Raw genomic sequence first — 57,671 nt, 5'->3', positions numbered from 1 at the left:
GTGTGGTTGGTATAGGCTGTCATCTTCTTGACAATTTCAACCCCTTCATCAAAAGGAATGCCACGCAATTCCAAAAGTCGAATCAACTCCGGAATGACCAGTGAAGGGTGGGTGTCATTGATCTGTACAACGGCATAGTCTGGCAAGTCATGCAGATTGGAACCTTTAGCAATGGCTTCATCAATCAAGAGCTGAGCAGCATTGGATACCATGAAATATTGTTGGAAAATCCGCAAAATTTTCCCGTCATCCGTCGAATCATCTGGGTAAAGAAAGAGCGTCAGATTACGGAAAATATCTTCCTTATCAAACTCAATTCCGTCGTAGACGATGTTGTCATCCACCGATCCTAGGTCAAATAAACGCAGACGATTTTTGTGCTCAGTTTGATAGCCCGAAACGTCAATGTCATAGAGCTTAGAAGTCAATGTAAAATTGGCGAAAGGCACCTGATAAGAAATCGGAGACTCGCTGAGCCACGAACGTGGTGTAATCCAGCCATTCGGGATGGCTGCTTGTTGGTGATACTGGAAAATTTGCTGGAAGAGACCAAAGTGGTAATTGAGCCCAACACCATCCCCATTCAGTCCAAGACTGGCAATCGAATCCAAGAAACAAGCCGCCAAGCGACCGAGACCCCCGTTTCCAAGAGAGGGTTCGAGTTCCATTTCTTCAATGGCAAGCAAGTCTTTTCCAGCAACTCGAAGCTGCTCCTTAACCTCATCATACAAACCCAGATTGATTAGATTATTGGACAATAGCTTCCCAATTAAAAATTCAGCTGAGATATAGTAAACTTTCTTCTTCTGCTCATTGGTACACTTGGCTTCACTACGCTGCTTGGTAAAGGCTAATAAGGCGTAGTATAAATCATGATCTGAACAGTCTTCAATTCGTTTGGCATACATTGATTGGACAAAATTTTGTAGATTAATCACAGGCGTTCCTCTTTTCTTTCACAACAAGTGATAAAATGACAGCGTTATCATCATTATTATACCAAATTTTCATGATTTTTCAAACCACAAAAAAAACAGCTTATTCAGCTGTTTTCTCACTATCATCTAGCAGGTGACGAATGGTTTGGTTGCAAGTGTCAAAATAAAATTCTGTCAAATAGGAAATGCCCGTCTGTCTTGCCAAGTCGACCAACAAATTGAAAAAGGTCTGCGAAGAAAACTGAGTCGTCCGATGCAATTCTTCTTCATCAAAAGGTTTAATCAAGTGAGCCAAGGGATTCCGGACCGTTCGCTCCAAATAGCGCAGCTGCTCCACCTTCTCCTTGACATCCTTAGGAAAATCAAGATTCTGAATGAGAAGAGACAGGCTGTTGGATGTCACAATCCGCTCAGGCTTAAAATGGCGCAAGACCGCATTGTCAGACTCCTGCAAGGCCGAACGCTTCCAAGTGTCGTATCGATGGTCCTTGGCATCATAGATATAGTCTTTCAAATTTGGAATTTTCTCCAGCACAATCCGCAGAAAAAGGCGATAAATCAAAGGAGAGACCGCACGCACAAAGTCAATAATCTGCCCCTTTTTCAACTTGACTTCCAAGTCCAATAAATAATTCGATAATTGCTCTGTTTCTTTGCTTGCATTTTGTACCTGACCACTCTCCACAGCTGGATCGATATTGAGCTCTCTTCTTTCCTTTAGAATATAAAGCAACTCCAGCACCTCTTTAGGGCAATGCTGGAGTTTTTGAGCTACTTTATAAGCGGTCGAATACTCATACAAGTCTAGCAAGAGCAACAAGAGCTGTTTGCTTTCCTTGTTCATGATAGTTCCTATTCCGCAATCAATGTTTCCAAACCAACCTTCATCATATCTGTGAAAGTATTTTGGCGTTCTTCTGCAGTTGTGTCTTCCTCTGGGTTGACCAAGCTATCTGAAATAGTCATAATTCCCAAGGCTTGCACACCGTGTTGGGCTGCCAAGTAGTAAAGAGCTGCCGCTTCCATCTCAATAGCATGCACACCCAATTTACCAAGGGAAATATTGCGGTCTGCCATATTTGAGTAGAATACATCTGAAGAAAGGACATTCCCAACGTGCGTTGTCATGCCGAGTTCTTTTGCAATGTGGTAGGCTTTGTCCAACAAGCCAAAGTCTGCAATTTGTGGGAAGTCATATTCTGGCCAGTCATTGCGGATAATGTTTGAATTTGTCGCAGCAGCTTGTGCCAAGACCAATTCACGGACATGCACATCTGGATTGATGGAACCAGCTGTCCCAACGCGAATGAGTTTCTTCACGCCGTAGTAAACAATGAGCTCACGCGCATAGATAGAAATAGACGGCATCCCCATCCCTGTTCCCATAACAGATACACGGTGGCCTTTGTAAGTCCCTGTGTAACCAAACATGTTACGAACAGTATTAAAACATTCTGCGTCTTCTAAAAAATTTTCCGCGATGAATTTGGCGCGGAGAGGGTCTCCTGGTAGCAAGATTTTATCCGCAATTTGACCTTGTTTTGCTTCGATATGAATTGACATAATTGATGATATAGAGAGCGAACTCTCTTCCTTTCTGGTTGATTCGTTTATCAGTTAGTGAGTAGGGAATGTTACAACTCCGCCAAAATTGCTTTGACAAATCCTTTGAAATCTTCTTTAATACGTTGTGTAACTTCAACTACTTCTTCGTGATTGAGTTCTTCTTGGAAGCCAGCTGCGTGGTTAGTGATCGCTGAAATTCCCAGTACTTTTAGTCCTGAGTGCACAGCAATAATTACTTCTGGTACAGTTGACATACCAACAGCATCCGCGCCTAAAGTTTGGAAGGCACGAATTTCTGCTGGTGTTTCATAAGTTGGACCTGAGCAACCAAGGTAAACGCCTTCGCTCAATTTGATGTTCAATTTTTCTGCAACTTCATAAGCTACTTGACGGTATTCAGGCGTATAGGCTTTTGACATATCTGGGAAACGTGGACCAAATTCGTCCAAGTTTTCACCAATCAACGGATTGGTACCCGTCATATTGATATGGTCATTGATGAGCATAAGTGTGCCTGGACCAAAACCGATACCACCAGCTGCATTTGTCACAAGGACAGAATGACAACCGAGCGCTTTCATGATACGAACTGGGAAGGTAACAACTTCCATTGGGTTTCCTTCGTAGAAGTGGAAACGGCCTTGCAAGGCAAGAACCTTACGACCTGCCAAGTCGCCGTAAACCAACTTACCAGCGTGACCAACAACGGTTGAGCGACCCCAGTTTGGAATATCTGCATAATCAACAACAATGGCATTTTCAATTTCTTCTGCTAATTCACCAAGACCTGAGCCCAAAATCAAACCAAATTCTGGTGTTGTGATGCCTTTTTCTTGCAAGAAATCACGTGTTTCATAAATTTTTTCTAAAAGTATCATATGGTTTCCTTCAATTTATTTTTATTTCTAAACTATAGTAGATGATAGACTGTCTCAATAGGGCGACAAAGTGCTGCTCCTTTATCAGTCACAACAATCGGGCGATTGAGCAGAGCTGGATGTTGTGCGATAGCAGCAAATAAAGCTTCCTCGCTTATGTGTTCGTCAGCCAAGCCCAAGTCGTCATAGGCCGGCACATCTGTCCGCATAACTGCACGAAGAGGCAAGTTTAATTGGCGGCACAAATCCTTCAACTGTTCTAGCGATAACGGTTCTTCCAGATAAGGAATGACCCGATAAGGACGTTTACTCTCCTCAATAATGGCCAGAACGGCTCGTGACTTGCTACAGTTCGGGTTGTGATAAATCGTCACTTCTGCCATGCAAATGCCTCACTTCTCTACCTTATACATCAATTCTACAAACTGACCATGACGTCTCATTTCCAAGAGTTGCAAATCCTGACTCTCTACCAAATCTTGGTAAAGTGAGATGCCTTGCCCGAGGATAACAGGTGCAAGTGTCACTCGAATCTGGTCAATCAATCCAGCCTTCAATAAACTTGAAAAGAGTGTTCCGCCACCACACAACCAAATATCTCGGCTTGATTGCAATTTCAAGTCTGAAACAAAGGCGTCAGCTGAGCTATTGACAAACTTAACAGTGTCCTGTTCATCCGCTTGTCGGCTGGTAAAAACGTAGTTGGTCTTATCGGGATACGGAAAGGGCTGCATTCGCTCTGCAATCCAGTCATAGGTAGTCCGTCCCATCAACACCGTGCCGATAGATTGGTAAAAGTCCCCATAACCATTGTCCCCTTCGCCTTCAACCGTTTCTAACCACTCAACACTTTCATCGACTGTCGCTAGATAGCCATCGAGGCTCACTCCAAAATAAGCAATGACTTCCGACATTAGATGAGTTCCTTCAAGAAACTCTCACCAATCATAGCTGTGTCTACGCCAAAGTTTTCAGCGATAGTTGCTGAGATGTCCGCAAAATGTCCTACTGGGATGATACCATTTCCTTTAAAGGCTGGTGAATAAGCAAGAAGCGGAATGTATTCGCGAGTATGGTCTGTACCTGCATAAGTAGGGTCGTTTCCGTGGTCTGCTGTAATCAAGAGAAGGTCATTGTCACGCATAGCCGCAATGATTTCAGGCAAGCGTTCATCAAATTCATGCAAGCAATCGCGGTATCCATGTGCATTGCGACGGTGTCCGTACAAGGCATCAAAGTCAACCAAGTTAGTAAATGAGAATCCTTTTTCAAACTCAGGCAATCCCATGGTCTTAATCAAGGTATCCATACCGTGGCTGTTTGATTTGTTGTGGCCCATATCATGATTGATACCAGAACCATTGAAAATATCAGCGATTTTACCAACAGAGTAAACATCTACGCCTGCTTCATCCAATTTGTTCAACACAGTTGGTTGGAATGGCGATACTGCAAGGTCACGACGGTTGGCAGTACGTGTGAAGTTACCAGGTGTACCAACATATGGACGCGCAATGATACGACCAAGTAAAGCTGGACGTTCCAAAGTGATAGAGCGGGCAAACTCACAGATACGGTAGAGCTCATCAAGTGGAATAATATCTTCGTGAGCCGCAATCTGAAGCACTGGGTCTGCAGAGGTGTAGATGATCAATTCGCCTGTTTCCATCTGACGAGGTCCAAAATCATCGATAACTGCTGTACCAGAGTAAGGTTTATTGGCTTCACGAATGACTTTACGACCTGAAAATTCTTCAATTTGTGTCAAAATTTCTTCTGGGAAACCATTCCAGAATGTATCGAATGGTTCAGTGATATTCAGTCCCATAATTTCCCAGTGACCTGTCATGGTGTCTTTACCAAGTGACACTTCTTCCAATTTTGTCACGTAACCTGTTGGGTTGCTTTCAGCAGGAACTGTTTTGAGGGCTTGTGGGCGAGGAATATTTCCAAGACCAATTTTCGCCATATTTGGCACATCGAGCCCAACTGTTTTTGAAATATGCCCCAAGGTATCTGAGGCACCATCTGGTACACCCGCATTAACAAAATTATTGGCGTCTGGTGCGGCACCAATACCGACTGAATCCAGAACGACTAAGTGAATACGATCAAAAGTTGACATGTTATTCTCCTTTGAATGAAATTAACTTTATTATATCATAAATCCGAACAATAGTCCGATTTGTTTTGGTAGCATTTTCATAAATTCTATTTTTAGAAAGAAAAAGCAGAGATTTCCTCTCTGCTAATGGTTCATTTCTTCTATTTTTTTGCCGTCAGATAAGCCCTTACTTGTGAAATAAAGTAAAGGGAACCCGTTACGACTGCAAATTGATGTTCAGCCAAGTTTTCCGACTGGTCAAGCCACAAACAAAAATCCTCGACTTGCTCAACCTGTGGCGGATATTGCTCGAGCACCACTGCATTTGGATAGTCAAAGCTGGTGACTGTCACCTGGCCAACCTGTGCCAACTGCTCAATCATCTGCTCGGTCGGCTTGGTATCAATGGCAGCAAATAAAATCTTCACTTCCTTGTCCGCATACTGCTGCTGCAACAAGTCACACAAGGCATGGATCGATTCATTATTATGGGCGCCATCAATCATCAAGTTTTCTCGCATGAGCTCTGTCCGACCAACCCAACGACTTGCTGCCAAGCCCTGTTTGATAGTCTCTGGACTAATCTTCTCATAGCCTTTTTCCTGCAAGATTCGACTAACTCGAATGGCAAGCGCAGCATTTTCAACCTGATGATGCCCTGGCAAACCAAGATGGACATTTTCCAGTTGGACTTGTCCATTTTCATGGTAAGTCTGACCATTTAGCTCAAAGTCTCGGTATAGCTGATAAGGCTGACTATTGGTTTCTTGGCATTTTTCCAGAAAGACCTGACGGACATCTTGGCGCTCTGTCACAAAGACAAAGGGAGTTCCGTCTTTGATAACCGCTGCTTTCTCCTGGGCAATTTCTACATAACTATTTCCAAGGATGTTTTGATGGTCTAGCCCAATCGAGGGACAGACAACTACCAAGGGCTGAAAGACATTTGTTGAATCGAGACGTCCACCTAGACCTGCCTCAACTAAAACAATATCTACCGGCTCCACTTCCGCAAAATAGAGAAACATCATGGCCGTGATAATCTCAAATTCTGTCGCTGGATCTAGACCAGTCTCCTCGGACAAGCGCTCGACGATTGGATAGATGCGTTGCACTAAATTCATCAGTGCTTCTTCAGAAATCATCTGCCCATCTACTGAAATACGCTCCCGAAAATCAACGATATAAGGAGACGTAAAACTGCCTACTTTATAGCCACTGGCCGTCAAAATATGTTGCAAATTGGCAACCGTTGAGCCCTTGCCATTTGTCCCAACAATATGGACACCTTTAATTTTATCTTGGGGATTGCTCAATTGCTCTAGCAACCATTCAATTCGCTTCAAGCCTGGTTTTATGCCAAACTTGAGCTTGCTATGGATCCAATCCAAACTTTCTTGATAATTCATTTGTATTATTTTTCTATAATTTTTGGTCCGTCAGAGTAGCCAACGATGACTTTTGAGATGAGTCCGATAAAGAGTCCGTGTTCGACAACTCCCACTGTCTGGTCCAATTCATTTGCCAAGGCGACTGCATCCGGAATTTTTTTCAAATCTAAGTCAATGATGAAGTTTTTCATATCAGTGATGTGACGTTGGCCATTTGTCACACGAAAAGCGGGATGATAACCTTTTTCTTCAAACTTACGGAATAGATTTTCAGCGCCGTATTGCACCACTTCGACCGGCAATTTGAAGGCACCAAGTGTCTCAACAACCTTTGACTCGTCCACAATCCAGATGCAGTCTTTGCTGTTTACAGCCACGATTTTTTCCATGAGGAGAGCCGCACCGCCGCCTTTGATACCATTGAAATGACCATCTACTTCATCCGCACCATCTACAGTCAAGTCAACGTATTCCACGTCATCAATGGCCTTCAGCGGAATGCCCAAACCTTCTGCCTGCGCATATGTGGCATGGGACGTGGTTACGGCTGTAATCTGCAAACCTTCTTCTTTAACACGACGACCAATTTCTTCCACAAAATAATAAGCTGTTGACCCTGTTCCCAAGCCGACAATCATGCCGTCTCTGACAAATTCAGCAGCTTTGATTCCAACTTGTTGTTTCAAGTTTGACATACGATTTCTTTCTCCTTTATTTTGGCTATTGTTATTCTACCACAAATAAAACTAGATTTCTACCGCTTGGTAAAACGGTTACAAAATCAATTTCTTGTGGTATAATCAGCTTGTAGACTAGAAAAAAGGACGGTCCCATGAATTTCTCACAAAGCATTTTTTCAACGATCAATCGACAAAAAGAGACCTTTACTGAGCTCGAAAACAGCATTGCTGATTATTTTTTAGAGGCTGGAAAACTAGAAAAAGACTTGTCCTCTCAAGCTGTTGCCCAGCGTCTGCATATTTCCCAAGCTGCCCTGACCCGTTTTGCAAAAAAATGTGATTTTTCAGGTTACCGTGCCTTTCTTTTTCAATACCAGAAAGAATTGGCAGATGTATCCAAAGCGTCCTTGCCCCAGATCGAAAAAGAGTTAACCCGTCGTGTTTTTTACGACTATGAGGAGTTAATCCAGCAGACTCAGAAATTAATTGATGAAGACCAGATCCAGCGTATCGCTACGATGATTGAGGAAGCAGAGCGCGTCTACTTCTTCGGACTTGGCTCTTCAGGCTTGGTGGCACGCGAATTTAAGCTCCGTCTCATGCGTCTAGGTGTTGTCTGTGAAGCACTGACTGATCGGGATAGTTTTTCCTGGACTATTAGTATTTTGGATGAAAAATGTCTGGCAATCGGTTTCTCACTTTCTGGCGAGACAAAAGCCATTATCGACAGTCTCTTATCCGCCCAAGAAATGAAGGCAAAAACTATTTTGTTGACTACCGCCCCACCGATTGAAACCCAGAATCTGACTGAGAATGTCAAGCTAGCGTCCGTTTATCACCTCAATTACGGAAATCGCATCTCCCCCCAATTTCCTATGCTCATCCTCCTCGACATCCTCTACGCTCACTTCCGGGAAATTGACCGACCACGTAAGGAAGAAATTTTTAATAGTTATTGGACAAAACCCTATAAACGAATCAAAAAATGAAGCCAAAGTGGCTTCATTTTCTATTTTCCTGCTGAATTTTGAAATGGTAATATGCTCCGAACATCCCTGCTGTATTGCGGTGATGAGCGAAAACAAGCTCGGTCTTATCTGCCAGACTAGAGACCAGATACTTATTGACCGCGACTCGAATTTTTGGTTTCAACAAGGCTTCTTGAGCCATGATACCACCACCTAGAACCACCTTTTGAGGGTTGGTCACATAGCAAATATTGGCAATTCCCTGCGCCAGATAATCTACCATGCGGTCAATGCCTTCAATGCAGTAAGGATTTCCCTCGGTAGCTTCTCTGAAAATCCGCTTGCCGTTCCAATGTTCCTTGCTTTGACCATGCTGGTCTGCGACATATTGTACCAGAGCTGAGGTAGATGCCAAATCTTGGAAGGTACCTCCTGGTAGGTGCATATAGCCAACTTCGCAGGCTGAATTGCTAAATCCATGAAAAACCTGCTTATCAATAACCAGGCAGCCTCCGATACCAGTTCCAATGGTTAGACAGATGGCAATATTCGCTCCCATAGCATTTCCAGACATGACCTCTGCCAAACCAGCACAGTTGACATCATTTTCAATCTCACATGGTATACCAAATTTTTCTTCCAAATCATGCTTGAAACGTGTGCCAGCATAATTTGGAATTTGCGGACCTGAGTAGAAAATTTCTCCCTTATCTGGGTCAACCATGCCTGCTGAAGAAATGCAAATCCCTAGCACTTCATGGTCTTGCTTATAGGAAGCAACAATGTCTGCGACCTTGGCAAGAATGTGCGGACCGCCTAAATGTGCCTGTGTTGGCTTTTCATGTCCCTCAATGAGATTTTCTTCTTCATCAATGAGACCGTATTTTATACTGGTACCGCCGATATCAATTGCGACGTAAACTTTCATGATACACCCACTTTCTAGCTTAACAGAAAGTTTCCTTTGCCTCGCGAATCAATCGAGCTGCTGTCTCAACGACTTCCTTATCTTCATCAATCAGATTAGCTAATGGCGAACGAACTCCGCCTAGTTCCAGTCCTTCATTGATCTTCAAAACAGCTTTAATGACACCATACATATTGCCATGACCACTGACCAAAACAGCGATAATGTCATTGATGGCAAATTGCAATTCACGCGCCTTATCCAATTCCTTATCGGCAATCAATTTGTTTAACATGAGGAAAAGATCTGGCATCGCACCGTAAGTTCCACCGATTCCCGCTGCTGCGCCCATGAGACGACCGCCCAAGAATTGTTCATCTGGTCCATTGAAGACAAGATGGTCAGGACCACCAATGCTAGCAAAGGTCTGAATATCCTGCACAGGCATAGATGAATTTTTCACACCGATAACCCGAGGATTTTTCAACATTTTCCTATAAAGCCTTGGCGTCAATGCGACACCTACTAGTTGTGGGATGTTGTAAATAACAAAGTCCGTATGAGGAGCTGCTTCTGAAATGGCATTCCAGTATGCGGCAATGGCATGCTCTGGCAAACGGAAATAGATTGGCGGGATAGCCGCAATCGCGTCTACACCTAAACTTTCCGCGTGCTTGGCTAGCTCAATACTGTCCTTGGTATTATTGTAGGCTACGTGAGCGATAATGGTTAATTTGCCCTTGGCTAAAGCCATGACTTCTTCCAGCACAATCTTTCGGTCTTCCACGCTTTGGTAAATGCATTCCCCAGAAGAACCATTCACATACAACCCTTGAACACCCTTATCAATAAAATATTGGGTCAAAGCACGTACACCTTGACGACTAATCTCACCAGCCTCATCATAACAAGCGTAAAAAGCTGGCAGGACACCGTGGTATTTGGTTAAATTTTTCATTACTTCTCCAATCTAATACTTAAATACAAATATTTTTCAAGCAGTCTTTCCATGAAAGACACGTAAACATACCCCATAGCTGAAAAAACTATGAGGAAAAGCAGACTCATTCCTAAAAGAAAGGCCAATAATGAGCTGTATAACAGGATAAACAACACTCCAAGAATCCCTATCATCAGAAATGACCAAGGGAAGTTTAAGCAAGTCAGAAAAAATGCTTTTTTAACCAGTTGCAGATTGGTAGATGGTTCTCTAAGAGCTAGAGGATAGAGATAAAAAGAAGTCATGACCGTTAGGAACAAAATAGCTGTGCAAACTAGACGCATTCCTAAACTTACATTGTTTTCCACCTGACCCAAAATCCTCATGTCAAGCAAACAAAACAATACGATGGCAACTTCTCCCAGTCCTAGGAAAAATCCCCGCTTGCTATTTTCTTTGACTGCAGAAAGATAGGCAGGAAAAACAGCAATATGTTGCTCTTCTTTCATTCTCAGCAAGACTTGATAAAGACTCATCTTTGCAATCCCAACTGTGATGATCGGTAGACAAGTCAGGACAAAAAGAATATTAAGAGTAAGAAGATCTAAAACTCGTTCACAGAAACGTACAAAACGATTATCGACTGAAAAAATTTTTTTGACCAATTTATCTGATTTCATATTCGTCCTTTCTTTCACCTATTTCTAATCTAAAAAGACCTTAAAGACACATTTTTCCACTTTTTCACATCCGTTTACACGCAAATTTGGTTGGTGAAGTTCCCCCGGCATAAACAGAGCAAAGTATCCTGAATCCAATTCAAAATCAACAGTGTAGTTACAAGTCGCTGAGGCAAAATCGCGCGCCGCATCATATGGCTGACACTGCTTCTCAAACTCCATACCAAACTTGACTAATTCTCTTCCCTTTCGTAAGAAATGAAGATCAATATAAGATTCATGGTATTCAAATTCTTGAGATGCATGGGTGTTGGTAGTATTCTCTTGCACAAAGAAATATACTAAATCTCCATCAACCTTGTAACTACCAAAATCTAAACTTGCTAAATCATGACTATCTATATAATCAATGGCTGTATCTAAATTAGGATGACGTCCTTTGTATATGTGTAGATTTTCTAAATTGTCAAATATCATAGCATCTCTCTTATCCCTTAACTGCTCCCATTGTGATTCCTTGAGTAAAGGATTTCTGGAAGACAAGGAAAACTGCAACAATTGGTACTGCCGCAAGCGCTGCTCCTGCCATGATTAAACCATAGTTTGTTGCCATCTCAGCTTGCATGGTTGCAACACCAAGTGAAATGGTCAAATTTTGACGAGAAGTCAACATAACCAACTGCATGAAATAGTCATTCCATGTATTGATAAAGGTAAAGATTGCCAAGGCAGCAAAACCAGGTTTAACAATTGGAAAGGCTACGCTGATAAAGGTGCGTAATTCGCCACAACCATCAATTTTAGCAGACTCTAACAACTCAGTTGGAATATTTTCGCTGAATTGCTTCATCAAGAATACACCGAATGGCCAACCAACAAGTGGCAAAATAACCGCTGCCAAAGTGTCATGAATTCCCATGAAGTTCACAATCCGTACTAATGGCACCAAAACAACTTGTTTTGGCAAAGCCATCGCTGCAATAAAAAGTGAAAATAGGAATTTTTGTCCATAAAAACGTTTTTTAGCTAGCACATAACCTGCCAATGATGAAGTAATACATACTAAAATCATGGTAACTAAAGAGATGAAAACACTGTTCCACAGCCATTGCCAAGCTGGATTTTGTACAATCAGCTTTTCAAAATTTTCAATGGTCGGTTGTGCAGGCCACCATTGAGGTGGAATAACAATCGTAGCAGGCTGGGCCTTAAAAGCTCCTGTCAAAATCCAATAAAATGGGAAAATGAAGAAGACTGTCAAGAGAGCCAAAATAATCAGTGAAACAATATCAAAAACAGATGTTTTTTTCTTCATACCTAGCTCCTTTCTAATATTCAACATCGTTACCCAAAATCTTGAATTGGGCAAAACTGATAAGGGCAATCAACACTGCTAAGAAAACACCCATAGTGTTCGCATAACCATACTCTGACAACTTAAAGGCTTTTTCATACAAATAATACATAAGTGTACTTGTTGAGTAGTTTGGCCCACCTGAAGTTAATAGTTGAATTAAGGCAAAACATTGGAATGAATTGATTGTCGTAATAATTGCGATATAAAGGGTCGTTGGCAAGAGACTTGGCCACTTAATATTCCAAAATACTTGACGTTCTGTCGCACCATCCACCCGAGCAGCTTCGCAAAGAGAATTATCAATATTTCCCATTGCTGCAATATAAAGAATAATCGGTTGCCCAACTGATGTCGTCAAGAGAATGAGGATAATCGCCATCAAGGCCCAATGTTTGTCACCCAGCCAACTAATATTTTGTGAAATGACTCCTCCTGATTTTAAGAGGAAGTTCAAGATACCTGACAAAGGATCATAGATCCATTTCCAAACTACCGTTACGGCCACACTACCTGTTACAACTGGTAAGAAGAAGACAAAACGATAGAAAGAACGGACAAAAATATTTTTCTCATAGGTTTGTGATGCCACAAAGAGAGAGAAGAATACAACAATAGGTACTGAACCAACAACAATAATCAATGTATTTTTTAACGATTTAATAAAAATCTCATCGTGAAACATTCGAGTATAATTTTCAAAACCGATAAAGGTAAATTCCGTCATCGTGTATTTGAAAAAACTTGTTACAAACCCCATTACCATCGGAGCTAGAACAAATACTGTGAAAAAAATTAAGATTGGTGCCAAAAAGGCATAGGATACAATTGTTTCTCTTAATTTTATCTTACTGATATTCACAGGGAAACCTCCTTATTTTAGGAAAACCCCTTTCCTATTAAACAAGAAAGGGGGAATAGGATTACTTAGCTTTTATAGTTTCATTTGCTTTTTCTGTAAATGTCTTCAAAGCTGACTCCGCTTTTTCATCACCATTTGATACAGATTGAAGCATTGGGAACCAGAGAGTACGCATTTCTACAAAACCATCAACTGTGTTGTAGTATGGAGAATAGTATTTTGTCCAAGTATTGATGGTTTCCATACGTTCAGTATCATACAATTTGCCATATGAAGTACGAACCGGGAAAGCTCCTGTACGAACTACGTCTTTTGGACCCCATTCTTTGTCATCTGCGATAAACTGAATAAACTTCTTAGCGGCTGCCACTTTTTCTTCTTTACCATTGTTAAATACTGCAAAACCATTGATTAAGTATTCAAGTGCTGGTTTACCTTCGTCAGATGGATAAGGCACTTCTACCACTTCAACTCCACTAGCTTTCAATAATTGACCCTGAGTTCCAACAAAAGCTGGCGCCCAAAGAATTGTAAAGGAAGTTTGACCATTTGCAAAGTTTTGAATATCTGCAGAACCATCAAATTGAGAACCATTCATCAATAATCCATCTTTAATCCAGCCTGCAGCCGTTGACAAGGCTTTAACCATATTTGGTTCGTCAGTTGTGTATTTAGTCACTTCTACATTTGTAATTATGCCACTGTAAAGATTTGCCAAGAAAGCACGTGAACCTTGGTCACCACCTTGACCATTACTGAAAAGTGAACCTGGAGTGTAACCTTTTTCTTTCAATGCCTTTAAGACTTTTTCAAAGTCAGCTGTTGTCCAACCTTCTTTTACCAAGTCAAGCACACCAGCATCTTTGAGCATTTTCTTGTTCATTGCCATATAGAATGGAGCAGAACTGATAGGGTACATGTACGCTTTATCTCCAGCTTTAGATGCTTGGATAATATTGTCATTGTTAACATCTTTGACAAATTCATCTGTAAAGAGATCATTCAATTCTGCCAACTTACCATTTTTTCCGTATTGAATAATCCGTCCTGGTGCATCAAAGAGAACATCTGGCGCTGTACCTGCTTCAATGGCTGTTGTAATTTTTTCAGGACCTGATGTGAAATCAATTGTTTCAAGTTTGACAGTAATGTCTGGGTTAGCTTTTTCAAAAGCTGCAATGATTTTCTTTTCGTAAGTACCAACACCATCCTCAGCCTTTTCTTGAGTGAAAGTCGGGAATGCCCACCAAGTAATTTCTGTTTTCGAAGAATCTGAAGAATCAGATTTGCCACCTTTGGTAGCGTTTGACGAGCTACCACAAGCCGCCAAAGAGAGAGCCGCAACACCTGCTAACAGTGATAAAACAATCTTTTTTGTTTCCATGTTAAACTCCTTTTATATTTTGTTTTTTGACTAAAATGTTAAAAATTAGTAGGTTCTTCAGACAAATGAATGTCCTATCCTACTTCAACCCTGCTACAAAGCGCTGGGTGATTTCTTTTGGTCGGGTAATGGCGCCGCCGACGACGACTCCACAGACACCGAGGTTTTGAATTTGTTTGGCTTGCTCAGGCGTATGGATTTTTCCCTCTGCAATCACGTCAAGCCCTACCTGGCACAGTTGCTCAATCAGAGTAAAGTCCGGCCCGTCTACTTGAGTACTGTAGGAAGTGTAACCGGATAAGGTTGACCCTACGAAGTCAACGCCTGCTTCAACAGCAGCAAGACCTTCCTCAAAAGTCGAAATATCTGCCATAATCAACTGATCAGGATATTTTCCCTTGACCGCCTTGATAAAGTCTGCAATTGCTAGTCCATCATAGCGTTCCCGTTTGGTACAATCCATAGCAATGACAGCGATATCCAATTGAGCCAATGTATCCACCTCTGCCATGGTAGCGGTGATAAATGGTTCTTGTGGCGGATAGTCCTTCTTGATAATCCCGATGATTGGCAAGTCCGTTACCGCTTGAATTTCCTTGATATCCCGAACACTATTGGCCCGAATACCTACCGCTCCTCCTTCCTCAGCTGCCTTGGCCAAAAGTGGAATCACTCCACCAGCTTCCGTATACAGGGGCTCGCCTGGTAAAGCCTGACAAGAAACAATAATGCCGCCTCGGACAGCTTCTATCAGGGCTTCCTTGGTCCATTTTTTCATGAGCGCCTCCTTATTTTTGTTAGCGTTTACATTTTTAATTATAAACAGACGCCCCCAATCCTGCAAGAACTTTCAGCGTTTTAGATTTTAGTTTTACAATTTGTCTCATCTGCCTCATTCCTTGAAAGTACTTTCAGCCCCAGCTTCAAAATCTTGCAGACGCCGTCCTTTTGCGTTACAATGGAAAGGATAAAGTAAAGGAAACATTTATGAGTATTACAAAAGAATTTGATACAATCACTGCTATTTCAACCCCTCTTGGTGAAGGGGCAATTGGCATCGTCCGTTTGTCAGGTAGCCAAGCCTTTGATATCGCAAATAAGGTGTTTAAAGGCAAAGACATCCATAGTCTGCCGAGCCATACCATCAACTATGGCCATATCATGGACCCCGACAAGCAAGAAATCCTTGATGAAGTCATGGTTTCAGTCATGAAAGCACCGAGAACTTTCACACGCGAAGATGTCATTGAAATCAACACACACGGTGGGATTGCAGTAACCAATGAAATCCTCCAACTGCTCATCCGTCAAGGTGCTCGCATGGCAGAACCTGGTGAATTTACCAAACGCGCCTTTTTAAATGGACGTGTCGATTTGACGCAGGCCGAAGCCGTCATGGACATCATCCGTGCCAAGACCGATAAAGCCATGAACAATGCCGTCAAGCAACTAGACGGTTCCTTGTCCAAACTCATCAACGATACTCGCCAAGAAATTCTCAATACCTTGGCTCAAGTCGAGGTCAACATTGACTACCCTGAGTATGACGATGTTGAGGAAGCAACAACTGAAATTGTTCGAGAAAAAACGATTGAATTTCAGACCTTATTGGAAAATCTCTTGCGCACCGCGCGCCGAGGAAAGATTCTCCGCGAAGGTATTTCCACTGCAATCATCGGACGTCCCAATGTCGGCAAGTCTAGCTTGCTCAACAACCTTCTCCGCGAAGACAAGGCCATCGTGACCGACATTGAAGGAACCACGCGCGACATCATCGAGGAATATGTCAACATCAACGGCGTTCCACTCAAGTTGATTGACACAGCAGGGATTCGCGAAACGGAAGACGTCGTTGAAAAAATCGGTGTTGAGCGCTCCAAAAAAGCCCTCAAAGAAGCCGACTTGGTGCTCCTTGTACTCAATGCCTCTGAAGCATTGACCGACCAAGACCGCATTCTTCTGGAAATCAGCCAAACTAGCAACCGCATTATCTTGCTCAACAAAACAGACCTTGAAGAAAAGATAGAAGCGGATCAGCTACCAGAAGACATCATCCGTATCTCCGTCCTGAAAAATCAAAACATTGATAAAATCGAAGAAAAAATCAATCAACTCTTCTTCGAAAATGCCGGATTGGTTGAGCAGGACGCTACCTACCTCTCCAACGCCCGCCACATTTCTCTCATTGAGCAGGCTGTTCAAGCCCTGCAAGCCGTCAACGATGGACTTGAAATGGGCATGCCTGTCGATCTACTCCAAGTAGATATGACGCGCTGTTGGCAAATTTTAGGCGAGATCACAGGGGATGCCGCACCAGACGAACTCATCACCCAACTCTTTAGCCAATTCTGTCTTGGAAAATAAAAAAAGCAATCACTTTGTGATTGCTTTTTTGCTGCTATTCGCACTTATTTCCCATTCAAATCTACTTTTGGTACTGTTGTAGCAGCATCTTTTGTCGCTTCAAACAGGTCTACTTTTTCAAATCCGAAGGCTGCTGCATAGAGACTAGCTGGGAAACGACGGATTTTTTTGTTGTAACTTGCGGCGACTGCATTGTAATCCTTGCGGGCTACCAAAATCCGATTTTCAGTCCCTTCCAACTCTGTAATCAAGCCAGAAACTTGCTGATTTGATGTCAATTGTGGGTAATTTTCCGTCAAAACGAGAAGTCTAGAAACAGCCGAATCCAACTGGGTTTGTGCTTCTTTGTAGTCTTTTGAGTCGCGACTGCTTGAAGCAATTTTTGAACGCGCATCTGCAATGGCTGTGAAAACTTCTGTCTCATGCGCCATAGCTCCCTTGACAGCAGACACCACATTTGGAATCAAGTCATAACGCCGTTGCAATTGAGTGTCAACATTTGCCTGAGCTGTTTCTACCTCTGTTTGGCTATCGACTAACCCATTGTACTGTCCAATTGCTCCCATTCCCAAAAATACAAGAAGTGCAATCGGCACTAAGATATACCATAATTTTTTATTCATTTCTTTTTCCTTTCCATTAGTTACCAACCCGATGAGGCGCCGCCTCCGCCGCCTCCACCTCCGGACCATCCGCCTCCACCAGACCAAGTGTCATGATCTGAGTCATTGGAAGAACCTGAAGAATTGCTGGCTGATAGCAATAACCACCATAGTAGGTCAGAACCTGACCCGCCTCCGCCACGACCGTTTCCACCACCTTTACCCATAAAGTAAATGACAATGGATACGCCCATAATAATCACAAATATCACCATTCCCAGACTATCATCGCTACCATTCGCTTCTTCAAACTTTTTCAGCTGAGTCTGGGCACGATCCGTGCCGTAAAATTTATCACCAATGGCATCCACGATAAAGCTGACACCAGCATCATAGTCTTGCTCACGGAAGAAAGTCCGTGAATCATCTAATATTCGCTTGGCCTCTACATCTGTCAAGACCGTCGCAGCATTGTCAGAAGACTCAATCCGAAACTTCCGATCCCCCATTGCAATAAAAAGGAGAATCCCGTTATTTGTCCCTGAAAATCCAACCTGCCACTTGCGGAAGACTTCGTTGGCCTGACTTTCTAAGCTACCATCAATATGATCCGTGATATAGACCCCTACCTGCAACTGCTCTTTTGTCGATTCCCAACTGCGATTTTCTTGGTCAATCCGAGCAATAGTCTCCTGAGAGAGAGAACCTGTTTCATCCAAAACTGTTGTCCCGACCGGTCTGTCTGCCACCTTTGCCTCTACATGAATAAAGGAAAAGGCAAAGCAAACTCCGAGCAAGAGACTACAAAACCATATCCACTTCTTTTTCATCGTCCCTCCTTACTAGCGACTAAGAATAGCCGCAACACGCTCCTTCAAGACGGGTAACACTTCTTCTTTGAACCAAGGATTCTTGGCTTGCCAAATGTTATTCCGTGGTGATGGGTGAACGAGTGGGAAATACTCTGGGAGAAAGGCCCTAAAATTCTTCACATTGTCTGTAACCTTGACCGACTTCTTCTGATGCAGATAGTAATGTTGGGCATATTGTCCAATCAAAATCGTCAACTCCAACTCTGACATTTCTTGTAAAATCTGCTGGTGCCACTTATCCGCAAAACCGCTACGAGGCGGCAAGTCTCCCGACTTTCCACTACCCGGAAAGTAAAAATCCATGGGCACCACTGCAATCAATCCCGACTGATAAAACGTCTCCTCATCTACACCCAGCCACTCTCGCAGATTGTCCCCCGATGGGTCCTGAAAATACATCCCAGACTCTTGCGCACGAATGCCTGGAGCCTGACCAACAATGAGAATCCGAGCAGTTCTCGGAGCCTCAAAAAGAGGAAAAATCCCATCTTCTGTAAACAGACGATTCTCTGGATCTGCAATGATGGCTTGCCGAATACTTTCAATGGTCATAACAGCACCTCCAATCTTCACAAAAAGCCAGGCAAACAACCCAGCTTATTGTGCTTATAAAGAACCTAGACTAGGATTGGCTTGCTGAAGACCAATCACTGCCTATTTAATCAATTCGTAAATAGCTTCGGCATAGATAGCCGCTGCACGGTAGAGCTCTTCTACATCGATAAATTCATTGGCTTGGTGCATAGTATCTGTATAGCCTGGGAACATAGCGCCGTAGGCAACTCCACGTTCCAAGAGACGTCCAAATGTTCCGCCACCGATGACTTGTTCAAAACCACGAAGACCTGTTTGTTTTTCATAGACATCAAGAAGTGTCTTCACAAGTGGATCTTCCATTGGTACATAATGCGGTGTGTGCTCGTGTTCAGACAAGGTTACTTCAACTACACCTGCTAATTTCACAAGAGCTGCTTTGATGGTTTGAGCATCGGTACCTTGTGGGTAACGGAAGTTAAGAGCAATGGTATTATCCGCTTGTGCTTGGTCAAATGAGAAGACACCCGCGTTCATAGAAAGTGTCCCCATACGCTCATCTGTATGAGCTACACCAAGTGCTTGACCTGCATGGTCTTCAAAGAGAACGTCAGCAGCAACAGCGATGTAGGCCTTGGCAGCACCAGCAAAGTCAAATTGGTTGAGGAATTTCGCCAAGTAGGTTGCCCCATTGATACCTGCTTCTGGGTGTGCACCGTGGGCTGACTTACCAACTAGGGTCAATGTAAAGTGGTCAGCTTCTTGAGTCAAGCTAGCTGACACACCATATTCTGCGGTAAATGCGTCCAATTTAGCCTGTAATTCAGCCTGAGCTCCTTCTGCTGAGAAGACTGCAGTTGCTGACTCAGGAACCATATTTTCACGTAAGCCACCTTTGAATGAATGCAAGGTGAAGCTGCCACCGTTGTCATTTCCAAAGTGAAGGTATTCTGTGATATTTCCTTTTTCACCGTTGATGATAGGGAATTCTGCGTCTGGAGAGAAGCCAAAGTCTGGTTTTGGAAGTCCTACATTTGCAAAGTAGTAATCCATGTCGCCCCAGCCTGATTCTTCATCTGTACCGACTACAAAGCGGACACGTTTTGAAACGGGTAAGCCGAGCTCTTTGATGATTTTCAAACCGTAGTAACAAGCCATTGTTGGACCCTTGTCATCTGATGAACCACGCGCAAAGAGTTTGCCGTCCTTGATGACCGGTTGGTATGGATTCGTATCCCAGCCTGAGCCAGCAGGCACAACGTCCATGTGGGCAAAAATTCCCAACTCTTCTTCACCTTGTCCAAAGGTAAAATGACCTGCATAGTTGTCTACATTGCGTGTTTCGTAGCCATCACGTGCAGCAATTTCCAAGAATTTTTCCAAAGCCTTAACAGGACCAGGACCAAATGGATGTGCAGCATCTGCTTGACTATCATCACGTTCTGAATTGATTTCCAAAAGCGAACACAAGTCTGCCATTAAATCTTCGCGGCGTTTTTCTACTTCCGCTTTAAAATCGACTGTCATAAAATCTCCTTTTCCTAACATGTAATTGATATTATTTTACCATAAAGAAAGCGATTTTTCATGATTTGGTTGCAAAAGATAAAAATTGTTCGGTAAGAAAAAACTCCCACTTACCCTTGCGTAAGCAGAAGTTCTTTTTATCAAATGATACATTTTCATTCTGCCGAGAGAACAAACCTAGTTGGCAACCTTACGGTTGTACTTGTAACCCCAAAAACAAGTACAACGGTAAAGCTGTCAAACATTGCTCTGATTCATCATAAAGTTGCATCATTCTATATCTTTAACCGACAAATGAAATTATATCAAATTTTTTCCAGTCGGTATTACCGGTTTCTTAAATGGTTAATCTGATTTCCTAAACGGTTAAGTATTTTAAATTTTCATTATTTTCCATAAATTTTTCAAAGAAATCAAAAAAACAGTATCGTCTGATACTGTCGGATTTAGTTCTTATCGGCATCTTCCAATTGGATAACCAAGGTTTGACAAAATTTGAAATCTTCACTAGTTGTACGAAGTAAGATTTGCGGATATTTTTCTAAAATAGTTTTGACGTTCACAAGACCAATCCCTCTATCATGTCCCTTGCTGCTACTGCCGTATTGATAAATCTGAGCAATATTTTTTGACTCTGTCAGGCAGGAATTTTCAATAACAACAATTTGCTGGCTTCCTTTTTGAAAAAAAGCAAAGGCGATTTTCTTTTCCTCTGTCAGCATAGCTTCTTCAATGGCATTATCAAAAAAGCTAGCCACGATTAGGATAAAATCAATCAATTCCATCCCTTTTGGTTGGATTTCAGCTGGAATTTCTAAGGAAATTTCAACCCCTTTTTCTCGAGCCTGCATAAACTTAGAAGCCAAGAGACTCTTAAAGGCATTATCCCCTATGTTGACCAATCTTCCTAACTCAAAGCGGGATTCTTGAAAGGGTTTGTTTGAATCTTTCAAGACCCGATTAAATACCTCTTCTACCGTAGCCATATTGTTTTCTGTAATGCCTAGAGTCAGAGTGCGCAAAATATTTGAGTAATCGTGGCGAAAACCTCTCACTTCCTTGTAGAGAGTTTCGATTTGCTTGGTGTAGACATTGAGCTGCTCCATTTGGAGTTTCTTTTGAAAGGACAATTGCTCCTGAATCCGTCTACGGTAAACACGGTCCAATTGATTGACAAAGGACATAAACAAGAGTAAGTAAGCCACAACCACCAGCTGACTATGAATAGTCGTATCTCGACTGTATTTATGAGACACATAGAGCAGGTGTTGGTCTAACATGTAATAAGCAATCATGGAAAAATTCATCCATCGTAAGAATTTATTGCGCTTATCATCGGTAAAGACGGAAGCTACGAGCGAAAAGTCATACTGCCCCAGATGCAAGAAGACAAATAAAAATACCGTCGATAAAATAGAAATCAGTAGGCTAATTCCACCATTCTCCATATAAAACTCCCGTGGCAAGCCAACCGCCGGCAAGAGAAAGAGATTGAAAATCTGGTGCACCAAACTATAAAACGTATAGGGAAACAGGGCTGAAAACACGATTTGACTCCGACTTGAATGTGGCTCAAACAAAGAAACAAAGAAAGAAATTTCCAATGGAATCGAATAAATCGGATACCAATCCATCGGAAAAAATACATCCAGTCCCTGATAGACAAGACTAGCAAATACTCTGATTAAAAGCCCGATCACATAGTGCTGAAAAGTATACTGCTTTTTCATGACAGTTGCAATTAAAAAAATCGGGATAATCGTATTGACCAGTAAACTAATATAGGCTAACAGAAGCAACATAATCCAATTGACCCTCCTAACTTTGAATCAGTTCTACCATCTCTGCTAGCTTAGTCCTAGAAACTAGGCAGGAAGACCCGTTATCAAAATACAGCAATCGACTCTTCTTATCAAGAGATCGAACATTTTTGGGGTTTACAACAAAAGAACGATGGCACTGAAGCAATCTTGGCTCGTTGGCAGCTATATCGGCTAATTTCCCCCAAAACTCCAAGCGCTCTTTCTTGGTATACAGCACGAGGCGGTGGGGCAAGGGAGAGGTTTCAATATAGAGAATGTCATTGATTGGAATTTGAAATTTTGCATTTGGAGAATCAATTGTCAAGGAATGGTCGGACAAGGGTTCTGCGATGTTGCTTGCCACCTTTAGCAAGACTTTTTCCAGACGGTCCACGAAGTCATTTGGCGCCAAATCTTTATCAATATAATCCAATGCTGCAACCTGGTAACGAAAAGCCAAGGGCATCAACTCCGTATGGGTCGTGACAAATACAATCGCTGCGTATGGGTCCATTTCCCGTATTTCCTGCGCCACTTCAAGTCCTTTTGCAACATCTGATTGAAGCTCAATATCCAAGAAAAACAACTGGTGCTCCCCTTTTTCAACGACCGCATCCAATAACTGACAAGGTTTACTAAAAATCTCTATCTTATTATAGAATAAATTATTCTTCCCCACTAGCTCTAATAAGATTCTCTCCATCGCATGCTGCTGTAGAAGATCATCTTCTAAAATAAAAATATTCATACTATTACTAACTCATCTCTAAAATATCTCATACATATATCACTCTAATTTCTCACTTCGAATAGACGCAATGTTTATCATATCACACAAATACATATTATTAAATAGTAAATTATATATTTTTATAATTGAAGTAGTATGCATGAGCATCGCTTAAATAACAAAAACTCCCAAATAGCTCATTTATTCACTACTTGAGAGTTTCGTCTGGAATAATCTGTCTTGCTAATCTAAGCTTGTTTCTGTTTAAGTTAATTCGTTAAAGTCCCAAATATCATCTACCCAACCTCCATAGAAATCTGGCTCATGGCAGACCATCAGGATTGAACCTTTGTACTCTTTAAGAGCACGTTTGAGTTCATCTTTGGCGTCCACATCCAAGTGGTTGGTTGGCTCGTCAAGGACCAGAACATTATTTTCACGATTCATGAGGAGACAGAAACGGACCTTAGCCTGCTCACCACCAGAAAGCACCTGAATTTGACTCTCAATGTGCTTAGAAGTCAAGCCACATCGTGCCAAGGCTGCGCGGATCTCTGCCTGATTAAGAGCTGGAAATGCATCCCAGACCGCTTCGAGCGGCGTCTGACGGTTTCCTCCAGGAACTTCTTGTTCAAAATAGCCCAGCTCCAGATACTCACCACGCTCAACTTCCCCACCAAGAGCTGGAATCACTCCCAACAAACTCTTCAAAAGAGTGGATTTACCGATACCGTTAGCTCCGACAATGGCAATCTTCTGGTTGCGTTCAAAGGTCAAATTGAGCGGTTGGCGCGTCAAGACACGGTCGTATCCAATTTCCAAATCCTTGGCTTGGAAGATAAAACGACTTGGTGTTCGTGCCATCTTAAAATCAAAACTTGGTTTTGGTTTTTCAGCCTGCAGCTCGATAATGTCCATCTTGTCCAATTTCTTCTGGCGGGACATGGCCATATTTCGTGTTGCAACACGTGCTTTATTGCGGTTAACAAAGTCTTGCAAGTCTGCAATTTCCTTCTGCTGACGCTCATAGGCAGCTTCCAACTGAGCACGCTTCATGGCGTGCACTTCTTGGAATTGCTCATAATTGCCAGAATAACGCGTTAACTGCTGATTTTCCACATGGTAGACGATGTTAATCACGTCATTCAAGAATGGAATATCGTGAGAAATCAAAACAAAGGCATTTTCATAGTTAAGCAAGTAGCGTTTTAACCACTCAATATGCTCGGCATCCAGGTAGTTTGTCGGCTCATCGAGCAACAAGATATCTGGCTTTTCAAGGAGCAACTTGGCCAAGAGAATCTTGGTCCGTTGACCACCGGATAACTCGGTCACATCCGTGTCCATACCATAATCCATGACACCCAAGGCACGCGCAACTTCGTCAATCTTAGCATCCAAGGTATAAAAATCACGGCTTTCCAAACGGTCTTGGAGCTCGCCCACCTCTTCCATGAGGGCATCCATATCCGCACCTTCATCCGCCATAGACATGTAAATCTCATTGATGCGCTCTTCCGTTTTGAAGAGTTCGTCAAAGGCCGTCCGCAAGATGTCTCGAACAGACTGCCCTTTTTCCAATTTGGCATGCTGGTCAAGGTAGCCCGCAGTCACATAACGCGACCACTCAACCTTACCCTCGTCTGGCAAAAGTTGACCTGTCACGATAGACATGAAGGTTGATTTTCCCTCACCGTTTGCACCGACCAAACCAATGTGCTCTCCCTTTAATAGTCGGAAGGATACATCTTCAAAAATCGCACGGTCGCCAAAACCGTGACTTAAATTTTTAACTTCTAAAATACTCATATTTTCCTCATAAAAGAGGCTGGACAAACTGTTCCAGTCTCTTATTTTTTGTCGCTAGTCAATTCCAATCGCAGCACGGACAACATCAGCAATGGTGTCGACATAGTAGTCTACTTCTGCATGAGTTGGTGCTTCTGCCATGACACGCAGAAGTGGCTCTGTACCACTTGGACGCACGAGAATACGGCCATTTCCTGCCATTTCTTCTTCCATCTTCTCAATGATCGCCGCGATTGCAGGGACTTCCATGGCCTTGTCTTTCATGCTATTTTCCACACGAATATTAACCAATTTTTGTGGGTAAATAGTCACTTCGGCTGCAAGTTCGGATAAGGTTTTCCCTGTTTCTTGCATAATTTTTGTCAATTGAACGGCTGTCATTTGGCCATCCCCAGTCGTATTGTAATCCATGAGAATGACGTGGCCTGATTGCTCACCACCAAGATTGTAACCAGACTTACGCATTTCTTCCACCACGTAACGGTCACCAACTGCAGTGACTGCTTTGCCGATATTTTCTCGGTCAAGCGCCTTGTGGAAACCGAGGTTTGACATAACAGTTGTGACAATAGTGTTTTGCGCCAACAAACCTTTATCAGACAAATATTTGCCGACAATGTACATGATACGGTCACCGTCAACCAAGTCGCCATTTTCATCCACAGCAATCAAACGGTCGGCATCTCCGTCGAAGGCGAGACCAATCTGACTGCCTGTTTCTTTAACCAATTCTTGAAGAGATTCGGGATGAGTTGAACCAACTCCATCATTGATATTAAGGCCATCCGGCAAGTCAGCGATAACGGCTAATTCAGCTCCCAAATCAGCAAATACCTGACGGGCAGAAGTCGATGCAGCCCCATTTGCTGTATCAAGAGCAACTTTCATTCCCTCCAAAGGAAGTCCTGTAAATACAAGAAACTCTTGGTACTTACGGAGACCTTCAGGATAGTCAACCACATCTCCTAGACCAGTTGCTGATGGACGAGGAAGTGTATCTTCTTCAGCATCAAGAAGCGCTTCGATTTCCAACTCTTTTTCATCGTCCAATTTAAAGCCGTCACCACCGAAGAACTTAATTCCATTATCCTGAGCTGGATTGTGACTGGCAGAAATCATAACACCAGCGCTAGCATTTTCCGTGCGAACCAAGTGTGCCACACCCGGAGTAGCTACGACGCCCAGTTTGTAGACGTGAATCCCAACAGACAAGAGACCCGCAACCAAGGCAGACTCCAGGAGTTGACCGGAAATACGTGTATCACGCGCCACGAACACTCGTGGTGTTTCCGTTTCATGTTGACTGAGGACATAGCCTCCAAAACGACCTAGTTTAAAAGCCAATTCTGGTGTTAATTCTACGTTTGCTTCACCGCGGACACCGTCCGTTCCAAAATATTTACCCATAATCATTTCCTTACTTTGTTCTATTTTTTAATAAATGTTGCATCAATTGATGTGGTTTCGGGTGAGAATACAACAGGCAAAATATTGCCCTCTGCGTCCACCGCTTGCAAGGTTGCTGTTCCAGTATACCGATCTGCCAATTTACTTGCATCTGGCACAACCGCCTCAACGTGGTCAATCGAATTGATTGTTTCTTCGTCAGATGTGACTTTGACCGAGCTATCTCCTAACACAATCTTCGAAACGACGTAGCCACTAGCCAGCTGCGACTGGGTAATTTTCCCCTCAATCGCAAATATCTTGCTAGTACGATTCCCAATTTTCACATTGAAAGAGGTAGGAATAATCGTTGCATTGATACCACTTGGTAGGCTAGAAATCTGCAGTTGTACCGAGTGAGTCCCCGGCTCCAAGTCCCGTAAATCAGCGGTCACTTCAAAACTTCTAGTAGATTCATCTACTTCTTTTTGAAGTGCAACTTTATTAGATCCAATCAATTCAACCGTGATAGAGGGCGCAATCCCTGTCACAAAATATTTTTGCTTATTGTACTTGACATTGACAGTGACATCATTGACCGAGTAGGTATAGGTCTCTGTTGCCGAATTTGGTGCTGTTGCTGTTCTTGCATTTTTATAATTGGTTGTCGTGGCATAGAAGAACAAAAAGACAGCTACCAAGCTAGCCAAGGCAACTTGACCAATTTTTTTAATCTTATCTTGCATGTCTCTTATTTCCCTCCAAATCGTTTCCACCAATGTTTTGTCTCTGGTTCATTGGAAACCAAGACCTGACGCAATTCTTCTTCAAAATCTTCCAGACTCAGATTATGCTTGAAATTCCCATTGTGGGCTATTGAAATAGTTCCCGTTTCCTCGGATACGACAAAGACAAATGCGTCTGAAACTTCTGACAAGCCAATGGCTGCGCGATGCCGCGTGCCGAACTCTTTTGAGATTCCTGCACTGCCTGTCAGCGGGAAGTAAGCACAAGACACAGCGATTTTATTGCCATTGATAATGACAGCTCCATCGTGTAGAGGGGTGTTTGGAATAAAGATATTGATCAGTAATTCACTCGAAATATCTGCATCCAAGGGAATTCCCGTTGAACGATATTCTTGTAAAGTACGTGCCTGCTCAATGGCTACTAGTGCTCCAATTTTACGCGGAGACATGTATTTGGCCGCTTTCAAGCAAGCCTGAATCAAAGACTCTTCTGTACTGGTATTTGTATCGGTAAAGATGTGTGTTGTCCGACCCAATTTTTCAAGGACCGACCGTAATTCTGGCGCGAAAATGACGACACCCGCAATCACACCATAGGTGATGACTTGATTCATGAGCCAAGAAATGGTCTGCAAGCCCAACAGACTAGCTACCACCTGAGCCAACAAGAACAAGAAAACCCCTCGAATCAAGGTCATAATCTTGGTCCCGACAATGGCTTTACTCATCCGATAAATCAAAAAAATAACCAGTGACAAATCCAACAAATTGATTAGAGCAACTCCTGGACTGGAAGCCAAACTGGACCAGTAACCCGAATCCAGTAATTGATGTAAATTTAGCATAATTCTAACAGTATCCTCTTCTATTCAATGTCAATCACTCTATTATACCATTTTTTCAGGTCTTTGTCCGACTTCCATTCTAGAAAATCCCTATTCTTTGTGATAAAATGGGAACATGAAAATAAATACTTTACTAGGAATTCTAGCGGGAAAATCCTCGCAATTCATCCTTTCAAAATTGGGACGAGGCACAACTTTGCCTGGAAAAATTGCCCTTACATTTGACAAACATATTCTGGACAGCTTGGCAAAAGACTATGAGATTGTCGTCATCACAGGAACAAACGGAAAAACCTTGACAACAGCTTTGACAGTTGGTATTTTGACAGAAGCATTTGGTCAAGTGACCACCAATACTAGCGGTGCCAATATGATCACAGGTATCACCGCAACTTTTTTGTCTGCTAAAAAAGCCAAATCTGGCAAGAGAATTGCGGTGCTTGAAATCGACGAAGCCAGTCTGGCACGAGTAACCGACTACATCAAACCAAGCCTCATCGTCTTTACCAATATCTTCCGCGACCAGATGGATCGCTATGGAGAGATTTACACAACTTACCAGATGATTTTAGACGGTGCTGCCAAGGTCCCTACAGCAACTGTGTTAGCAAATGGAGATAGTCCTCTTTTTAACTCGACTAAGATGACCAATCCTGTTCAGTACTATGGATTTGCTACCGAGGAAACCGAGCCAAAATTGGCCCACTACAATACGGAGGGAATCCTGTGTCCGCATTGCCACCAAATTATCCAATACAAGCTCAATACCTATGCAAATCTGGGAAGCTACGTCTGCCTCAACTGCGGTTTTAAACGTCCAGAATTGGACTATAAACTGACAGACCTAACTAAGATTACCAATACTTCTTCTACTTTTGTCATCGACGGTCAAGAATACACCATCAATATTGGCGGACTATACAATATCTATAACGCTCTTGCAGCAGTGTCCGTTGCCCGTTACTTTGGCATTGAACCAAGTGTTATTAAAGCTGGTTTTGACAAGAGCAAGGCTGTCTTCGGTCGTCAAGAAACCTTTAAAATCGGGGAAAAAGATTGTACACTCGTTCTGATTAAAAATCCTGTGGGCGCTACTCAAGCCATCGAAATGATGAAGTTAGCCCCTTACGATTTTAGTCTCTCAGTCCTTCTCAATGCTAACTACGCCGACGGAATTGACACCAGCTGGATTTGGGATGCTGATTTTGAACAAATTACTTCCATGGACATCACACAAGTCCAAGCTGGCGGAGTTCGCTCCTCTGAAATCGCCCGTCGTCTCCGCGTGACAGGCTATCCAGAAGATAAGATTACAGAGATTTCCGACTTGAAATCAATCATTGAAGCTATCAAGCACCAAGATAGTCAGCACGCTTACATCTTGGCGACCTACACAGCCATGTTAGAGTTCCGCGAGTTCTTAGCGCAAGAAAACGCTGTTGGAAAGGAGATGAAATAATGGTCTACACATCACTAAAAAGTTCTGAAAATGGTGCCACATTGACTCTCCACATCGCCCACCTCTACGGTGACCTCATGAATACCTATGGCGATAATGGCAATATTCTCATGCTCAAATACGTCGCTGAAAAACTCGGTGCTCAGGTTCAGGTTGATATTGTTTCCATGAACGATGCTTTTGACGACAATTTTTACGACATTGCCTTTTTCGGTGGTGGTCAGGATTATGAGCAATCTATTTTGGCCAAAGATCTACCAAGTAAAAAAGAAAACCTCAGTCATTTCATCGAAAACGACGGCGTAGTCCTCGCAATCTGTGGTGGTTTCCAACTTTTGGGGCAATACTATACCGAGGCTAGCGGACGAAAAATTGATGGGCTTGGCATTATGGGACACTACACTCTCAACCAAGTCAATAACCGCTACATTGGAGACATCAAGATTTATAACCAGGACTTTGACGAAACCTACTACGGTTTTGAAAATCACCAAGGCCGGACCTTCCTAGCGGAGAATCAAGAGCCACTCGGAAAAGTTGTCTATGGAAATGGAAATAACAAAGAGGATGGCGGAGAAGGCATGCATTACAAAAATGTATTTGCGACCTATTTCCACGGCCCAATCCTCTCCCGTAATCCGAAACTCGCCTATCTCTTGGTCACTACTGCACTTCGCAAAAAATACGGCCAAGACCTAGTGCTAGCTAACTACGACGACATCCTCAGCAAGGAAGTCGCTGAAGAATACGGCGATGTTAAATCCAAGGCTGATTTTAAAGAATAAAAGAAACCCACTTTTTGGAAAAGTGGGTTCTTTTTATTTCTTCTTAGGCAAGAAGTCGGTTACTTTTTTGAAACTTTCTTGGATTTTACGGTTCTGCTCTTCTTTTTTCAAAGCGTCTATCTCAGCCATATGCTGACTAGCTCGCTTTACTTCCGCCGTCAAGTAATAGAGTTTTACAATACTAGCTGGCACAACTTTACCTGATTTTGGAGTCATGTGAAGAACTTCGTCGGTATCTGCTTGCGCATATTTCAAAGCTGGCTTGACCGGAATGGTCAACACAACCAAAATCCCGTTCCTCCAAGAGACGCTTTGCTTCTTTGACTGGAATATCAAGAAGATTGGGTACCTGGATTAACCGCTCCTTGTAGGCACGATTGTATTCCAAATGCTTGTCTACTATCGGAGCAGCCTTAGCAGTAATATCTCCTACAATCGCTACAGTATCTGGAATAACCGAGAAAACTGTATTGAGCACACCGGCAGCTTTTCCTAATTTCCCAGCTGCCTTCTTTGTTACTTCTTTTTTTACTTGAACCATGTGCTTCCTCCTGCCCTTTTCTACCATTATACCTTTTCAAGCATATTTGAGCAAAGAAGACCTCCGAAATTAGACGAGTTTCATGACAATTTGGATACCATTCTCATCTCTCACACTGGCTTCTTGTTGACCAAGTTGCAAGGCTAGTCCCATTTCTTGTGCACGCTTCAAAGCCTCTTTGTAGGCAAATGCATCCTGATATTCTACAACAAAATAAGCCAGCCCGCGCATACCCGATTCACGAACTTGCAAAAATTTTCCGCCCCACTCATTGACAGCCAAATGATGATGGTAATCGCCCGATGCTAACCAGTAACCTGTTGGAACCGAGAACTTCACTTGAACATGTAAGAGTTGCTCAAGAAAACTTGCTGTTGAACGACTATTTTTCCCCGCAAGGTGAACATGTCCCATCCGACTTCCAACTGGCATATGGTAGGTCTCTTCACTCACTTGCCCCAAGCGGTAAACAGCCTCCGAATCCATCGGCTCTGTAATCCCAACGATACGACCATCTTCACGAATATCCCATTCTGACACAGGCAAATCACGATAGATTTCGATACCATTTCCTTCCGTATCTTCTAGGTAAATTGCCTCACTGTAACCATGATCTGAAGCACCAACCAAGGGAACCTTATTGTCGATAAAATGCTTGAAAATCTGACCCAAATCCTCACGACTTGGCAAAACAATGGCCAAATGACATAGTCCATAACTATTGGCCACAGTCGTCTCATCATCTGTTTGAATGAGACGAACCAAGACTTTGTCTCCCACTCCCAAATCAACCTGCTCACCTGACTGATCAAGTACTTCCAGACCTAAAACTTGTTGATAAAATAAGGTTTGCAACTCCATATTCTTAACATTGATTGCTACCAAACCCAACTCAAATTCTGATTGATACATAACTATTCTCCTTCAATTGTTTGATTTATATTACCGCTAATTAGTGCATATAGCAAACAGAACAACTTAAAAAGAACCCCGAAGGATTCTTTTAATTTTCTGTACGTTTATCAATAATATAGCGCGGACGACGCTTGGTTTCAAGGTAAATTTTCCCGATGTATTCACCAATAATCCCAATGGAAATGAGTTGGATTCCTCCGATAAAAGCGACCACTGTCACTGTACTTGCCCAACCTGAAACAGTTGTTCCTGTGAAATGACGGAAAATTGTCCAGATGATAAATAAAAAGGAAATCACGGAGGTCATCACACCAAGACTTGTAATGAATCGAATCGGCTTAATACTCAGACTTGTAATACCATCAAAGGCCAAACCGAGCATTTTACTAAGCGGATAATGACTTTCTCCCGCAATCCGTTCAAAGCGCTCGTACTCCACTATTGCATAATTGAAGCCAACTAACGGAACCAAACCACGCAGGAAGAGATTAACTTCGGTAAATTCAGCCATTGCGTCTAAAGCTTTTTTAGACATGAGTCGATAATCGGCATGATTGAAGACAATTTCAACGCCCAATTTTTCCATCAAATGGTAAAAACCTTCTGCTGTAAAACGCTTGAAAAAGGTATCTGTCGTCCGTTTCTTACGAACACCGTATACGACTTCCGCGCCATTCTTATAAGCCTCAATCATCTCATCCATGCAATTGATATCATCTTGCCCATCGCAATCAATGGTAATCACAATATCAGCAACATCCTTTGCTTCCATCATACCAGCCAAAACCGTACTTTGATGGCCTCTATTACGAGACTGGGCTAGCCCCATCACATATTGACTTTGACGAGCGTATTCTTCAATTAGCTCCCATGTTTTATCCTTGCTGCCGTCGTTAACATACATAATTCGGCTTTGATTTGAAATAAGATTTTCCGTCATCAACTGCTGTAATTTTCCCAAAAACATCGGATTCGTTTCTGGTAAAACAGCCTCCTCATTGTAGCAAGGAATCACGATATAAAGTGTCGGTTGCATTATGCTTTACTCCTACTCTTCCATTTTAATTTCTGACTAATATAATTTATATTGATTGCTACAACTGGCAATAATAAATAGATATATGGCCACACATAGCGTGATTTTGTTTCCCAAAATAGATGGAAGATAAATCCACCAATGAGATAGAGAAACGGATACAACTGTACCAGTTCAATTTTTTCCCTAAAAATGACAAATTTTAGGAAAAGATAGAGGAATGATAACAGATAAATAGCGGTCAAAAAGACACTCATATATTTATTGTAAAGATGATAATAAGAACCTTCCTGATAGAGATTTTGTAAAAAATCAGTATGAGTGTATTGTTCTCTTGTGTAGAGCGGACCAGCGTAAATAGATTGCAGAGTTGACTCATTCCAAGTAGCAGCAATCTTTTCTTCAAAGAACTCTTTTGCATAGGTTGGTGAAGCTGTAAAAGCACTTATACGGGCTTTCAAATCTTTTTGCACCACTTCTTCTACACGTTGATCATCATAATCATTCCATTCCCTAATAAGCGTTGTGTAGGTATTAAAATACCCATTATTTGCCGCGTTGTCGCTCAACCCCATCACTATCCAAGCAGCTTGCGGAGGATAGGTGATACTTTGATTGATTTTTCCCTCATAGTAGCCTTGGACCACTATGTTAGATAATTTTACAGTTGGAAATAGCAACAGTAAGATAAGCAGTTTTTTGTAATTGAATTCTTTTAAAAGCGAGAGCCCCTGTAAAACAAGCAATACAACCATGAATATCTGGTAATTATTCCGAACTAAACAAGCCAAGCTAATGAAAAACAGAAGACCAATTCCAAATAAAATATGGTTCGATTGACTAAAGTGAAGATAACAATATAAGGCTAACAGAAGGCAAAGTAATCCAGGAATATCGCCGTATACCCAAAAAACAAGGAAAAAATTCGGCAAGAACAAGAAAGAAAGTAAAATCACTAGATTATTTAATTCTTGTTTTTTGAAAAGAAGATTACTGATTCGCCACAAAAGCAGGTTACAAACGATGACCATCGCTACCTGTGCAAAAAAAAGATAGCTTGTATTGGTAGTAAAGTGGGCATACAGACGAAAGAGGGATAAAAGTCCCATCTGAGTTGGAAAAGTTGACATATAATTAGCAGAACTAATCTTATCAAATGATGAATAATCCCCCATATTCATCTGAATCGCAGCCTTAAACAAATAATGTGGATCTGCCCTCAGGAGCCCATCTACATTCGGAACCACATAAGCAGCAAAAATAGCAAAACTCCCTGCTCCTACCAAAAATAAAAGTATGGACGGCACCTTGGCGAGAAGCTTATGAGCGGTAAAAAATAGTAGGATAATCAGCGCTAGGAAAATATAAAATACAGGACTATTCTTAAAAAAAGTAATCTCCTCTGCACTTGTCATATAGATATAGCCTCTTGTACTGAGTGATAAATACGACAAATAAAATAATATGACCATAGCCAGAGAGAGTATAATCCCTGTAGAGTATTGAACAACCCTATTTCCTATATTTTTCATAAATTTTACTAATTGACATCCTTTCAAGGTAAAAATTGAGAACCAAGAGGCGGTCTTTCCTCTTAGTTCTCATTCATGATACTTATTACAATACTTCTTGCGTTTTAGCGTAGTTTGCTTCTACAGCTTCTTTTTCAGCTTTCCACCAGTCTTGGTTATCAGTATACCAAGCAATGGTTTCTTCCAAGCCTTCTGAGAAGTTAGTAAATTGTGGTTCCCAGCCTAATTCTTCACGAAGTTTTCTTGAGTCGATAGCGTAACGCAAATCATGTCCTGCACGGTCTGTTACGTGATCGTAGGCATCTTTTGGTTGACCCATTTTTTCAAGAATCAATTCAAGCACTTCTTTGTTGTTTTTCTCACCGTCAGCACCGATCAGGTAAGTTTCACCGATACGGCCTTTTGTCAAGATAGCCCAAACACCTGTTGAGTGGTCATTGGTATGAATCCAGTCACGAACGTTTTTACCTTCACCATAGAGTTTTGGTTTGATACCTGCCAAGATATTAGTGATTTGGCGTGGAATGAATTTTTCGATGTGTTGGTATGGTCCGTAGTTGTTTGAACAATTTGAAATAGTCGCCTTCACACCAAATGAACGCACCCAAGCTTTAACGATCAAGTCAGAAGCTGCTTTGGTAGATGAGTAAGGCGATGAAGGGTTGTATTTTGTTTCAGCAGTGAATTTCTCTTCTGGTCCTTCACCATGTCCTGGCAAATCTTCACGAAGCGGAAGGTCACCGTAAACTTCATCCGTTGACACGTGGTGGAAACGAATGTCATATTTACGAGCGGCTTCCAAGAGTGTGTAGGTACCGATAAAGTTTGTTTGAATGAATGGTGATGGGTCGTTCAACGAGTTATCGTTGTGACTTTCAGCTGCGTAGTGAACGATGGCATCAGCTTTGGCAGCCAATTTGTCCACCAATTCAGCGTCAGCAATATCACCAACAACTAGCTCAACACGGTCACCCAAGATTGCTTCGATGTTGGCCTTATTTCCTGCATAAGTCAACTTATCAAGAACAGTCACGTGGACATCTGGGTGGTTATTGTAAACGTAGTGCACAAAGTTTGAACCGATAAACCCTGCACCACCAGTAACGATAATGTTTTTAAATTCAGTCATGTTTTTTCCTTATTTTTACAAATCTTCTTTTTTGAGTGGTTTGACATCTTTTAAGAAAGGATGATTTTTATCCGCTTCTGAAACCTGTGCTTCATCAAGATTTTCCCATTTGATGCCAAGAGCTGGGTCAGCGTAGTTGACAAAGGCGTACTTTGGTTTCAACTCAAGTGCCCAGTAGTCATTGACCAAGTAGGTATAGGCTGCAGTGTCAGAAAGCACTTGGAAACCATTGGCCACACCACGAGGTACAAAGATACCTTTTGAAGCATCAATGATGGTTTGGTAAGTATTCCCAAAAGACTCACCTTCACGAAGGTCAACCCAAGTTCCTAAGACACGTCCTTCATCTGCGATAGAAACGTATTTGTCCCAAGGCTCTGCGTGAAGACCGCGAAGGCTGTGTTTCTTGTTGAAAGAAATGTTGTTTTGCAATTTTCCTGCTTCAAAAAAGCTTTCAGGGAAACCAAGCGGCACCATTTTTTCTTTTTGGAAATTTTCTTTAAACCAACCACGGTTATCCCCACGCACTGGAATATCAAATTCCAAGAAACCTGGAATGGCTTCTACTTGACGACAAACCAATTCTTTGTCAAAAAAGTTTTCAGTCATTAAGCTTCTCCAATCAAACGGAGCAAGTATTGTCCGTATTCATTTTTCTTAAGCGGTTGTGCCAATTCAAGGACTTGTTCACGAGTGATGTAACCCATACGGTAAGCAATTTCTTCCAAGTTTGCCACTTGAACATTCTGCAACCGTTGAACAGTCTCAATGTATTGCGCAGCTTCAAGAAGGCTTTCGTGTGTGCCTGTATCAAGCCATGCAAAACCACGTCCCATGAGCTCAACTGACAAGTCTCCACGCTCTAAATAAGCCTTGTTGACATCTGTGATTTCAAGCTCACCACGAGGTGATGGTTTGATATTTTTAGCAATCTCAACAACATCATTATCGTAGAAATAAAGACCGGTTACGGCATAGTTTGATTTTGGCTGGTCTGGTTTTTCTTCAATCGAAATAGCGTTCATGTCTGCATCAAATTCAACAACACCAAAACGTTCTGGGTCTTTTACTTGATAACCAAAAACGGTTGCCCCTTTTTCTTTGCTTTCAGCACGTTGCAACATTGCAGAAAGACCTGCTCCATGATAAATGTTATCACCTAAAATAAGGGCAACACTATCATCGCCGATAAAGTCTTCACCAATGATAAAGGCTTGTGCCAAGCCATCTGGGCTTGGTTGCTCTGCGTAAGATAGTGAAATTCCAAATTCTGAACCATCTCCTAAAAGGTCTTCAAAACGGGGAAGATCTTGTGGAGTTGAAATAATCAAAATGTCTTTAATACCTGCCAACATGAGAGTTGAAAGCGGATAATAAATCATCGGCTTGTCATAAATTGGCATAAGTTGTTTCGATGCAGCGCGAGTCAATGGATACAAACGAGTACCTGAACCGCCTGCTAAAATAATACCTTTCATTTTAGATACCTTCCAAAAAAATATTCATATTATTATATCATAAAATAGGGATACTGTCACATCAAAAAAAGCCCGCAACTGCGGACTTTCCTAGCCTAAGGCAACATCCATAATCATCATGATAGTAAAGCCAACCATCAAACCCATTGTCGCCAAATCAGTATTTCCATTTGTCTGCGATTCAGGTATCAACTCTTCCACTACGACGAAAATCATCGCCCCTGCTGCAAAGGACAAGGCATAAGGTAAGATTGGCCCCATATACATAACTGCAAATGCACCAATAACAGCACCAATCGGCTCAACAATGGCTGATATTGAACCCCAGTAAAAAGCCTCGAGACGGGACTTGCCGTCCGTCCGAATTGGAATGGACAAGGCTGCACCCTCAGGAATATTTTGCAATCCAATTCCCATAGCCAATCCTAAAGCACCAATAAAAGCAGCCTGTGAAAAATGATTGGACAAGGCGCCAAAAGTCACTCCCACTGCCAATCCTTCTGGAATGTTGTGGATAGTGATGGCTAAAAACAAGAGTGTCGTCTTGGATAAATGTCTCCGTTCTTGAGCACTTCCTCCCTCAGCATCCTTGCGGTCATTTCCCAAATGCAAATGAGGCACCAGCAAGTCAACCATCCGTAAAAAGATACCACCAACTAAGAAACCAACTGCTGCAGGAACCCAAGACCATTTCCCATAGAGAGGCTCCGCATAGCTAATCGACGGCTCCAACAAGGACCAAAATGAGGCTGCTATCATGACACCTGCCGCAAATCCTTGCATGGTATCTAAGAGTCTACGACTAATTTTCTTAAAGAAAAAAACGATGGCTGACCCAAAAATCGTACAAGCCCAAGTAAATAGTCCTGCTAAAAACGCCTGTAATACAACTGGTTGTTGAGATAACCAAGCCATATATGCCCTACTTTCTAGAGATGTCGGAAAGGATTGGTTGAAACAGTTGACGGAATAATCTCTAGTTCCCAACCTTCATTTTTCTTCCACTCTTCTAACTTCTCAGCAATTTTTTTGACAAATAATACTTCAATGTGGTGACCAGGATCGATGGCTAAAAGCCCCTGAGTCAACATCTCTTGCCCTGTATGATAGTAAATATCACCGGTAATCAAAACATCTGCTCCTTTTGCCAAAGCATCGGGATAAAAGGATTGGCCACTACCGCCACAAATTGCCACACGCGAAACATATTGCTGGGCTTGATGGCTGTAAGATACCAACCGCACGCTATCCAATCCAAAAACAGACTTGACTTTCAAGGCTAGATCTTGGACCGTTTGCTCAGGAATATTTCCAATACGCCCAATCCCCTGACCAACTACTGTTTCACGCAAATACTCAACTTCTTCAATTTCAAGCATTTCACAAAACCAATCATTGAGCCCGCCATCGACCACATCGATATCTGTATGACTGACGTAGACCGCGATATCGTGCTTGACCAAATTCAGCAAAATCTGCGTCTGTAAATCATCCGCAACTAGCTGCTTCAAGGGACGAAAAATTGGTGCATGTTTGACAATGATCAAATCCACTTTCTTGTCAATGGCTTCTGCCACTGTTGTCTCGCGAATATCCAACGCTACCATGACACGATTGATTTCCTTATCCAACGTCCCAATCTGCAGACCCGACACATCCCCTTCCAGGGACAAAGTCGGTGGACAAAATTCTTGGTATCTTGCGATTACATCATTTGCTCTCATGCAGCACCTCATCGATATCCTTTATTTTTTGAGAAATGGCAAAGCGGTCAGACCTGTGCGTCTCTGGCACTTGATCTAGTGCCCAGCTGAGCTTACTCCGTTCTGACTGCCATTTTTTTTGAAAAATAGTCGTTCCTTCTTGCTGTAAGTAGAGACCAAATCGCAATTCTTTTGCAGATAAGGTCATTTCCCCTGGCTCAGCAACCAGAATTTCATAAATTTTCTCATTTTCTTCCAGAATAGCTTCTGCAACCAGTTGATAATCATGCTCTTGTAGCCACATGCGTACGTCGTCTTCACGGTTATTGGGTTGTAAAATCAGACGTTCCACACCTTTTAGCTTGTCTTGACCAGCTTCCAAGATAGCTGCAATCAACCGACCGCCCATTCCTGCAATGGTTACGGCAGTAATCTGATCTTGGTCTTCCACCGCTGCCAAGCCGTTAGCAAGACGAACTTGAATGTTCGACGCCTGCCCAGCTTCTTGAACATTGCTCAGAGCCGATTCAAATGGACCTCGAACAACCTCCCCGGCCACTGCATAAGCAATCTTACCGGCCTCTACTAAAAAAAGTGGGAGGTACGCATGGTCACTCCCCACATCTACTAAACGTGCCCCTTCTGGCACAAAACCTGCGACTGTCTCCAGCCGTTTTGATAATCTTGTTTTTTCCATTCTAATCTTTCCAAAGATTCATTGCATTTAAAAAATCATCCGATGTGCTGACCGTTTTTGCAGGCATTTGTTGCACTTCACGTTCTGCATTTTTTGCTTCAACTTGCGCTGGTGTCGTAATACCTTCTCGACGCCAATTGCGTAAAATCGCCTGAATATAACGCCAGTTAGTCTTATTGTTAAAAACTGCTTCCCGCAAGGCTGTACGTACCAAGTCAACGGACACTCGGTCTTCTGAAATGGTTTTTTGTAAATCTTCAATCTCAAAAGGCGATAAGAAACGTCCCAACTCGCGTTCAAAATCATCTACCAAAGCCTTTAGGTCATTGATTTCTAAGGGCTCAACAATTTCTTCTACTCCTGCATTTCCAAGCTGGTCCAGCTTCTCCAGTGCAGGCATTGCGTCAAAAATCATCTCGATTTCACCAGCTAGATTAATGGTTTTGAACTCCAACAAGCCACTTTTTTGCAACTTTTCAATCGAACGATTGATATCCGCAACTGTTTTTCCAGTCGCTTGCGCAATCTCGCTAGGTGCTACACTTTCTAATTGACTTGTATTTTGGAAAAAGAAAAATTGCCAGACTAAAAAATCGTCGGCTGACGGAAATAATTCTTGAAAATGAAACAACAAGGCACTTGGAAAAACCACGTTGCCCGTTTGAAATTGCTGTAAATAAGTCATAATTCCTCTTATAAACTCGCTGAAAATGCAGACTGCTCAAATGTCTCCCAATCATAAGGGGTCTCTTGATAAACCGCATAGTTAATCCAGTTATTGAAAAATTGTGCTGCCGCTAGATTCCAAGACAAGGCCGGTCTGGTTGTCGGATCATCCTGTCTAAAGTAATGCTCAGGCACATGAGGCGCTTTCCCAGCCAACAAATCGCGTTCGTACTCTTTTTTCAGCGTATCTCGATCATACTCTAAATGCCCAAAACTGTAGACTTCGCGCATGTCCTTACTAGCTACAATCGACAAACCAACATCTTGACCATCCGATAAAATTTCCAAATTAGAAAATTGAGCAATATCCTCAGCCAAAACTTCCGTATAGCGGGAATGTGGTGCCGAAAACACATCATCAAATCCACGCATCAGCGGACTATCTGTTTTCACAACTTCTTGCTGATAAACACCAGACAATTTGCGCGACTTGCTATGTTTTTGAACGCCATAGCGAGCATAAAGGCCTGCCTGCGCCCCCCAACAAATATGCAAGGTCGAATAAACATGGCTCTTCGACCACTCAAACACGCGCTGCAATTCGGACCAGTAATCTACTTCCTCGAAGGATAAATTCTCAACAGGAGCCCCCGTCACAATCAATCCATCAAAATATCGTCCCTTGATCTGATCAAAAGTCTTGTAAAAAGTCTCCAAATGATCCGTACGAGTATTCTTTGACTGATGACTGACCATATGAAGAAATTCCACTTCTAACTGCAGAGGCGTGTTGGCTAATAGCCTCAATAACTGCGTTTCGGTGACTATCTTTTGCGGCATCAGGTTGAGAATCAGGATATTCATGGGACGAATATCCTGGTGCTGTGCACGGTTATCATCCATTACGAAGATATTTTCCGTGCGCAAAATCTCAACCGCTGGTAATCCTCTATCAATCTTAATCGGCATAAACTCACTCCTATTCTAGTTACTACTAGTATATAGCAGGAGGTCTGTCAATTCAAGTTGCTAGATTTTAGGACTGGTTATAGCTATTAGCTATATTAACCTGGAAAATTCATCAATACCTTCATGTCGTAGTCGCCAACTGCTTCACGTCCTCCAAGACCGTCTAACTCGATCAAGAAAGCACATCCAGCAACAACACCGCCCAAGCGTTCGATCATTTCAATGGTTGCTTTTACAGTACCACCTGTCGCCAAAAGGTCGTCAACAATCAAGACACGTTGTCCTGGTTGGATAGCGTCAGCATGCATGCACAGTGTATCCAAGCCATATTCTTTTTCATAGTCAGCTGAGATAACTTCACGTGGCAATTTACCTGGCTTACGAACAGGTGCAAAACCAATTCCCAACTCAAAAGCAACAGGGCATCCTACGATAAAACCACGGGCTTCTGGTCCGACAATCATATCAATCTTTTTATCAGTAGCATACTGAACAATTTCACGAATAGCATAGCTATAGGCATTTCCATCGGCCATCAAAGGAGAGATGTCTCGGAAAGTAATACCCTCTTTTGGATAGTTTTCAATGGATGCAATATAATCTTCAAGTTTCATGTTTTTCTCACTTCTTAAAATAGTTTTTACAGTCTATTATAGCACATTTTAAACCTAATGTACGATTTTCTCTAGCTATTCTCCCATCAACCAGTCATAGATTTCTTGGACGTTGCCCAAAGCCATGAGTTCTTGGTAGATGACTTCTTCTTTAAGCTCTTGGTAAATCTGACTTTCAGCAATTTCCCGTTTCTCTGCTTCTTTGTTGACCGTCATAACTCCTTCATTTATGGTCACGAAACCAAGCTCTTGGAAAATTTGAATCATTTTGATCAAAAGTGGTTGCTTGATTTTCAAGTATTGGCTTAATTCAGCTAATTTGTAGCGGACATCAAATTCTGGGAACTGGTAAATGGTCTTGTAGAGCTTAGCAAATTGTTCACGACTACCGTAACCGTCCAGATAATAAGGCTGGTCAATGGTATTTTTGAAGTAAATTGCTTGGAAATCGTGTTCCTTAAAAACTTGCTTTAAAGCTGTCTTGTCCACAGGAAGCTGGTTTATCACAATAGCAGATTGCTCTGCTAGTTCAGACAGATCCTGATTCACGTCCAAAACTGGAACTCCTTTTGGTAGCGCAGCATTTTTCCCACGGATATTGTACAACTGAACTCCGTTAACACGGGCATCTTCTAGCATGAGCTGTAGACTGGTATTGCCGTTCCATTGGTTAACAGAGAGGCTAACCGCCAATTCCATGCCCTTGACTTGGGAAAACTCAGTCGCCAAATGGCCCTTACCAAACGCAACCACATCAAAGCCTGCTTTTCCTTTGCTAATGCGGAATTTGAGATGAGCATTATTTTGTCCCATAGTACGAGCTGACTCTACTTGGAAATCATTGATATAAAAGATGGGCTTAGGATAGTCCATGCCATAAGGCTTGAGCTTATCAAAAGACTTGAGTGTCTCCAAGGTCAATTCTTCCAAGTCTAGCTCTTCATCTAGGCGCAGACTTGGTTTGAGAGCCTGGTCCAACTGATTTTCAAGGATATAGGATGAAAGAATATCTGACAGAGCTGGTAAATTTTCGACTGGCAAGGTCATCCCCGCCGCACCCACATGCCCTCCAAAAGCAATAAAAATATCGCGGTGGTCAGTCAAAGCCTCAAAAATATTGACTGCTTCAACCGAGCGAGCCGATCCTTTTGCCTTACCGTCTTCAATATTGAGGACCACCACGGTCTGCCCCAATTCTTCCAAAAGACGTCCCGCTACGATGCCCAGCACACCAGGATTCCATCCTTCTTTTGCCAAGACTTGAGCAGGCTTAGACAGATCTATCATGGTCTTGGCTTCATCGTAAATAGCCTGAACAATATCTTTGCGCTCGATATTTTTCTGGTCAATCATCAGAGCAATAGCTTGCGCTTCTTCCTCATCAAACCCAGTCAACAATTCGATAGCAGGATTGGGGTCATCCAGTCGACCAAGAGCATTTAAGCGCGGGGCAATCTGAAAGCCAACTGTCTCTTCATCCAAGGTCTCTGTTTCAATTCCCGCAATTTTCATCAATTCTTGCAAGCCCAGACGTTCGCTCTGCTTCAAAAGAGACAAGCCGTACTTGACCATTACACGATTTTCATCCGTCAAGGAAACCATATCCGCAATGGTTCCAATAGCTACCAAATCCAGCAATTCGACCTGAACAGTCTCTAAAAGAGCGCAAGCCAACTTAAAGGCTACACCACACCCCGCCAAATGTTTAAAGGGATAGTCCGCATCAGGATGTTCTGGGTGAACAACGGCGTAAGCATCAGGCAAGATATCTGGCATAGAATGGTGGTCTGTCACAACCACATCCACTCCGACAGACTGGGCATAGGCAATGGCTTCATTTCCCGCGACACCATTGTCTACAGTCACAATCAAAGACACACCCTGTTGCTCGATAAAGTACTTATAGACAGAAGCGTTAGGTCCATAGCCATCTGTAAAACGATTGGGCAAATAAACTTGACACTCCGCACCAAGTTCCTCCAATGCTTCTTTCAAAATAGAAGCCGAAGTCATGCCGTCTGCGTCGTAATCTCCATAAATCAGAATCTGCTCATAATCCTCGATCGCACGACGAATCCGCTCAACAGCCTTATCCATATCATGCAAGAGGTAGGGATCATGCAAATCATCGAGACTAGGCTGTAAAAAGGCCCGCAATGCCTCTACAGACTGAATTCCTCTTTCAAATAATAAATTGGCAGCTAACTTATCCAAACCTTCTTTTTTGGCCATCTTCACAAACTCTTCATTAGCAGTTTCTGTGACCAACTGCCAGTCATAACTCGAACTAATCACTCTTTGACTCCTTTTTTCAAACATTCCCATTATACCATATCGAGATAAAAACAGGCCGTCATAGACCAAACCATCCCCAAAAGTTAAGCAAAAAGCTAAAAAATTCAAGAATGGAACAAAAGAAACATACTAAGATTAGTAGTGAAAAAATCTCCGATGGGAGAAAGTATTCACTACTTTTCTTTATATTTAAGTAATGATATCTTGTTAAGTCGTGGGCGTTTTAGAGACTGGATGTCATATAAGAAACTGGCAAGACACCTGTTTTAGTTAAACCTGTTCAAAGTATGTAGGACAGCTAACGTCGAGTATTGAAAATGAGATGACTAAAACAAGGAATCAAACAAGATAAGCGAGGCAATCCTTATGCTAGGAAAATTCTATTCACAACATCACTTCAGCTAATCATAGCAATCTTCTTCATATAGCAAATTTCTACGAGAAACGAAAAAGGCAATCGCAAGTAGGTTCGACTAAGCTCCACACGATTGCCTCTCTATACATCGTCTCATTCGGACAATGTTATTATCTTATAACGCATAATAAACTGTAGGGTTACCATTTAGCCAAAAATCAATAAAGTCAACTATGCCATATTATTAATACCTTATTTTAAAAATGGGAATAAGGCGTTGATTTGGTGTGTTCTATTTTTGAAAAAATATCTACTTCACTCCCAAAAATAAAGACGCAAAGCACTTTCTTTCTAAAGAGCTTTGTCAGGCTTGACAAATGATAGACCGTCAATTTGAAGAAAACAAAGCTTCTCTTATGATTCATTAGATAGAAAGACATAAACTAGATAGTATCCGTAGAAAATCAGTATTACTTAACTGAATTAACGAAAAGAAAGATAATCAAAATCCTCATAGGTGGAACTCATCAAGTAACAATTTTTCATAACGACAAAGGATGACAATCCCAACAGTCTTTCTACCATCAACTCTTAAAATAAAACGGATGAAACATTACGTAAAGGAAATAGTTTAGGCAATAGTATAATAACTGAAACTAAAACTCAACAATAAAGGCCTCAAAAGGTTCAATGCGTGGGGTTAGTTCTTCACGGGCTGAATTCTTTATTCTAAAACGATACCCTTGTTGAGGTAGTCCCTCTACCTGCAAGTCTTGTATGTTCGTAGACAAGTTCGCAACCACGAGCCAAGTCTTTTTCTCAAAAGTTCTTTTATAGACGAAAAGATAGGGATGATTAGGCATCAATAACTCATAGTCACCCTCCAATAAAATATCCTCATTGTGTCTCAGTTCAATTAATTGTTGATAATATCTAAAAATTGATTGAGCCGCCTGTAAATCTTTTTTAACATTGATAGCTGTATATCTTGGATTGACCTTAAACCACGGTTTTCCTTTAGAAAAACCCGCATTGATGGTTTCATCCCATTGCATAGGTGTCCTTGCATGATCTCGACTCACTTTGGAAACTGCATCTATAAAACTCTCTTCATCAATCGTTTGTTGTTCTTCCACAAAAAACTTGTAGTTTCCCTTTAATTCGATGTCATTATATTCTTCCAGCTTATAGTCAGCATTAACCATACCAATCTCTTCACCCTGATAAATAAAGGGAGTCCCCTGCAATCCATGAAGTATCGTTGCGAAAGCTGTTGCTGACTCAAAATGATACGTTTCGGTATCGCCCCATCTTGAAATGACACGAGCTCGATCGTGATTTTCAAAGTATAAAGCATTCCATCCACAATTGCTCAATTCAGACTGCCAATCACTTAAAATTCTCTTTAAAGCCACGAAGTCTGGTTCTTGTAAGGCCCAGCGACCATTCTTGTCTCCCTTTTTCCGATCAATATGCATATGTTCAAACGTAAAAACCATGTCCAGTTCCTCACGTTTAGGGTCAACGAGCCAATGAGCATCATGAGCTTTGGCTGCTGGTGCTTCCCCTACGCTCATCATATCGAAAGGACTGAGGACCTGTTGATTTAACTCATGCAGAAACTCATGCATACGTGGCCCATTTTGCTGATTAGAAGTTGTCATCGGAAGGGGATTATCTGGAAATGAGAGATCTTTGGAAATCGAAGTAATGACATCCAGTCTCCAGCCATCTACTCCTTTTGATTTCCAGAACTTCATCACCTCATAGATCGCTTTTCGAACGGCAGGATTTTCCCAATTTAGATCAGGTTGTTCCTTCGCATAATAGTGAAGATAATACTGCTGTCTATGTTCATCCCATGTCCACGCCGAACCTCCAAAATTTGAGCCCCAATTATTTGGTTCCTTCCCATCTGGACCAGCATCTTTCCAGATATAAAAATCACTGTATTGGTTATCTCGCGATTTTCTACTTTCTTGAAACCAACATGCTTTATCTGATGTATGGTTTGCCACAAAATCCATTATCACCTTTATCCCCAGTCGGTGAGCCTCATCAATTAATTGATAGAGGTCTTCATTAGAACCAAACACGGGATCAACTGTATAGTAATCTTGGACATCATAGCCATTGTCTATCTGTGGCGACAGGTAGATAGGACTTAACCAGATAGCATCTACTCCAAGCTCTTTCAGATAGGGTAATTTTTTCTGAATGCCGTTTAAATCTCCAATGCCATCGCCATTTGAGTCATAAAAGCTTTTGGGGTAGATTTGATAAATAACCGCTTTTTTCCACCAAGTATCTCTCATAAGTGCCTTTCATTTTTCTATGCAATGCCTAACAATGATAGTACAATACCCAAGATAATCATTCCCATAATCAACATATTAACAGAAATATTCTTCTTTTTCATTAAATAAAAGCTAAATAACGTAATAGACAAAGGAATTAAACCAATAAATATCTGATCCAGCATTTCTTGGCTTTTCATAACAACTTCGCCATCCATGACCATATTCCATTTCAGTTGAAATTGCACCATACTGCTTGTCATAGCTCCAACCATAGCAAGACCTACAATACTAGCTCCCTTGGTTAACACATTGATTAAGCCGTTTTCATATAAGTTAGAAATATAGGTTGACCCTAATGTATAGCCTATTGTACCACCGTACCATCGTAACAATTGCACCGGAAGGTTGAACAATAGCAGGAAAATAATAGGGGCTAAGATATTGCCAGATTGGGCCAAGCCTACTGCAATCCCTGCAGAAATTGTACGCAGAACCCCCCAGAAGACAGAATCTCCGATACCGGCCAATGGTCCCATTAAACTTGTTTTGATGGCATTGATAGATTCAACATTAAACTGTTTTTTCTCACTATTTTCTTTTTCCATGGAGGCTATGACACCCAATACGAAAGGGTACATAGCCACATTGGTATTAAAATAGGACATCTGACGGAGCATTGCGTCTTTTCGTTCCTGCTCACGATTCCTATAGAACTGATTTAAAAATGGTTGGATAGCATATGAAAAACCGGATGCACCTTGTTTGGAAGGAGTGACCGCAGCATAAAGAGAAAATGATCTCCAATACATTTTACGCAATAGCTTTTTTTCTTCTTTTGATAGATGACTCACGTTATGCATCATTCATCTTCCTTTCTTAATTAAAAAAATTATCTAACTCTACATCATCCGACACAGTATGATGTGTAGGCACATTTGTACTGATATTATCCTGAATTTTTTTCAAATCTAGGTCACGCCCCACGGTCACAACAGCTATGATAGTAGCAAGTACCGCTATTGCAATCAAAGGAACATTTAGATAGGCTAATAGAACAAATCCTAATAGGAAATAGACGAATAATTTATTATCCCAAAGGATTTTAAGCAGCATAGCCATACCAACTGCTGGTAAGAGATTGCCCGCAATGCTCAATCCATGAACAAATACTTCCGGAATTTTTTCCAAAACTTGCCGTGTGGCCTCTGATCCGAATAAGATAGCAAAGAAAGGAATCAATGAGTAAAGGAACCACTGTGTAAACCATAATCCAAAATGTAATTTCGCAATAGCTTTCTCATTCCCTTCAGCCGCGAACTGATCAAATTTCGTCACGAAAGGCCCTACGAGACCAACATAGATTAAAGTTTTTATTTGTAATCCTATAATCCCTAAAGGTACTGCAATAGGAATAACTACCTCGACACCAGCATTCATTTGAATGGCAAAGGCAGTTGCTAGCGCTGTAGCTAACCCCGGTTCCGCAGAACTAGCTCCTCCGATATTAACAACCCCCATGAAAATGGTTTCAAGAGAGGCTCCAACAATTAAGCCTGTTTGGATATCTCCTAACAACAAGCCTAGTAGTGGACCGATGACAATCGGTCTTCCTAGCATCGTAAACCCTAATAATTCTTGTCCCCCAACTGTTAAAAATACGACCAGCGCAACAATAAAAGCCTGACTTAGCATTCTACTCTCCTCCTTTAATTAAATCTTTTGCAAGAATCTTTTTATCTGATGGCAAATTTTGTAAAGCAGCATTTGGATACAATTCTAACAGACTCTTCAAAGACTGCATTTCTTCATCAGTAAGCATCACGAATTGACTTAGAGTTGTTTTTTGACCCTCAACAGATTTACCAACATTCCCGATGTTTACCATTTCAATATCAGGCATCTTCCGAACAATACGACGTGCATCTTCTATCGTTCGAACAAGCACCAGTAATCTCCTAGTGCGAGAGCGTGGGTCTTTTAAAATCTCTGAAACTTCATCAACTGAGCGAATTAAAACCTTAATGCCTGACGGAACAGCCATTTTTAGAGCCATTTGCTGCGTTTCATTTACTGCAGCATCATCATTGGCAACCAGTATGCCATGGAGTTTCAATTCACGAGACCAAACCATCGCTATCTGCCCATGAATTAAGCGTTCATCTACTCTGATGGTTGTAGGAATAGTACCATTCCAATCATCAATAGCAGAATCGCTACCTGCAATCGGATTATTTTCCACTTTAATTTCTGTTTTATGTTCTACACTTAGCAGATTCTCATCAAAATTCGACAATCGCATTGTTTCTCTTGAAGATGCAATCATTTTTTGAATATTTTCAAATGTGAAATGTTCGGGACTTAATATTAACTCGATAATCAGAGGAATGTTAAATCCTGCAATAATGAATACATTGTCTCGCTCTCCTAGTTTCAGCGCCATTTTTTGATTGACGCTTCCTCCGTATAAATCGGTAAAAATGATAACTTGATCGTCGCTTGTTATTTCTGAACAAAGCGTATCAATTTCTTGGTCAATATCTGGGTACCTATTTGTATAAGCACAAAAATAACGAATATCATAATCTTTACCAACAAATAACTCCAGTGTACTTTGTAGACCAGCAGCAGTTTCTCCATGAGAAGCAATTACAAATTTTTTCATTTCCCTCTCCTTTTTGGAACGTTCCAAAAAAATAAATTAATTGAAGAGCGTTTTTTGAACGCTCCATTTATAGTTTATATTATAATCTAAAAAAATATTAAGTCAACACTTTTTTTACAAATTAGCAAATAAAATTGCATTTCTAACTTCTCATAGTTAGTCTTAGGTAAAGAAGAGTTGCTACGTTGAGCCACAGGAGCCTGCTCAACCGTATCAGGAGGCTTCAGATTGACAAGGGTATTAAAGAGTCCTAAATCAAATCAACTTTGTCTATCCCCCTCGTCTTGTAAGACAAGTGATTTTATCTGGTTGTTTTCCCTTGAATAAATGATACAGGTAAAAACGTAATGCTTTTTGTATCAAATACTTTTTTATTTAGTACATCGGTTAATTGATTAACACATTCGTTTGCTATCTCCGTGACGGGTTGTCTAATGGAAGACAGGACAGCATGTTGTTGTGGGTACATTTTGCTTCCATCAAAACCGATAATTTGTACTTCATCAGGTACACTAATATTCTGATTTGACAAAACGGTATAAATAAAGTCCGCATATTGATCTGAAACTGCGAAGATGCCATTTATACCAGATTGTTTGAATTCGTTCAATAAATAGTTTTCTAACTCACTAAAGAATCGATCATCGTGTAATGAGCGATTAAAAATCGTAAACTGTATCCCATTCTTTTTACAATAACTAATAAATCCTTCCATTCTCTGTCCGTAATTATATATGGTTTTGTTTGTTGTTCTGGTAACTAGCAGGAGATGGTCTGCACCATGTTTAACCAGTTCTTTTGCTGCTAATCTACCCCCAGATGAATTTTCTGAAGAAACACAAGGAATATCCTCCAATAATTTTTTTTCGATGGAGACAATAGGCACGCCAGTTAGTAATTCTGCTGGAAGCTCACTATATGAAATCGTGATAATACCAGCAACTTTTTGCTCTTTTGCCATTTGAATGTATTCTAATTCTTCTTTCATTTCATTATTTGAATTGCATAGTATTGTCTTAAAATTATTTTTTTTAAGAGCTTGTTGCAGTGCGTAAATGAGTTCTGAAAAAAATGGGGATTTCGTTGTAGGTAATATCAATGCCACTAAATCTGAACGATTTCTCTTTAAGTCTCTTGCTGTAACATTTGGAATATATCCCAACTCGTCTATTGCTGCTTGTACCTTAAGCTGCGATATTTCCTTTATTTTAACACCATTTATATAGTTTGATACCGTTCCTCGGGAAACACCTGCCAATTTAGCAACATCATTCATCGTAGCCATTTTCTTTCCTCTTTTTCCTTCACTTTTAAATATAAATCATATCCTGTACAAATACATACATCTAACGAACAGAGATTATTAGTGTCCATACACTATCCATAGTGATTGTAGTGCCAACAAAACAACCTGCTCTTCTTAAAATAAAGGTGCAAACATAGCCAATACTGAACCAGCTAGTCGCTTATACCATGGATAGTTCGAACGGAAATCAAACAAGGTTACTGGCTGAGATAGGGCGAAAGATTCTTGAAAATCTGTCAAAATATCTGCCGCAACTTGTTTGTGATTGTAGAGGTAAACCCCACACTCGAAGTTGAGATAAAAACTTCGAAAATCCATATTTACCGTGCCAACACAGGCTTTTGTTCCATCCACCAAGACAACCTTGGAATGGACAAATCCCGGAGTGTATTCGTAAATTTGAATGCCAGCTTCTAGGTAGGTTTCAAAATTTGTCCGAGCCGCTAAATAAGCTGTCTGCTTATCATAGATATGAGGAAGAAGGATTTTCACCGCTACTCCTCTCTTGGCTGCATAGGTTAAATTGTCCAACATCTCATCATCCAAGACCAAATAAGGTGTCATGATATAAATGTAGTCTGTGGCGGATTGAATCATATCCAGGTAAACCCGCTTGGCAACATCATCACCGTCGAAAGGATTTTCCCCATACGGAAGAAAGAATGAATCGGTCTCGACAGTCTGCTTTTCCAGATGCACATACTCTTCCAGATAATGAATATCTTCATTTTCAGACTTCTCATTGAAATTCCACATCTGCAAGAACATCAAGGTGAAATTAGCAACAGCTTCGCCTTTGACCATGATGGCAGCGTCTTTCCAGTGCCCGAATCTTTCCTTTTTATTGATGTACTCGTCTGCAATATTTACGCCACCTGTAAAGGCGACTTTTCCATCAATAACCGCAATTTTCCGGTGGTCACGATTGTTTTGGACAGTTGACAGGGCTGGGATGATCTGCGAGAAGACCTTGGCTTTGATGCCGTAGGAACGCAGGGTTTTATAGTAATTGTAGGGAAGAAGAGTCAGGGAGTTCATCCCATCGTACATAAAGCGTACTTCCACACCTTGCGCTGCTTTTTCTTTGAGAATGGTCAAAATCTCATCCCACATATAGCCAAAATCCACGATAAAATATTCCATGAAGATGTATTTCTCAGCTTTACGAAGTTCTTCTAAAAGGGCCTCAAACTTGGCTTCACCTGATGAAAAATACACAGCATCTGTATTTCCGTGCAAGGCATAGCCAACATGTCGGTTCATATAATGAGCGAGTTTGAGTTGGTCTTTGTCCTCTTTTTCCAATCGATGCAAAATCTTTTTAGAAGTATGCCCATATTCACGAAGTCGTTTGGCCTGAGCCAGAAAAGTTTTTCTGTACCGGCGGGTTTCAATATTGGACTGAAGAATGAAGTAAAAGAGAGCGCCAAAAACTGGTACACCCATGACAAAAATCATCCATGCTAGCTTGAAGCTTGCATTCATGGGGCGATTAATGATATGGATACCAATGATAATGGAAAATAACTGAAGCACCCCCACCACCCAAGGGACGGCGGATGTCGCAAAGGAAACAGCCCACAAAATCGCATAGACCGTAATGGCTAGCAAGACAAAAATGATAAAAGTACGACTATAAACCAGACGCCAAAGTTTTTTCATATACTCTCTCTTTTGATAATTTTTAATTATTATAGCAAATTTCCCCTCGTTCTACTAGTAAAACTCCTATATATGTATAGAAGTTTGTGTTTATTTATAATTAAATACAGTTCGAGCTAGATAGTCTGCTAAGCTAGGGAACAAGCTGTAAAATTTAGACGTAGCAGCCAGTGAAAAAGGCAGATTGATTTCTCTTTTACGAGTCTTCATGGCTTTGACAATCTGCTTGGCCACGACCTGCGGCTGCAAGGTAAAGGCTTTGACACTTTCCTGATAGGAGCCATCAGGGTCTGCTAAGTCAAAGAAAGGTGTAGCGACTGGTCCCGGATTGACTGTTGTAACTGCCACTTGATAGGCAGCTAATTCCAGACGAATGGTATTAGAAAAACCAATCAAGGCAAACTTGGTCGCAGAGTAAACTGAAGACTTAGCAGAGGCCACTAATCCAGACATACTAACTATATTGATGATGTGACCAGCACGAATTGCTTTCATCCGCTTTCCAACTTCTCGGCAAAAAGTCATGGTTGCAAAAGTATTGACCGCAAACATATCTTGGACTTCTTGGGCTGTAAACTGTTCAAAGTCATTGTATAGGCCATAACCAGCATTATTGATCAAAATATCAATTTGACCAAATTCTTGGTAAATATGGGCAATCAATTCTACCACTGCTTTTTCATCACAAATATCCAGTGAAAAAATTGCCTTATTGGCGTGAAATGCATAAATATGGTCTAATTTTTGCCTATCACGTCCCAAGAGAATCAAGAAATCATCTGGTAAGAGTTTGACAATTTCTTGCGCAATTCCACCCGACGCACCTGTTATGAGGATTTTTCTCATACCTCAACCTCTTCTAGGTCTTTGACAATGGTTACATTTTCAAAAATCGTAGCGGCATCGCGGCGCAACTGACTGACATCACGTGATAGAAAACGAGGACTGATGTGATTGAGCAGAAGGCGTTTGACACCCGCATCACTGGCTATCCGCGCAGCTTCCATATTGGTCGAATGCCCATGCTTTCTAGCAATCCGCTCATCCCCGTTTCCATAGGTGGATTCGTGGACGAGAATGTCTGCGTTGACTGCCAATCGGATACTGGCATGACACTTGCGCGTATCTCCTAAAATCGTCACAACCTTACCTGGACGAGGCGTTGACAAGAAGTCGCTGGCCCTAATTTCCGTCCCATCTTCAAGAACAATATCCTGACCGTTCTTCACTTTTCCAAACAAGGGACCAAAAGGAACACCTGCCGCCTTGAGAGCCTCCGCATCCAAAATACCATCCAAATCCTTTTGAATGACGCGGTAGCCCACACAGAAAATGGTATGATCCAACTCTTCCGCATAGACCTTAAACTTATCATTTTCAAAAATCAAGCCCATATCATCTCGGTCAAATTCATGAAAAATAATCTTGTAAGGCAGGCGAGAACCCGATGCTTTCAAGCTACTGAGGACAAAACTCTTAATACCAACCGGACCATATAACTCCAAGTCGGTCTGTTCTTCATTACTTTGAAAAGAACGGCTGGACAAGAACCCCGGTAAACCAAAAATATGGTCTCCATGTAAATGGGTGATGAAAATTTTGCTGATTTTCCGTGGACGAATGCTAGTCTCTAAAATTTGATGCTGAGTACCTTCCCCGCAGTCAAAAAGCCAAATTTCATTGAGTTCATCTAAGAGTTTAAGGGCTAAACTAGAAACATTGCGCGACTTTGAAGGTTGACCCGCACTTGTCCCTAAAAATTGTATGTACATGTATTCCTATTACTTTCTAATTTGAGATATAGTTGATTCGTTTACTTTCGACACTAAATTAAATAAGGATATAAAGAATAGCTGAGCGACCTGACCAGGCGTAATATTTTTTTCCAAGATAGTTCTGGCTAGCTTGCTCCACCTCTTCTTGGTTAAAACCTGAAATTTTGACATAGTCTGCATTCTGACTAATTTCGGTCAAGAGATATCGGTCTTGTGCCACCACTTGAAAATCCTCTCCGGCAAGCAATTCTTGCATGAAAATCTTTTCATTTTCTACAAAAATCACATACTGCGGAAAGATTTGTGCCAATTCAAACAGCAGTTGGCTGGTCACTGAATCATCTTCCTCAGCAAACACTTGAGCCACTTCTTGGTCAGACACGTAGGCAAAGCCGAATGATTTACCAGACAAATTCAAGCGGACAAAAGGCTTCTCCTCAGCAAATGATGGACTGTCCTGCAACAAACCAAGCTTGACAGACAAATCAAAATAATAATCTGTCGCCGCTTTCGGTGTTTGCTTTTGATAGAGTTCCGCAAAATAAGCATTGATAACAGACGGCGGTGGTGTGATAAAATCTAGCTTTTCTTGGTCTGTTCGTGTGGCTAATTTTTTCTTCAGATAGACCTTATCTAGACTGGTAAAACCACCATATTTCATCGCTAAATCAAGATAGTCCGTCATAAAATTCTTCCAACTTCCATTTATTATCTGGCGAGATGTAGCCTGAAATCACTTCTACATCCTCTTGATACTCCCGCTTGTCAATCAGCGCAATTTTTCCTAAGTCATGCAGGCGATAAGACTGGGCAAATGGCACACGCAAATCAAATCTCTCAAACATGGTTTTGATTTTAGCAAGGACCATCATCTGAATGTGTGCTCTGGCTTTTTCATCCTTAGCAGAAATCATGACGTGTGGAAATTGACTAGGCGTAAAGTCCTCACCCGTCTTGTCCAGTTTATTATAAACAGCCAAACGAGGAATATCCAACATATCCAAATCTTTCAGAATGTCCAAGACCACCTGCTCCTGCTCTGAATGGTTTGGATCACTGGCATCAATCACATGAAGCAATAAATCCACATTCATAGACTCTTCCAGTGTCGACTTAAAGGCTGAAATCAGCTCCGTCGGCAAATCTTGGATAAAGCCAACCGTGTCCGTCAGCGTCACCTGAAAGGTATCTGATAAACTGATTTGCTTGGTTGTCGCATCCAGGGTCGCAAATAATTCATCCGCTTCATACTGCGTCTTCTCCGTCACGGCATTCATGATCGTGGACTTCCCAGCGTTTGTATAGCCAATCAATCCAATTTTAAAGACACCCGACTGCAGGCGACGTTCACGCACAGTCGAGCGATTTTTTTCAACCACTTTTAACTGCCGTTCAATATCATGAATTTGATGGCGAATGCTTCGACGATTGAGTTCCAACTGACTTTCACCTGGACCACGCGATCCGATTCCACCAGCCTGACGGCTGAGCATAATTCCTTGCCCCACCAACCGAGGCAGCATATACTTGAGTTGGGCCAAATGCACTTGCAATTTTCCTTCGTGACTACGCGCCCGCATGGCAAAAATATCCAGAATCAACTGCATCCGGTCAATGACCTTGACACCAAGCATGGTTTCCAAGTTGGTATTTTGCCGAGGCGTCAAGCGGTTGTTGACAATAACCGTGTCGATTTCTTCTGCCTCCACCATGTCCGCAATTTCTTCCAGCTTTCCAGAACCAACAAAGGTCTTACTGTCGTATTTTTCACGTTTCTGAGTATAGGTATCCACCACAACTGCCCCTGTCGTTTTGGTTAGGCTAGCCAACTCTTCCATGGACATGGCAAAATTTTCAGTTGTTTGTAATTCCACCCCAACCAGCAAGGCACGTTCTTGTTCTTTTTTCGTTTCAATCATGTAAAAACGCCTCTACATCTTCTATTATCTGCTCCTTCATTCCTGGCTCAGAGATGTGGTAAAAATCCACCTTCATCCGATTTCGGAACCATGTTAGCTGCCGCTTGGCAAATCGACGCGTCGCCTGCTTGAGGGTATCTGTCACTTCCTCCAGTGACTGCTGATTTGAAAAATAAGGAAACAGCTCCTTGTAACCAATGCCTCTAGCTGCTTGGCAGTCTGGGTCGGCCTCATAGAGCCACTTGGCCTCCGCTAACAATCCTGCCTTCATCATCTTGTCCACACGCTCGTTGATGCGGTCGTACAAGACCTGACGTTCATCAGACAAACCTATTACAAGCGCATCGTAAGCAGGTTCCCGATTTTCCAAATCTTTGCCAAATTTCTTCAATTCTAAACCACGGATAGCCCGTCTGCGATTGAGTTGAGCAATGAGAAGCCCTTCTTTTTCAACCAATCGAAACAATTCCTCATCAGCCAGTTTTTCTAATTCACCACGATAAGCCAAAACCGCTTCTTGATCAATCTCACCACCCAAGTGATAACCTTCAAGCAGGCTTTGTAAGTAAAGACCAGTCCCTCCTACAATGATGGGCACTTTCCCGCGCGATACAATTTCTTCAATAAGAACCTGGGCCTCTTGTACAAAATCAAAAGCCGAATAGCCGTCCGTCACCTCCCGAACATCAATCAAGTGGTGCACTGCTGCTGTCTGTTCTTCCTGGCTAGCCTTAGCCGTCCCAATATCCAGCTGACGATAGACTTGCTGGCTATCTCCGCTGATGATTTCCCCATTAAAGCGCTGAGCCAAATCAATCCCTAATGCAGTCTTGCCCACAGCAGTTGGTCCCAAGACCACAATTATCTTTGTTTTCATCTTTTTTCCTTGAAAATTTCTGAGTTTTTCGCTAAGATTATTATAACATAAGTCATTGGGTGCATGCCAAACACCGTGCTAAAACTTGCACACTTGAGCTTGTCGCACTCATCACTATAGAGAAAAGAGGTTCCATTATGGCTAAAGGTTTTGGTAAAGGTTTCTTCACTGGTGTTGTTGCATCTGTAGCTGCTCTTGCTGGCGCAGCATTTGCAGTTCAAAAAACAATCATTGAACCAGAAGAAAAGAAAGAAGCATTCATCGAAGAAAATCGTAAAAAAGCTGCACGTCGTCGTGTATCACGCTAAAAAACAGCCTGCGGGCTGTTTTTTTGTATCGTGTGATATAGTTTATAACTATATATATTGACCATTTTTAACTATTTTCCAAATGCATTCAACTGGTGTATGATAGTTTCATCAAGTAAAGAGGTATAATATTATGACAAAATCAAAATTTCAATTAGTTGGCTCACTCTTGCGTCCTGCAAACCTTCGTGAATACAAGACAGAAATTGAACATCGTGATGATATCCAATATCCATTCTACGATGCGCTTCCAGGCTACCAAGAAACTGAAACAGCTGACATCAAACAGTCTGTTGCTGACCAAAAAGAAAACGGGATTGATATCCTGACTGATGGCGAATTTGGTCGCTCTATGTGGCACCTCGACTTTGTTTGGGGATTAGGAGGTGTTGAGCGTTATATTGCAGAGCAAGGCTATACTTTCCAAGACCATGAAGAAGGTGCATTTGAAACTCATAAAGACATCGGCATTCGTATCACTGCTCCACTTTCTGGTAAAAATCACCACTTCCTAGATATTTACAAGCAAGTTGTAGCAGCTGCTGACGGCCAAGATACCAAGCAAACTATTTGGGGACCTGCCCATGCCTATACTGAATTGGCTATTTTTGACGGTCTTGCCGGCGAAGGACAAGTTTATAAGACAAATGACGAACTCAAAGCAGGACTGATCAATGCCTATAAAGAATTTTTGGCAGAGTACAAAGAAATAGGCGGAAAAATTGTTCAATTTGACGATTGGCTTTGGGGTTGTTTGATGAAACAAATCCATTAACTCCATTTGCTAGCCTATCAAGTACTGACTTGGCTGGATTG

General features: G+C 41.8%; 58 protein-coding genes and 2 pseudogenes (2 of these 60 running past the window's edge). 7 read left to right on the top strand and 53 right to left on the bottom strand.

Going from position 1 to position 57,671, the window contains the following annotated elements:
• The 9 genes from glgP to rpiA all read right to left on the bottom strand — a co-directional run.
• A protein-coding gene (gene glgP / locus ABID27_RS02090) for a glycogen/starch/alpha-glucan family phosphorylase (protein WP_354279882.1) crosses the window boundary here: on the bottom strand, positions 1–938 show its beginning. 1,327 nt of this gene lie to the left of the window's left edge; only the first 938 of its 2,265 coding nucleotides appear in the window; its start codon is at positions 936–938; its stop codon lies beyond the left edge, outside the window.
• A gap of 100 nt (positions 939–1,038) precedes the next feature.
• The gene (locus tag ABID27_RS02085) at positions 1,039–1,782 is read right to left on the bottom strand and encodes a hypothetical protein (RefSeq protein WP_354279880.1); all 744 of its coding nucleotides are present in this window, start codon (positions 1,780–1,782) and stop codon (positions 1,039–1,041) included.
• A gap of 8 nt (positions 1,783–1,790) precedes the next feature.
• A complete protein-coding gene (deoD, locus tag ABID27_RS02080; RefSeq protein ID WP_354279878.1) occupies positions 1,791–2,501 on the bottom strand; it encodes a purine-nucleoside phosphorylase in 711 nt (236 codons plus the stop codon).
• Between the two features lie 71 nt (positions 2,502–2,572).
• Entirely contained in the window at positions 2,573–3,382 is an 810-nt protein-coding gene (locus tag ABID27_RS02075) for a purine-nucleoside phosphorylase (RefSeq protein WP_253363122.1), read from the bottom strand.
• 32 nt (positions 3,383–3,414) lie between these two features.
• Entirely contained in the window at positions 3,415–3,765 is a 351-nt protein-coding gene (arsC, locus tag ABID27_RS02070; RefSeq protein WP_253363120.1) for an arsenate reductase (glutaredoxin), read from the bottom strand.
• Between the two features lie 9 nt (positions 3,766–3,774).
• Complete coding sequence (locus ABID27_RS02065) at positions 3,775–4,296, bottom strand: dihydrofolate reductase family protein (RefSeq protein ID WP_253363118.1); 522 nt, start codon at positions 4,294–4,296, stop codon at positions 3,775–3,777.
• Entirely contained in the window at positions 4,296–5,507 is a 1,212-nt protein-coding gene (locus ABID27_RS02060; protein ID WP_253363115.1) for a phosphopentomutase, read from the bottom strand. Before ABID27_RS02060 ends, ABID27_RS02065 begins: the two co-directional genes overlap by 1 nt.
• Before the next feature lie 140 nt (positions 5,508–5,647).
• The gene (locus ABID27_RS02055) at positions 5,648–6,895 is read right to left on the bottom strand and encodes a bifunctional folylpolyglutamate synthase/dihydrofolate synthase (RefSeq protein WP_354279875.1); all 1,248 of its coding nucleotides are present in this window, start codon (positions 6,893–6,895) and stop codon (positions 5,648–5,650) included.
• A gap of 5 nt (positions 6,896–6,900) precedes the next feature.
• Entirely contained in the window at positions 6,901–7,572 is a 672-nt protein-coding gene (rpiA, locus tag ABID27_RS02050) for a ribose-5-phosphate isomerase RpiA (RefSeq protein ID WP_354279873.1), read from the bottom strand.
• 137 nt (positions 7,573–7,709) lie between these two features.
• Here rpiA and ABID27_RS02045 point away from each other — a divergent pair, with 137 nt between their 5' ends.
• Positions 7,710–8,546 carry a MurR/RpiR family transcriptional regulator gene (locus ABID27_RS02045; RefSeq protein ID WP_253363109.1) on the top strand — a complete coding sequence of 279 codons (837 nt, stop codon included), beginning with the start codon at positions 7,710–7,712 and terminating at the stop codon, positions 8,544–8,546.
• 13 nt (positions 8,547–8,559) lie between these two features.
• Here ABID27_RS02045 and ABID27_RS02040 read toward each other — a convergent pair whose 3' ends face one another.
• From ABID27_RS02040 to ABID27_RS02005, 8 genes are all read right to left on the bottom strand, one after another.
• On the bottom strand, positions 8,560–9,453 hold the full coding sequence (locus ABID27_RS02040) for an ROK family protein (RefSeq protein WP_354279871.1): 894 nt from the start codon (positions 9,451–9,453) through the stop codon (positions 8,560–8,562).
• A gap of 19 nt (positions 9,454–9,472) precedes the next feature.
• Positions 9,473–10,390, bottom strand: coding sequence for a dihydrodipicolinate synthase family protein (locus tag ABID27_RS02035; RefSeq protein WP_253363105.1), 918 nt, complete (start codon positions 10,388–10,390; stop codon positions 9,473–9,475).
• On the bottom strand, positions 10,390–11,037 hold the full coding sequence (locus tag ABID27_RS02030; protein WP_354279869.1) for a YesL family protein: 648 nt from the start codon (positions 11,035–11,037) through the stop codon (positions 10,390–10,392). The genes ABID27_RS02035 and ABID27_RS02030 overlap by 1 nt, the downstream gene beginning before the upstream one ends.
• Before the next feature lie 39 nt (positions 11,038–11,076).
• Positions 11,077–11,529 (bottom strand): NanQ anomerase/TabA/YiaL family protein, encoded by a 453-nt coding sequence (locus ABID27_RS02025; RefSeq protein ID WP_253363101.1) that lies wholly within the window; start codon positions 11,527–11,529, stop codon positions 11,077–11,079.
• Between the two features lie 10 nt (positions 11,530–11,539).
• Complete coding sequence (locus tag ABID27_RS02020; protein WP_253363099.1) at positions 11,540–12,367, bottom strand: carbohydrate ABC transporter permease; 828 nt, start codon at positions 12,365–12,367, stop codon at positions 11,540–11,542.
• A gap of 13 nt (positions 12,368–12,380) precedes the next feature.
• On the bottom strand, positions 12,381–13,268 hold the full coding sequence (locus ABID27_RS02015) for a carbohydrate ABC transporter permease (protein WP_253363097.1): 888 nt from the start codon (positions 13,266–13,268) through the stop codon (positions 12,381–12,383).
• Positions 13,269–13,329: 61 nt separating this feature from the next.
• The gene (locus ABID27_RS02010; protein WP_354279866.1) at positions 13,330–14,652 is read right to left on the bottom strand and encodes an ABC transporter substrate-binding protein; all 1,323 of its coding nucleotides are present in this window, start codon (positions 14,650–14,652) and stop codon (positions 13,330–13,332) included.
• A gap of 79 nt (positions 14,653–14,731) precedes the next feature.
• Positions 14,732–15,430 (bottom strand): N-acetylmannosamine-6-phosphate 2-epimerase, encoded by a 699-nt coding sequence (locus ABID27_RS02005; RefSeq protein WP_354279864.1) that lies wholly within the window; start codon positions 15,428–15,430, stop codon positions 14,732–14,734.
• A 209-nt stretch (positions 15,431–15,639) separates the two neighbouring features.
• Between ABID27_RS02005 and mnmE the strand changes: the two genes are divergently transcribed.
• Positions 15,640–17,016 (top strand): tRNA uridine-5-carboxymethylaminomethyl(34) synthesis GTPase MnmE, encoded by a 1,377-nt coding sequence (gene mnmE / locus ABID27_RS02000; protein WP_354279862.1) that lies wholly within the window; start codon positions 15,640–15,642, stop codon positions 17,014–17,016.
• Positions 17,017–17,060: 44 nt separating this feature from the next.
• Here mnmE and ABID27_RS01995 read toward each other — a convergent pair whose 3' ends face one another.
• From ABID27_RS01995 to cdaA, 10 genes are all read right to left on the bottom strand, one after another.
• Positions 17,061–17,639, bottom strand: coding sequence for a LemA family protein (locus tag ABID27_RS01995; RefSeq protein ID WP_253363090.1), 579 nt, complete (start codon positions 17,637–17,639; stop codon positions 17,061–17,063).
• 20 nt (positions 17,640–17,659) lie between these two features.
• Positions 17,660–18,448 (bottom strand): TPM domain-containing protein, encoded by a 789-nt coding sequence (locus tag ABID27_RS01990; RefSeq protein WP_301282787.1) that lies wholly within the window; start codon positions 18,446–18,448, stop codon positions 17,660–17,662.
• A gap of 12 nt (positions 18,449–18,460) precedes the next feature.
• The gene (locus tag ABID27_RS01985; RefSeq protein ID WP_253363088.1) at positions 18,461–19,042 is read right to left on the bottom strand and encodes a uracil-DNA glycosylase family protein; all 582 of its coding nucleotides are present in this window, start codon (positions 19,040–19,042) and stop codon (positions 18,461–18,463) included.
• A 102-nt stretch (positions 19,043–19,144) separates the two neighbouring features.
• Positions 19,145–20,551: a dipeptidase PepV gene (pepV, locus tag ABID27_RS01980; RefSeq protein ID WP_253363085.1), complete on the bottom strand. Its 1,407-nt coding sequence runs from the start codon at positions 20,549–20,551 to the stop codon at positions 19,145–19,147.
• Between the two features lie 446 nt (positions 20,552–20,997).
• Positions 20,998–22,353: a sensor histidine kinase gene (locus tag ABID27_RS01975; protein WP_354279858.1), complete on the bottom strand. Its 1,356-nt coding sequence runs from the start codon at positions 22,351–22,353 to the stop codon at positions 20,998–21,000.
• 16 nt (positions 22,354–22,369) lie between these two features.
• Positions 22,370–23,101: a response regulator transcription factor gene (locus tag ABID27_RS01970; RefSeq protein WP_354279856.1), complete on the bottom strand. Its 732-nt coding sequence runs from the start codon at positions 23,099–23,101 to the stop codon at positions 22,370–22,372.
• A gap of 246 nt (positions 23,102–23,347) precedes the next feature.
• Complete coding sequence (abc-f, locus tag ABID27_RS01965; RefSeq protein ID WP_354279854.1) at positions 23,348–24,892, bottom strand: ribosomal protection-like ABC-F family protein; 1,545 nt, start codon at positions 24,890–24,892, stop codon at positions 23,348–23,350.
• A gap of 54 nt (positions 24,893–24,946) precedes the next feature.
• On the bottom strand, positions 24,947–26,299 hold the full coding sequence (gene glmM, locus ABID27_RS01960; protein ID WP_253363077.1) for a phosphoglucosamine mutase: 1,353 nt from the start codon (positions 26,297–26,299) through the stop codon (positions 24,947–24,949).
• Positions 26,300–26,319: 20 nt separating this feature from the next.
• The gene (locus ABID27_RS01955) at positions 26,320–27,024 is read right to left on the bottom strand and encodes a CdaR family protein (protein ID WP_253363075.1); all 705 of its coding nucleotides are present in this window, start codon (positions 27,022–27,024) and stop codon (positions 26,320–26,322) included.
• Between the two features lie 5 nt (positions 27,025–27,029).
• The gene (gene cdaA, locus ABID27_RS01950) at positions 27,030–27,872 is read right to left on the bottom strand and encodes a diadenylate cyclase CdaA (RefSeq protein ID WP_253363073.1); all 843 of its coding nucleotides are present in this window, start codon (positions 27,870–27,872) and stop codon (positions 27,030–27,032) included.
• Between the two features lie 115 nt (positions 27,873–27,987).
• On the opposite strand from cdaA, the gene murT reads away from it, so the two are divergent.
• Both murT and gatD read left to right on the top strand, forming a co-directional pair.
• Positions 27,988–29,331 (top strand): lipid II isoglutaminyl synthase subunit MurT, encoded by a 1,344-nt coding sequence (murT, locus tag ABID27_RS01945; protein ID WP_354279851.1) that lies wholly within the window; start codon positions 27,988–27,990, stop codon positions 29,329–29,331.
• The gene (gene gatD / locus ABID27_RS01940; protein ID WP_354279849.1) at positions 29,331–30,116 is read left to right on the top strand and encodes a lipid II isoglutaminyl synthase subunit GatD; all 786 of its coding nucleotides are present in this window, start codon (positions 29,331–29,333) and stop codon (positions 30,114–30,116) included. Before murT ends, gatD begins: the two co-directional genes overlap by 1 nt.
• 33 nt (positions 30,117–30,149) lie before the next feature.
• Here gatD and ABID27_RS01935 read toward each other — a convergent pair whose 3' ends face one another.
• From ABID27_RS01935 to recJ, 15 genes are all read right to left on the bottom strand, one after another.
• Positions 30,150–30,332: a hypothetical protein gene (locus ABID27_RS01935; protein ID WP_354279847.1), complete on the bottom strand. Its 183-nt coding sequence runs from the start codon at positions 30,330–30,332 to the stop codon at positions 30,150–30,152.
• Positions 30,313–30,657, bottom strand: coding sequence for a hypothetical protein (locus tag ABID27_RS01930; RefSeq protein ID WP_354279845.1), 345 nt, complete (start codon positions 30,655–30,657; stop codon positions 30,313–30,315). The genes ABID27_RS01935 and ABID27_RS01930 overlap by 20 nt, the downstream gene beginning before the upstream one ends.
• 69 nt (positions 30,658–30,726) lie before the next feature.
• Positions 30,727–31,569 carry a VOC family protein gene (locus ABID27_RS01925; protein ID WP_354279843.1) on the bottom strand — a complete coding sequence of 281 codons (843 nt, stop codon included), beginning with the start codon at positions 31,567–31,569 and terminating at the stop codon, positions 30,727–30,729.
• A gap of 91 nt (positions 31,570–31,660) precedes the next feature.
• A complete protein-coding gene (locus ABID27_RS01920) occupies positions 31,661–32,608 on the bottom strand; it encodes a glycosyltransferase family 2 protein (protein WP_253363069.1) in 948 nt (315 codons plus the stop codon).
• A complete protein-coding gene (locus ABID27_RS01915) occupies positions 32,608–34,140 on the bottom strand; it encodes a hypothetical protein (RefSeq protein WP_354279841.1) in 1,533 nt (510 codons plus the stop codon). Before ABID27_RS01915 ends, ABID27_RS01920 begins: the two co-directional genes overlap by 1 nt.
• A gap of 85 nt (positions 34,141–34,225) precedes the next feature.
• The gene (gene rfbB, locus ABID27_RS01910) at positions 34,226–35,269 is read right to left on the bottom strand and encodes a dTDP-glucose 4,6-dehydratase (RefSeq protein WP_354279839.1); all 1,044 of its coding nucleotides are present in this window, start codon (positions 35,267–35,269) and stop codon (positions 34,226–34,228) included.
• 15 nt (positions 35,270–35,284) lie between these two features.
• Positions 35,285–35,878: a dTDP-4-dehydrorhamnose 3,5-epimerase family protein gene (locus tag ABID27_RS01905; protein WP_253363064.1), complete on the bottom strand. Its 594-nt coding sequence runs from the start codon at positions 35,876–35,878 to the stop codon at positions 35,285–35,287.
• On the bottom strand, positions 35,878–36,747 hold the full coding sequence (gene rfbA / locus ABID27_RS01900) for a glucose-1-phosphate thymidylyltransferase RfbA (RefSeq protein ID WP_253363062.1): 870 nt from the start codon (positions 36,745–36,747) through the stop codon (positions 35,878–35,880). The genes ABID27_RS01905 and rfbA overlap by 1 nt, the downstream gene beginning before the upstream one ends.
• A 90-nt stretch (positions 36,748–36,837) precedes the next feature.
• Positions 36,838–37,662, bottom strand: coding sequence for a ZIP family metal transporter (locus tag ABID27_RS01895; protein ID WP_253363060.1), 825 nt, complete (start codon positions 37,660–37,662; stop codon positions 36,838–36,840).
• 14 nt (positions 37,663–37,676) lie between these two features.
• The gene (locus tag ABID27_RS01890; RefSeq protein ID WP_354279836.1) at positions 37,677–38,471 is read right to left on the bottom strand and encodes a Nif3-like dinuclear metal center hexameric protein; all 795 of its coding nucleotides are present in this window, start codon (positions 38,469–38,471) and stop codon (positions 37,677–37,679) included.
• On the bottom strand, positions 38,458–39,147 hold the full coding sequence (locus tag ABID27_RS01885; RefSeq protein ID WP_354279834.1) for a tRNA (adenine(22)-N(1))-methyltransferase: 690 nt from the start codon (positions 39,145–39,147) through the stop codon (positions 38,458–38,460). Before ABID27_RS01885 ends, ABID27_RS01890 begins: the two co-directional genes overlap by 14 nt.
• Position 39,148: 1 nt before the next feature.
• Positions 39,149–39,832, bottom strand: a complete 684-nt coding sequence (locus tag ABID27_RS01880; protein WP_354279832.1) for a DnaD domain-containing protein — start codon at positions 39,830–39,832, stop codon at positions 39,149–39,151.
• An 8-nt stretch (positions 39,833–39,840) separates the two neighbouring features.
• Positions 39,841–40,782, bottom strand: coding sequence for a homoserine O-acetyltransferase MetA (gene metA / locus ABID27_RS01875; RefSeq protein WP_253363052.1), 942 nt, complete (start codon positions 40,780–40,782; stop codon positions 39,841–39,843).
• Positions 40,783–40,877: 95 nt separating this feature from the next.
• The gene (locus tag ABID27_RS01870) at positions 40,878–41,396 is read right to left on the bottom strand and encodes an adenine phosphoribosyltransferase (RefSeq protein WP_253363050.1); all 519 of its coding nucleotides are present in this window, start codon (positions 41,394–41,396) and stop codon (positions 40,878–40,880) included.
• A 75-nt stretch (positions 41,397–41,471) separates the two neighbouring features.
• The gene (gene recJ / locus ABID27_RS01865) at positions 41,472–43,691 is read right to left on the bottom strand and encodes a single-stranded-DNA-specific exonuclease RecJ (protein WP_354279829.1); all 2,220 of its coding nucleotides are present in this window, start codon (positions 43,689–43,691) and stop codon (positions 41,472–41,474) included.
• Positions 43,692–44,041: 350 nt separating this feature from the next.
• Here recJ and ABID27_RS01860 point away from each other — a divergent pair.
• A pseudogene (locus ABID27_RS01860) lies at positions 44,042–44,244 on the top strand (IS110 family transposase); the annotation flags it as partial.
• Positions 44,245–44,702: 458 nt separating this feature from the next.
• Here the strand turns inward: ABID27_RS01860 and ABID27_RS01855 are convergent.
• The 11 genes from ABID27_RS01855 to miaA all read right to left on the bottom strand — a co-directional run bounded on the left by ABID27_RS01855 (position 44,703) and on the right by miaA (position 56,547).
• Positions 44,703–46,361, bottom strand: coding sequence for a glycoside hydrolase family 13 protein (locus ABID27_RS01855; protein ID WP_354279827.1), 1,659 nt, complete (start codon positions 46,359–46,361; stop codon positions 44,703–44,705).
• Between the two features lie 17 nt (positions 46,362–46,378).
• Complete coding sequence (locus tag ABID27_RS01850; RefSeq protein ID WP_354279949.1) at positions 46,379–47,206, bottom strand: PTS system mannose/fructose/sorbose family transporter subunit IID; 828 nt, start codon at positions 47,204–47,206, stop codon at positions 46,379–46,381.
• 16 nt (positions 47,207–47,222) lie between these two features.
• Positions 47,223–48,038, bottom strand: coding sequence for a PTS mannose/fructose/sorbose/N-acetylgalactosamine transporter subunit IIC (locus tag ABID27_RS01845; RefSeq protein ID WP_253363043.1), 816 nt, complete (start codon positions 48,036–48,038; stop codon positions 47,223–47,225).
• A 1-nt stretch (position 48,039) separates the two neighbouring features.
• Positions 48,040–49,008 (bottom strand): PTS sugar transporter subunit IIAB, encoded by a 969-nt coding sequence (locus ABID27_RS01840; protein WP_354279824.1) that lies wholly within the window; start codon positions 49,006–49,008, stop codon positions 48,040–48,042.
• Positions 49,009–49,309: 301 nt separating this feature from the next.
• Positions 49,310–50,293, bottom strand: a complete 984-nt coding sequence (locus ABID27_RS01835) for a LacI family DNA-binding transcriptional regulator (RefSeq protein WP_354279822.1) — start codon at positions 50,291–50,293, stop codon at positions 49,310–49,312.
• 135 nt (positions 50,294–50,428) lie between these two features.
• Positions 50,429–51,976 carry a cardiolipin synthase gene (gene cls, locus ABID27_RS01830; RefSeq protein ID WP_253363037.1) on the bottom strand — a complete coding sequence of 516 codons (1,548 nt, stop codon included), beginning with the start codon at positions 51,974–51,976 and terminating at the stop codon, positions 50,429–50,431.
• A gap of 90 nt (positions 51,977–52,066) precedes the next feature.
• The gene (locus ABID27_RS01825) at positions 52,067–52,822 is read right to left on the bottom strand and encodes an SDR family NAD(P)-dependent oxidoreductase (RefSeq protein WP_354279820.1); all 756 of its coding nucleotides are present in this window, start codon (positions 52,820–52,822) and stop codon (positions 52,067–52,069) included.
• The gene (gene rnz, locus ABID27_RS01820) at positions 52,819–53,748 is read right to left on the bottom strand and encodes a ribonuclease Z (RefSeq protein WP_354279818.1); all 930 of its coding nucleotides are present in this window, start codon (positions 53,746–53,748) and stop codon (positions 52,819–52,821) included. The genes ABID27_RS01825 and rnz overlap by 4 nt, the downstream gene beginning before the upstream one ends.
• Positions 53,749–53,806: 58 nt before the next feature.
• Positions 53,807–54,436 carry a cystathionine beta-lyase gene (locus tag ABID27_RS01815; RefSeq protein ID WP_253363031.1) on the bottom strand — a complete coding sequence of 210 codons (630 nt, stop codon included), beginning with the start codon at positions 54,434–54,436 and terminating at the stop codon, positions 53,807–53,809.
• On the bottom strand, positions 54,420–55,670 hold the full coding sequence (hflX, locus tag ABID27_RS01810) for a GTPase HflX (RefSeq protein ID WP_354279816.1): 1,251 nt from the start codon (positions 55,668–55,670) through the stop codon (positions 54,420–54,422). The genes ABID27_RS01815 and hflX overlap by 17 nt, the downstream gene beginning before the upstream one ends.
• Positions 55,663–56,547: a tRNA (adenosine(37)-N6)-dimethylallyltransferase MiaA gene (gene miaA, locus ABID27_RS01805; protein WP_354279814.1), complete on the bottom strand. Its 885-nt coding sequence runs from the start codon at positions 56,545–56,547 to the stop codon at positions 55,663–55,665. Before miaA ends, hflX begins: the two co-directional genes overlap by 8 nt.
• A gap of 137 nt (positions 56,548–56,684) precedes the next feature.
• Between miaA and ABID27_RS01800 the strand changes: the two genes are divergently transcribed.
• A complete protein-coding gene (locus ABID27_RS01800) occupies positions 56,685–56,855 on the top strand; it encodes a DUF3042 family protein (protein ID WP_253363025.1) in 171 nt (56 codons plus the stop codon).
• Positions 56,856–56,988: 133 nt separating this feature from the next.
• Positions 56,989–57,671, top strand: a pseudogene (locus ABID27_RS01795) (cobalamin-independent methionine synthase II family protein); it runs 465 nt beyond the window's last position.

Source organism: Streptococcus gallinaceus (assembly GCF_040545695.1).
In the GTDB taxonomy this organism is placed as follows: domain Bacteria; phylum Bacillota; class Bacilli; order Lactobacillales; family Streptococcaceae; genus Streptococcus; species Streptococcus gallinaceus.
Note: the sequence above shows the minus strand (reverse complement) of the source record. Positions and strands in the feature narration are given on the sequence as shown.

Bases quoted from the DNA above. Each gene is read 5' to 3' on its own strand.
- ABID27_RS02085 (WP_354279880.1), bottom strand. From the start codon at position 1,782: ATGAACAAGGAAAGCAAACAGCTCTTGTTGCTCTTGCTAGACTTGTAT.
- deoD (WP_354279878.1), bottom strand. From the start codon at position 2,501: ATGTCAATTCATATCGAAGCAAAACAAGGTCAAATTGCGGATAAAATC.
- ABID27_RS02075 (WP_253363122.1), bottom strand. From the start codon at position 3,382: ATGATACTTTTAGAAAAAATTTATGAAACACGTGATTTCTTGCAAGAA.
- arsC (WP_253363120.1), bottom strand. From the start codon at position 3,765: ATGGCAGAAGTGACGATTTATCACAACCCGAACTGTAGCAAGTCACGA.
- ABID27_RS02065 (WP_253363118.1), bottom strand. From the start codon at position 4,296: ATGTCGGAAGTCATTGCTTATTTTGGAGTGAGCCTCGATGGCTATCTA.
- ABID27_RS02060 (WP_253363115.1), bottom strand. From the start codon at position 5,507: ATGTCAACTTTTGATCGTATTCACTTAGTCGTTCTGGATTCAGTCGGT.
- ABID27_RS02055 (WP_354279875.1), bottom strand. From the start codon at position 6,895: ATGAATTATCAAGAAAGTTTGGATTGGATCCATAGCAAGCTCAAGTTT.
- rpiA (WP_354279873.1), bottom strand. From the start codon at position 7,572: ATGTCAAACTTGAAACAACAAGTTGGAATCAAAGCTGCTGAATTTGTC.
- ABID27_RS02045 (WP_253363109.1), top strand. From the start codon at position 7,710: ATGAATTTCTCACAAAGCATTTTTTCAACGATCAATCGACAAAAAGAG.
- ABID27_RS02040 (WP_354279871.1), bottom strand. From the start codon at position 9,453: ATGAAAGTTTACGTCGCAATTGATATCGGCGGTACCAGTATAAAATAC.
- ABID27_RS02035 (WP_253363105.1), bottom strand. From the start codon at position 10,390: ATGAAAAATTTAACCAAATACCACGGTGTCCTGCCAGCTTTTTACGCT.
- ABID27_RS02025 (WP_253363101.1), bottom strand. From the start codon at position 11,529: ATGATATTTGACAATTTAGAAAATCTACACATATACAAAGGACGTCAT.
- ABID27_RS02020 (WP_253363099.1), bottom strand. From the start codon at position 12,367: ATGAAGAAAAAAACATCTGTTTTTGATATTGTTTCACTGATTATTTTG.
- ABID27_RS02010 (WP_354279866.1), bottom strand. From the start codon at position 14,652: ATGGAAACAAAAAAGATTGTTTTATCACTGTTAGCAGGTGTTGCGGCT.
- ABID27_RS02005 (WP_354279864.1), bottom strand. From the start codon at position 15,430: ATGAAAAAATGGACCAAGGAAGCCCTGATAGAAGCTGTCCGAGGCGGC.
- mnmE (WP_354279862.1), top strand. From the start codon at position 15,640: ATGAGTATTACAAAAGAATTTGATACAATCACTGCTATTTCAACCCCT.
- ABID27_RS01995 (WP_253363090.1), bottom strand. From the start codon at position 17,639: ATGAATAAAAAATTATGGTATATCTTAGTGCCGATTGCACTTCTTGTA.
- ABID27_RS01990 (WP_301282787.1), bottom strand. From the start codon at position 18,448: ATGAAAAAGAAGTGGATATGGTTTTGTAGTCTCTTGCTCGGAGTTTGC.
- ABID27_RS01985 (WP_253363088.1), bottom strand. From the start codon at position 19,042: ATGACCATTGAAAGTATTCGGCAAGCCATCATTGCAGATCCAGAGAAT.
- pepV (WP_253363085.1), bottom strand. From the start codon at position 20,551: ATGACAGTCGATTTTAAAGCGGAAGTAGAAAAACGCCGCGAAGATTTA.
- ABID27_RS01975 (WP_354279858.1), bottom strand. From the start codon at position 22,353: ATGTTGCTTCTGTTAGCCTATATTAGTTTACTGGTCAATACGATTATC.
- ABID27_RS01970 (WP_354279856.1), bottom strand. From the start codon at position 23,101: ATGAATATTTTTATTTTAGAAGATGATCTTCTACAGCAGCATGCGATG.
- abc-f (WP_354279854.1), bottom strand. From the start codon at position 24,892: ATGAGTATTTTAGAAGTTAAAAATTTAAGTCACGGTTTTGGCGACCGT.
- glmM (WP_253363077.1), bottom strand. From the start codon at position 26,299: ATGGGTAAATATTTTGGAACGGACGGTGTCCGCGGTGAAGCAAACGTA.
- ABID27_RS01955 (WP_253363075.1), bottom strand. From the start codon at position 27,024: ATGCAAGATAAGATTAAAAAAATTGGTCAAGTTGCCTTGGCTAGCTTG.
- cdaA (WP_253363073.1), bottom strand. From the start codon at position 27,872: ATGCTAAATTTACATCAATTACTGGATTCGGGTTACTGGTCCAGTTTG.
- murT (WP_354279851.1), top strand. From the start codon at position 27,988: ATGAAAATAAATACTTTACTAGGAATTCTAGCGGGAAAATCCTCGCAA.
- gatD (WP_354279849.1), top strand. From the start codon at position 29,331: ATGGTCTACACATCACTAAAAAGTTCTGAAAATGGTGCCACATTGACT.
- ABID27_RS01935 (WP_354279847.1), bottom strand. From the start codon at position 30,332: ATGACTCCAAAATCAGGTAAAGTTGTGCCAGCTAGTATTGTAAAACTC.
- ABID27_RS01930 (WP_354279845.1), bottom strand. From the start codon at position 30,657: ATGGTTCAAGTAAAAAAAGAAGTAACAAAGAAGGCAGCTGGGAAATTA.
- ABID27_RS01925 (WP_354279843.1), bottom strand. From the start codon at position 31,569: ATGTATCAATCAGAATTTGAGTTGGGTTTGGTAGCAATCAATGTTAAG.
- ABID27_RS01920 (WP_253363069.1), bottom strand. From the start codon at position 32,608: ATGCAACCGACACTTTATATCGTGATTCCTTGCTACAATGAGGAGGCT.
- ABID27_RS01915 (WP_354279841.1), bottom strand. From the start codon at position 34,140: ATGAAAAATATAGGAAATAGGGTTGTTCAATACTCTACAGGGATTATA.
- rfbB (WP_354279839.1), bottom strand. From the start codon at position 35,269: ATGACTGAATTTAAAAACATTATCGTTACTGGTGGTGCAGGGTTTATC.
- ABID27_RS01905 (WP_253363064.1), bottom strand. From the start codon at position 35,878: ATGACTGAAAACTTTTTTGACAAAGAATTGGTTTGTCGTCAAGTAGAA.
- rfbA (WP_253363062.1), bottom strand. From the start codon at position 36,747: ATGAAAGGTATTATTTTAGCAGGCGGTTCAGGTACTCGTTTGTATCCA.
- ABID27_RS01895 (WP_253363060.1), bottom strand. From the start codon at position 37,662: ATGGCTTGGTTATCTCAACAACCAGTTGTATTACAGGCGTTTTTAGCA.
- ABID27_RS01890 (WP_354279836.1), bottom strand. From the start codon at position 38,471: ATGAGAGCAAATGATGTAATCGCAAGATACCAAGAATTTTGTCCACCG.
- ABID27_RS01885 (WP_354279834.1), bottom strand. From the start codon at position 39,147: ATGGAAAAAACAAGATTATCAAAACGGCTGGAGACAGTCGCAGGTTTT.
- ABID27_RS01880 (WP_354279832.1), bottom strand. From the start codon at position 39,832: ATGACTTATTTACAGCAATTTCAAACGGGCAACGTGGTTTTTCCAAGT.
- metA (WP_253363052.1), bottom strand. From the start codon at position 40,782: ATGCCGATTAAGATTGATAGAGGATTACCAGCGGTTGAGATTTTGCGC.
- ABID27_RS01870 (WP_253363050.1), bottom strand. From the start codon at position 41,396: ATGAAACTTGAAGATTATATTGCATCCATTGAAAACTATCCAAAAGAG.
- ABID27_RS01855 (WP_354279827.1), bottom strand. From the start codon at position 46,361: ATGAGAGATACTTGGTGGAAAAAAGCGGTTATTTATCAAATCTACCCC.
- ABID27_RS01850 (WP_354279949.1), bottom strand. From the start codon at position 47,206: ATGCATAACGTGAGTCATCTATCAAAAGAAGAAAAAAAGCTATTGCGT.
- ABID27_RS01845 (WP_253363043.1), bottom strand. From the start codon at position 48,038: ATGCTAAGTCAGGCTTTTATTGTTGCGCTGGTCGTATTTTTAACAGTT.
- ABID27_RS01840 (WP_354279824.1), bottom strand. From the start codon at position 49,008: ATGAAAAAATTTGTAATTGCTTCTCATGGAGAAACTGCTGCTGGTCTA.
- ABID27_RS01835 (WP_354279822.1), bottom strand. From the start codon at position 50,293: ATGGCTACGATGAATGATGTTGCTAAATTGGCAGGTGTTTCCCGAGGA.
- cls (WP_253363037.1), bottom strand. From the start codon at position 51,976: ATGAAAAAACTTTGGCGTCTGGTTTATAGTCGTACTTTTATCATTTTT.
- ABID27_RS01825 (WP_354279820.1), bottom strand. From the start codon at position 52,822: ATGAGAAAAATCCTCATAACAGGTGCGTCGGGTGGAATTGCGCAAGAA.
- rnz (WP_354279818.1), bottom strand. From the start codon at position 53,748: ATGTACATACAATTTTTAGGGACAAGTGCGGGTCAACCTTCAAAGTCG.
- ABID27_RS01815 (WP_253363031.1), bottom strand. From the start codon at position 54,436: ATGACGGACTATCTTGATTTAGCGATGAAATATGGTGGTTTTACCAGT.
- hflX (WP_354279816.1), bottom strand. From the start codon at position 55,670: ATGATTGAAACGAAAAAAGAACAAGAACGTGCCTTGCTGGTTGGGGTG.
- miaA (WP_354279814.1), bottom strand. From the start codon at position 56,547: ATGAAAACAAAGATAATTGTGGTCTTGGGACCAACTGCTGTGGGCAAG.
- ABID27_RS01800 (WP_253363025.1), top strand. From the start codon at position 56,685: ATGGCTAAAGGTTTTGGTAAAGGTTTCTTCACTGGTGTTGTTGCATCT.